55 protein-coding genes, 1 tRNA gene, 1 pseudogene and 1 riboswitch (2 of these 58 only partly in view) are annotated in these 54,787 nt (G+C 70.5%); of the genes and pseudogenes, 25 read left to right on the top strand and 32 right to left on the bottom strand.

Translation table 11 applies throughout. The features are described 5' to 3' along the window. Positions 1-423, top strand: the 3' portion of a protein-coding gene (locus AB0K28_RS12735; RefSeq protein WP_364368613.1) for an SRPBCC domain-containing protein. Its footprint begins 213 nt before the window's first position; 423 of the gene's 636 nt are visible here — the last part of the coding sequence; its start codon lies off the left edge, out of view; it ends in the stop codon at positions 421-423. Positions 424-497: 74 nt separating this feature from the next. Beyond that, on the top strand, positions 498-989 hold the full coding sequence (locus AB0K28_RS12730) for an SRPBCC family protein (RefSeq protein ID WP_364368610.1): 492 nt from the start codon (positions 498-500) through the stop codon (positions 987-989). A gap of 160 nt (positions 990-1,149) precedes the next feature. Here AB0K28_RS12730 and AB0K28_RS12725 read toward each other — a convergent pair whose 3' ends face one another. Further along, on the bottom strand, positions 1,150-1,956 hold the full coding sequence (locus AB0K28_RS12725; RefSeq protein ID WP_364368607.1) for an SDR family NAD(P)-dependent oxidoreductase: 807 nt from the start codon (positions 1,954-1,956) through the stop codon (positions 1,150-1,152). Between the two features lie 108 nt (positions 1,957-2,064). On the opposite strand from AB0K28_RS12725, the gene AB0K28_RS12720 reads away from it, so the two are divergent. The 3 genes from AB0K28_RS12720 (at position 2,065) to AB0K28_RS12710 (ending at position 4,425) form a co-directional block, all read left to right on the top strand. Next, on the top strand, positions 2,065-2,964 hold the full coding sequence (locus AB0K28_RS12720) for a LysR family transcriptional regulator (protein ID WP_364368604.1): 900 nt from the start codon (positions 2,065-2,067) through the stop codon (positions 2,962-2,964). A gap of 228 nt (positions 2,965-3,192) precedes the next feature. Beyond that, positions 3,193-3,618, top strand: coding sequence for a MarR family winged helix-turn-helix transcriptional regulator (locus AB0K28_RS12715; RefSeq protein ID WP_345393302.1), 426 nt, complete (start codon positions 3,193-3,195; stop codon positions 3,616-3,618). Positions 3,619-3,720: 102 nt separating this feature from the next. Next, positions 3,721-4,425, top strand: a complete 705-nt coding sequence (locus tag AB0K28_RS12710) for a VOC family protein (RefSeq protein ID WP_364368600.1) — start codon at positions 3,721-3,723, stop codon at positions 4,423-4,425. A gap of 74 nt (positions 4,426-4,499) precedes the next feature. Here the strand turns inward: AB0K28_RS12710 and AB0K28_RS12705 are convergent, their stop codons facing one another. Together AB0K28_RS12705 and AB0K28_RS12700 are read right to left on the bottom strand one after the other, a co-directional pair. Then, entirely contained in the window at positions 4,500-4,925 is a 426-nt protein-coding gene (locus AB0K28_RS12705; RefSeq protein WP_364368597.1) for a hypothetical protein, read from the bottom strand. A 187-nt stretch (positions 4,926-5,112) separates the two neighbouring features. Continuing rightward, a complete protein-coding gene (locus AB0K28_RS12700) occupies positions 5,113-5,532 on the bottom strand; it encodes a hypothetical protein (protein WP_364368594.1) in 420 nt (139 codons plus the stop codon). 75 nt (positions 5,533-5,607) lie between these two features. Here AB0K28_RS12700 and AB0K28_RS12695 point away from each other — a divergent pair, with 75 nt between their 5' ends. After that, on the top strand, positions 5,608-5,742 hold the full coding sequence (locus AB0K28_RS12695) for a hypothetical protein (protein ID WP_364368591.1): 135 nt from the start codon (positions 5,608-5,610) through the stop codon (positions 5,740-5,742). Positions 5,743-6,386: 644 nt separating this feature from the next. Continuing rightward, on the top strand, positions 6,387-6,782 hold the full coding sequence (locus tag AB0K28_RS12690) for a hypothetical protein (protein ID WP_364368588.1): 396 nt from the start codon (positions 6,387-6,389) through the stop codon (positions 6,780-6,782). A 4-nt stretch (positions 6,783-6,786) separates the two neighbouring features. Here AB0K28_RS12690 and AB0K28_RS12685 read toward each other — a convergent pair whose 3' ends face one another. Together AB0K28_RS12685 and lgt are read right to left on the bottom strand one after the other, a co-directional pair. Then, positions 6,787-7,428 carry a class I SAM-dependent methyltransferase gene (locus AB0K28_RS12685; RefSeq protein ID WP_364368585.1) on the bottom strand — a complete coding sequence of 214 codons (642 nt, stop codon included), beginning with the start codon at positions 7,426-7,428 and terminating at the stop codon, positions 6,787-6,789. 19 nt (positions 7,429-7,447) lie between these two features. Beyond that, a complete protein-coding gene (gene lgt, locus AB0K28_RS12680) occupies positions 7,448-8,287 on the bottom strand; it encodes a prolipoprotein diacylglyceryl transferase (RefSeq protein WP_364368582.1) in 840 nt (279 codons plus the stop codon). Positions 8,288-8,773: 486 nt separating this feature from the next. Here lgt and AB0K28_RS12675 point away from each other — a divergent pair, with 486 nt between their 5' ends. Both AB0K28_RS12675 and AB0K28_RS12670 read left to right on the top strand, forming a co-directional pair. Next, positions 8,774-10,216, top strand: coding sequence for an MDR family MFS transporter (locus AB0K28_RS12675; RefSeq protein ID WP_345393328.1), 1,443 nt, complete (start codon positions 8,774-8,776; stop codon positions 10,214-10,216). Positions 10,217-10,359: 143 nt separating this feature from the next. Next, a complete protein-coding gene (locus AB0K28_RS12670; protein ID WP_364368579.1) occupies positions 10,360-13,494 on the top strand; it encodes a BTAD domain-containing putative transcriptional regulator in 3,135 nt (1,044 codons plus the stop codon). On the opposite strand, the gene AB0K28_RS12665 is transcribed toward AB0K28_RS12670, so the two are convergent. The 4 genes from AB0K28_RS12665 to AB0K28_RS12650 form a co-directional block, all read right to left on the bottom strand. Next, entirely contained in the window at positions 13,481-14,506 is a 1,026-nt protein-coding gene (locus tag AB0K28_RS12665; protein ID WP_364368576.1) for a hypothetical protein, read from the bottom strand. The genes AB0K28_RS12670 and AB0K28_RS12665 overlap by 14 nt on opposite strands. Further along, entirely contained in the window at positions 14,503-15,948 is a 1,446-nt protein-coding gene (locus tag AB0K28_RS12660; RefSeq protein ID WP_364368573.1) for an AMP-binding protein, read from the bottom strand. The genes AB0K28_RS12665 and AB0K28_RS12660 overlap by 4 nt, the downstream gene beginning before the upstream one ends. Before the next feature lie 400 nt (positions 15,949-16,348). Next, complete coding sequence (locus AB0K28_RS12655; protein WP_345393344.1) at positions 16,349-16,732, bottom strand: TIGR03618 family F420-dependent PPOX class oxidoreductase; 384 nt, start codon at positions 16,730-16,732, stop codon at positions 16,349-16,351. Between the two features lie 80 nt (positions 16,733-16,812). Continuing rightward, positions 16,813-17,418: a CGNR zinc finger domain-containing protein gene (locus AB0K28_RS12650; RefSeq protein WP_364368937.1), complete on the bottom strand. Its 606-nt coding sequence runs from the start codon at positions 17,416-17,418 to the stop codon at positions 16,813-16,815. A gap of 36 nt (positions 17,419-17,454) precedes the next feature. On the opposite strand from AB0K28_RS12650, the gene AB0K28_RS12645 reads away from it, so the two are divergent. Next, positions 17,455-18,318, top strand: a complete 864-nt coding sequence (locus AB0K28_RS12645) for a hypothetical protein (RefSeq protein WP_364368570.1) — start codon at positions 17,455-17,457, stop codon at positions 18,316-18,318. 64 nt (positions 18,319-18,382) lie between these two features. Here the strand turns inward: AB0K28_RS12645 and katG are convergent, their stop codons facing one another. Then, positions 18,383-20,611, bottom strand: a complete 2,229-nt coding sequence (gene katG, locus AB0K28_RS12640; RefSeq protein WP_364368567.1) for a catalase/peroxidase HPI — start codon at positions 20,609-20,611, stop codon at positions 18,383-18,385. A gap of 34 nt (positions 20,612-20,645) precedes the next feature. Further along, positions 20,646-21,086 (bottom strand): Fur family transcriptional regulator, encoded by a 441-nt coding sequence (locus tag AB0K28_RS12635; RefSeq protein WP_345393356.1) that lies wholly within the window; start codon positions 21,084-21,086, stop codon positions 20,646-20,648. A gap of 193 nt (positions 21,087-21,279) precedes the next feature. Here AB0K28_RS12635 and AB0K28_RS12630 point away from each other — a divergent pair, with 193 nt between their 5' ends. After that, complete coding sequence (locus AB0K28_RS12630; protein ID WP_364368563.1) at positions 21,280-21,726, top strand: protein phosphatase; 447 nt, start codon at positions 21,280-21,282, stop codon at positions 21,724-21,726. A 47-nt stretch (positions 21,727-21,773) separates the two neighbouring features. Here AB0K28_RS12630 and AB0K28_RS12625 read toward each other — a convergent pair whose 3' ends face one another. The 5 genes from AB0K28_RS12625 to AB0K28_RS12605 all read right to left on the bottom strand — a co-directional run bounded on the left by AB0K28_RS12625 (position 21,774) and on the right by AB0K28_RS12605 (position 26,126). Then, a complete protein-coding gene (locus AB0K28_RS12625; RefSeq protein ID WP_345393368.1) occupies positions 21,774-22,040 on the bottom strand; it encodes a hypothetical protein in 267 nt (88 codons plus the stop codon). Further along, entirely contained in the window at positions 22,041-22,373 is a 333-nt protein-coding gene (locus tag AB0K28_RS12620) for a winged helix-turn-helix domain-containing protein (protein WP_364368560.1), read from the bottom strand. Next, on the bottom strand, positions 22,348-23,724 hold the full coding sequence (locus AB0K28_RS12615; RefSeq protein ID WP_364368557.1) for a hypothetical protein: 1,377 nt from the start codon (positions 23,722-23,724) through the stop codon (positions 22,348-22,350). Before AB0K28_RS12615 ends, AB0K28_RS12620 begins: the two co-directional genes overlap by 26 nt. Before the next feature lie 69 nt (positions 23,725-23,793). Then, the gene (locus tag AB0K28_RS12610; protein ID WP_364368554.1) at positions 23,794-25,035 is read right to left on the bottom strand and encodes a hypothetical protein; all 1,242 of its coding nucleotides are present in this window, start codon (positions 25,033-25,035) and stop codon (positions 23,794-23,796) included. After that, complete coding sequence (locus AB0K28_RS12605; protein ID WP_345393383.1) at positions 25,032-26,126, bottom strand: TOMM precursor leader peptide-binding protein; 1,095 nt, start codon at positions 26,124-26,126, stop codon at positions 25,032-25,034. Before AB0K28_RS12605 ends, AB0K28_RS12610 begins: the two co-directional genes overlap by 4 nt. A 387-nt stretch (positions 26,127-26,513) precedes the next feature. Here AB0K28_RS12605 and AB0K28_RS12600 point away from each other — a divergent pair, with 387 nt between their 5' ends. The 4 genes from AB0K28_RS12600 to AB0K28_RS12585 are packed head-to-tail and all read left to right on the top strand — an operon-like array spanning position 26,514 to position 31,044. Continuing rightward, a complete protein-coding gene (locus tag AB0K28_RS12600) occupies positions 26,514-28,319 on the top strand; it encodes an NAD(P)/FAD-dependent oxidoreductase (protein ID WP_364368551.1) in 1,806 nt (601 codons plus the stop codon). A gap of 47 nt (positions 28,320-28,366) precedes the next feature. Continuing rightward, positions 28,367-29,530, top strand: coding sequence for a histidine kinase (locus AB0K28_RS12595; protein WP_364368548.1), 1,164 nt, complete (start codon positions 28,367-28,369; stop codon positions 29,528-29,530). Between the two features lie 16 nt (positions 29,531-29,546). Beyond that, positions 29,547-30,188 carry a response regulator transcription factor gene (locus AB0K28_RS12590; RefSeq protein WP_345393392.1) on the top strand — a complete coding sequence of 214 codons (642 nt, stop codon included), beginning with the start codon at positions 29,547-29,549 and terminating at the stop codon, positions 30,186-30,188. A gap of 46 nt (positions 30,189-30,234) precedes the next feature. After that, positions 30,235-31,044: an MBL fold metallo-hydrolase gene (locus AB0K28_RS12585; RefSeq protein WP_345393395.1), complete on the top strand. Its 810-nt coding sequence runs from the start codon at positions 30,235-30,237 to the stop codon at positions 31,042-31,044. On the opposite strand, the gene AB0K28_RS12580 is transcribed toward AB0K28_RS12585, so the two are convergent. After that, entirely contained in the window at positions 30,993-32,348 is a 1,356-nt protein-coding gene (locus AB0K28_RS12580) for an ATP-binding protein (protein ID WP_345393398.1), read from the bottom strand. The genes AB0K28_RS12585 and AB0K28_RS12580 overlap by 52 nt on opposite strands. Then, positions 32,345-33,016, bottom strand: a complete 672-nt coding sequence (locus tag AB0K28_RS12575) for a response regulator transcription factor (RefSeq protein WP_345393401.1) — start codon at positions 33,014-33,016, stop codon at positions 32,345-32,347. The genes AB0K28_RS12580 and AB0K28_RS12575 overlap by 4 nt, the downstream gene beginning before the upstream one ends. Before the next feature lie 125 nt (positions 33,017-33,141). Here AB0K28_RS12575 and AB0K28_RS12570 point away from each other — a divergent pair, with 125 nt between their 5' ends. Continuing rightward, a complete protein-coding gene (locus AB0K28_RS12570; RefSeq protein WP_364368543.1) occupies positions 33,142-33,531 on the top strand; it encodes a hypothetical protein in 390 nt (129 codons plus the stop codon). 93 nt (positions 33,532-33,624) lie between these two features. On the opposite strand, the pseudogene AB0K28_RS12565 reads toward AB0K28_RS12570, so the two are convergent. From AB0K28_RS12565 to AB0K28_RS12555, 3 genes and pseudogenes are all read right to left on the bottom strand, one after another. Then, positions 33,625-33,966 (bottom strand): annotated as a pseudogene (locus tag AB0K28_RS12565) (transposase); the annotation flags it as partial. Positions 33,967-33,971: 5 nt separating this feature from the next. Further along, positions 33,972-35,048 (bottom strand): hypothetical protein, encoded by a 1,077-nt coding sequence (locus tag AB0K28_RS12560; RefSeq protein ID WP_364368540.1) that lies wholly within the window; start codon positions 35,046-35,048, stop codon positions 33,972-33,974. 102 nt (positions 35,049-35,150) lie between these two features. Continuing rightward, a complete protein-coding gene (locus tag AB0K28_RS12555; protein ID WP_345393413.1) occupies positions 35,151-35,645 on the bottom strand; it encodes a YtxH domain-containing protein in 495 nt (164 codons plus the stop codon). A gap of 158 nt (positions 35,646-35,803) precedes the next feature. Between AB0K28_RS12555 and AB0K28_RS12550 the strand changes: the two genes are divergently transcribed. Further along, positions 35,804-36,340: a peptidylprolyl isomerase gene (locus AB0K28_RS12550; RefSeq protein WP_345393416.1), complete on the top strand. Its 537-nt coding sequence runs from the start codon at positions 35,804-35,806 to the stop codon at positions 36,338-36,340. Between the two features lie 194 nt (positions 36,341-36,534). Further along, on the top strand, positions 36,535-37,419 hold the full coding sequence (locus AB0K28_RS12545) for a rhomboid family intramembrane serine protease (RefSeq protein WP_364368536.1): 885 nt from the start codon (positions 36,535-36,537) through the stop codon (positions 37,417-37,419). Positions 37,420-37,454: 35 nt separating this feature from the next. Here AB0K28_RS12545 and AB0K28_RS12540 read toward each other — a convergent pair whose 3' ends face one another. After that, a complete protein-coding gene (locus AB0K28_RS12540; RefSeq protein ID WP_364368533.1) occupies positions 37,455-37,700 on the bottom strand; it encodes a cell division protein CrgA in 246 nt (81 codons plus the stop codon). Positions 37,701-37,844: 144 nt separating this feature from the next. On the opposite strand from AB0K28_RS12540, the gene AB0K28_RS12535 reads away from it, so the two are divergent. Genes AB0K28_RS12535 through AB0K28_RS12525 form a run of 3 tightly spaced genes read left to right on the top strand, consistent with a single transcriptional unit; the run spans position 37,845 to position 39,188 of the window. Continuing rightward, positions 37,845-38,459, top strand: a complete 615-nt coding sequence (locus AB0K28_RS12535) for a class E sortase (RefSeq protein ID WP_345393422.1) — start codon at positions 37,845-37,847, stop codon at positions 38,457-38,459. 1 nt (position 38,460) lies between these two features. Next, positions 38,461-38,619: a hypothetical protein gene (locus AB0K28_RS12530; protein WP_364368530.1), complete on the top strand. Its 159-nt coding sequence runs from the start codon at positions 38,461-38,463 to the stop codon at positions 38,617-38,619. After that, on the top strand, positions 38,616-39,188 hold the full coding sequence (locus AB0K28_RS12525) for a gamma-glutamyl-gamma-aminobutyrate hydrolase family protein (RefSeq protein ID WP_364368527.1): 573 nt from the start codon (positions 38,616-38,618) through the stop codon (positions 39,186-39,188). Before AB0K28_RS12530 ends, AB0K28_RS12525 begins: the two co-directional genes overlap by 4 nt. Positions 39,189-39,375: 187 nt before the next feature. Here the strand turns inward: AB0K28_RS12525 and pknB are convergent, their stop codons facing one another. From pknB to AB0K28_RS12490, 7 genes are all read right to left on the bottom strand, one after another. Next, positions 39,376-41,265 (bottom strand): Stk1 family PASTA domain-containing Ser/Thr kinase, encoded by a 1,890-nt coding sequence (gene pknB / locus AB0K28_RS12520; RefSeq protein ID WP_364368524.1) that lies wholly within the window; start codon positions 41,263-41,265, stop codon positions 39,376-39,378. Positions 41,266-41,348: 83 nt separating this feature from the next. Beyond that, a complete protein-coding gene (locus tag AB0K28_RS12515; protein ID WP_364368521.1) occupies positions 41,349-42,719 on the bottom strand; it encodes a protein kinase in 1,371 nt (456 codons plus the stop codon). Between the two features lie 21 nt (positions 42,720-42,740). Then, positions 42,741-44,201, bottom strand: coding sequence for a penicillin-binding protein 2 (locus AB0K28_RS12510; RefSeq protein ID WP_364368518.1), 1,461 nt, complete (start codon positions 44,199-44,201; stop codon positions 42,741-42,743). Beyond that, entirely contained in the window at positions 44,198-45,577 is a 1,380-nt protein-coding gene (locus AB0K28_RS12505; protein ID WP_364368515.1) for an FtsW/RodA/SpoVE family cell cycle protein, read from the bottom strand. Before AB0K28_RS12505 ends, AB0K28_RS12510 begins: the two co-directional genes overlap by 4 nt. After that, entirely contained in the window at positions 45,578-46,891 is a 1,314-nt protein-coding gene (locus AB0K28_RS12500) for a Stp1/IreP family PP2C-type Ser/Thr phosphatase (protein ID WP_364368512.1), read from the bottom strand. It lies immediately after the preceding gene. Further along, a complete protein-coding gene (locus AB0K28_RS12495; RefSeq protein ID WP_345393437.1) occupies positions 46,888-47,358 on the bottom strand; it encodes an FHA domain-containing protein in 471 nt (156 codons plus the stop codon). The genes AB0K28_RS12500 and AB0K28_RS12495 overlap by 4 nt, the downstream gene beginning before the upstream one ends. Before the next feature lie 17 nt (positions 47,359-47,375). Further along, entirely contained in the window at positions 47,376-48,116 is a 741-nt protein-coding gene (locus tag AB0K28_RS12490) for a DUF3662 and FHA domain-containing protein (protein ID WP_345393439.1), read from the bottom strand. Between the two features lie 199 nt (positions 48,117-48,315). On the opposite strand from AB0K28_RS12490, the gene AB0K28_RS12485 reads away from it, so the two are divergent. Continuing rightward, positions 48,316-48,398: transfer RNA gene (locus tag AB0K28_RS12485), tRNA-Leu, on the top strand. 400 nt (positions 48,399-48,798) lie between these two features. Here the strand turns inward: AB0K28_RS12485 and AB0K28_RS12480 are convergent. Then, positions 48,799-49,818 (bottom strand): hemolysin family protein, encoded by a 1,020-nt coding sequence (locus tag AB0K28_RS12480; protein WP_364368509.1) that lies wholly within the window; start codon positions 49,816-49,818, stop codon positions 48,799-48,801. Beyond that, complete coding sequence (locus AB0K28_RS12475) at positions 49,815-51,164, bottom strand: hemolysin family protein (RefSeq protein WP_345393445.1); 1,350 nt, start codon at positions 51,162-51,164, stop codon at positions 49,815-49,817. Before AB0K28_RS12475 ends, AB0K28_RS12480 begins: the two co-directional genes overlap by 4 nt. A gap of 393 nt (positions 51,165-51,557) precedes the next feature. Here AB0K28_RS12475 and AB0K28_RS12470 point away from each other — a divergent pair, with 393 nt between their 5' ends. After that, on the top strand, positions 51,558-52,715 hold the full coding sequence (locus AB0K28_RS12470) for an LCP family protein (protein WP_364368505.1): 1,158 nt from the start codon (positions 51,558-51,560) through the stop codon (positions 52,713-52,715). A gap of 6 nt (positions 52,716-52,721) precedes the next feature. Here AB0K28_RS12470 and AB0K28_RS12465 read toward each other — a convergent pair whose 3' ends face one another. Beyond that, positions 52,722-53,342 (bottom strand): GPP34 family phosphoprotein, encoded by a 621-nt coding sequence (locus tag AB0K28_RS12465; protein WP_345393451.1) that lies wholly within the window; start codon positions 53,340-53,342, stop codon positions 52,722-52,724. Between the two features lie 69 nt (positions 53,343-53,411). Between AB0K28_RS12465 and AB0K28_RS12460 the strand changes: the two genes are divergently transcribed. Further along, entirely contained in the window at positions 53,412-54,290 is an 879-nt protein-coding gene (locus AB0K28_RS12460) for a DNA-formamidopyrimidine glycosylase family protein (RefSeq protein WP_364368502.1), read from the top strand. A gap of 45 nt (positions 54,291-54,335) precedes the next feature. Then, positions 54,336-54,659, top strand: a complete 324-nt coding sequence (locus tag AB0K28_RS12455; RefSeq protein WP_345393457.1) for a rhodanese-like domain-containing protein — start codon at positions 54,336-54,338, stop codon at positions 54,657-54,659. A 53-nt stretch (positions 54,660-54,712) separates the two neighbouring features. After that, positions 54,713-54,787: riboswitch (TPP riboswitch) on the top strand; it runs 41 nt beyond the window's last position.

The raw sequence follows: 54,787 nt of genomic DNA, 5'->3' as shown, positions 1-54,787 counted from the left end.
GGTGGTGAGCACGGCGAGATCCTCCGATGCGAGCCGCCGCGTCTGCTGAAGGTGTCCTGGCTCTACGGGCCCGACGCCGACGCCTGGCCCGGCACGAGCGAGGTGCAGGTGCGCCTGGCGTCGGGTTCGGCCGGCGACACCGAGTTCGAGCTGATCCACGCAGCGGTCCTGGAGGAGCCGCTCTTTCCGATCTACGGCCCTGGTGCCGGCGGCGTCGGCTGGGACCTGCGCCTCCTCGGTCTGGCCCGGCTGCTGGCCGGTGGTGAGAGCGTCGATCACGAGGCGGTCGAGAAGTCGCCCGAGTTCGTCCGGCGCAGCGCCGCGGCCTGGGGCGAGGCCCACTTGGCGGCTGGGGGCGAACCTGAGCACGTCGCGGCCGCAGTCGAGGCCACCACCCAGTTCTACGCACCCGACCCGACCTGACCTTCCCGCTGCGGCACGCCCTGCACCGCGGGCGTGAAACGGATGCCGGCCCACACCTGGAAGGAATGCGCGTCGTGAAGTACACCAACTCGATCGAGATCGCCCTGCCGCGGGAGCGGGTGGCCCAGCTGCTCGCCGACCCGGCACAGGCGCCGAAATGGCTGCGGGGACTGGTGCTGCACGAGCCGTTGAACGGGGTGCACGGGCAGCTCGGCACCAAGTCGCGGGTGGTGATGCAGTCGGGGCAGCGGCAGATGGAATGCGTCGAAACGATCACTCGTCGGGAGCCGGCGGACCTCCACGAGATCCCTGAAGGGATCGTCGTTCACTTCGACCGCGAGATCGTCGGCGGGGGCATGTGGAGCGTGGTGCGCGATCGGCTGACCGAAGCCGGTCCGGAGACGACGCTGTGGGAGAGCGAGAGCGAATACCGGTTCAGCGGGCTGCTGATGCGGCTGATGGGGCTGGTCATGCCAGGCGCCTTCCACAAGCAGTCGCAACAGCACATGCAGGACTTCAAGGAGTTCGCCGAACAGGGGAAGGACGTCCGCGACGGTAAGGATTGATCTGCGCCATCAGCAACGACGACCATCGACGGATCGGCCGCTGCTCGGCGCGCGTGTGCCTCAACCGCCACGACACCTCGGGCGTCTGGGGAGCACACACGACTAACAGGATGAGCAGCACCCAAGCCAAGCGCATACCGGCCGATCCTGAGGGCGCGCCTCAGCCGAACGCGGCCTCCGTGACCGGCGCCCATTCCCGCCACTCGCGCAGCCGCTCGGCGTAGATGGCCTCGATCTCGGGGAGCGTGTTGCCGAGGACGAGCCGCCGGGGCGGCTTCTCGGCGTCGGCGAGCAGGAGGATCGCGTCCGCGGTCGCCGCCGGGTCGCCGAGCACCCATTCTTTGGCGGTCGCCTTGTGGACGGCGGCGTAGTCGGGGTGGCGGTCGGTGGTGCGCATGCTGGTGGTGCCGGCGAAGTCCGTGGCGTACGGGCCGGGCTCGACCGCGGTCACGTACACGCCGAACGCGGCGACCTCCTGGGCGAGCGCCTCTGACAGGCCCTCGACCGCCCACTTGGAGGCGTGGTAGGCGCCGATGCCGGGGTACGCGCGTACGCCGCCCTCGCTCGTGACCTGCAGGATCCGGCCGGACCGCTGGGCTCGCAGCACGGGCAGGACCGCTTGGGTGACCCAGACCGTACCGAAGAAGTTCGTCTCCATCTGGGCGCGCAGCTCGGCCTCGGTGAGCTCCTCGACCATGCCGAAGAGCCCGTAACCTGCGTTGTTGACGACGACGTCGAGCCGCCCGAACCGCTCCACGGCCCGCTCGACGGCCTCGAACACCGCCTTCCTGTCGGTGACGTCGAGGGGCAGTGGCAGGACGGCGTCGCCGAAGCGGCGTACGAGCGGGTCGAGCGCGCTGACGTCGCGGGCCGTCGCGACGACCCGGTCGCCGCGCCGCAGCGCGGCTTCCGTCCAGAGGCGGCCGAAGCCGCGCGAGGCGCCGGTGATGAACCAGATCTTGGACATGATTTCCTCCAGGTCTTCCTCCTTCCAGCATCCGGACGTACGAGTCATTCCACAAGCGAGGCTTTCGCACAAGAGACATGCGGAGTGCGCATGGCTTAGGTTGAGCGCATGGCGGAGTTCACCGTTCCCGCGCTGCGGGTCGTGCACGCGGTCGTCGGCACCGGATCGTTCACGGCGGCCGCTGAGCTGCTCGGATACACGCAGTCGGCGATCTCCCGGCAGGTCGCGGCCGCGGAGTCGGCGGCGGGGACGCCGCTGTTCGTCCGCAAGGCCCGTGGGGTGGAGGCGACCCGAGCAGGCGAGGCGGTCGCGCGCCGGGCGGCCGCCGTGCTGGCCGAGCTCGACGCGCTGGGCCGCGAACTGGCCGCGCTCGCCGACCCGCTCGCCGAGCAGATCACGCTCGGCGCCTTCCCGACCGCGACCTGGTCGCTCATCCCCAAAGCCATGGCGGCGCTCAGCGCCGAGCACCCCGCGCTGGCCGTCGAGCTGCACGAGGCGTCCAGCCCCGCGCTCCTGCGCCAGGTGCGGGCCGGCGGCGTCGACGTCGCCGTGATCGCCGTCGGTCAGAGCCTGCCCGACTACGACCTCCACGACCTGCACACCGAACGCCTGACGACCGGCGGCATGGGCATCGTCGCCGTGCCGAAGAACCACCGCCTCGCCGGACGGTCGCGCGTCTCGGTCGAGGATCTGTCCGGCGAGCCCTGGATCGTCGGTACGGGCCCGCGCGGCGACCCGCAGTTCGGCGCCTGGCCGACGCTGCGGGAGCCGCGCATCGTCCACCGCATCCGCGACTGGAACGCCAGGCTCGGCTTCGTGGCCGCCGGGCTCGGCATCGCGACCGTCCCCCGGATCGCCGTCTCCGGCCTGCCCGCCGAGATCGCCGCCGTTGAGGTGGACGATCCCGCCTATTCGGGGCGCATCACCCTGACCGTGACCAGGTCAGAGCCGTCTCCAGGGCAGCGCGTCGTCGTCGCGGCCCTGCGCGCCGCGGCCGCGTCGGTATGACGCCGGGTAAGCCTCCGGCCGGTTCTCACCAGGTACTGGGTGTAGACCGACCCGCACACGGTCGCCGACGAAGTGGCAGAGCGGCCGGGGCGCGCTCGCCGGCGGCGGGTACGAAACGGCATTTGGACAACCCGCCGCCCGCTCCTCGATACTGGGTGCCCGAGCAGCCACGAAGGGGATCACTCGATGCCAGCGGACGGGCCGACCGTCGACCAAGGTGTACGAGAGATGATCCTGCTGATGCCGCGGCTCATCGCGCGAGCCAAGCGCACCCCCGTGCCCGGGCAGCTGCGGGACTTCGCGCTCACGCCGCGCCACCTGTCGCTGCTCGCCCTGCTGCTGCACGACGGCCCCGCCACGGTGAAGACGCTGGCCGGACGCCTCCAGGTCGCCTCCACGACGGTCAGCCTCATGGTGAACGACCTGAGCCGCAAGGGCATCCTGGCCCGCCACGAGGACGAACGCGACCGTCGGCGCACCATCGTCAGCATCGCCGACGAGCACCGTGAGGCGATCGAGGGCTGGCTGGCCGCGGGTGCGGACGCCTGGCGTACCGCGCTGGAGCCCTTGGAGCCCGCGCAGCGGCAGCTCGTCATCGACGCGCTGCTCACCTATGAGCGCGAGACGATGAAGCTCACCCGCCAGTCCGACTGAGCCCGGTTTCACGCCCCGTCGTTGACACCCCGCTGCCCGCAAATTAGGTTTGCAATCAAATCTGATTTGCTGATGAGTCCATCGGATATCCGGAGGTTCAGGGTGCCTGTCTACGACCTCGACCACGTCACCCTCGGCGTACGTCACCTCTACGAGAGCGCGGAACGGCTGCGCCGCGAGACCGGGCTGCGCAGCCACGAAGGCGGCTGGCTGGAGGTCATGCCCACCGCGCACCGCGTCATCCCGCTGCCCGGCGGCGCCTTCGTCAACGTCGAGTCGGTCATCGACCACTACGCCGAGCTGCCCCCGGGATTGGGCGCGTTCCGTGACTGGTTCGAGCGGACCACCCGGCGGGGCGACCACTGGATGACGTGGAACCTGCGGGCGCGCAGCCGCGCCGACCTCCAGGACGTCGCCCGCCGGCTCGGCGGGGAGGTCATCGAGGCCCGGGGCGCCCTGCACCCCGACGGGACGTCCACGACGACGATCATGGCGCCCGGCGACGCGCGGAAGACGTGGGCGCGCGGGCTGCCGAACTGGTACTACCACGAGGACATGAGCCGCCACCCCGCCCGCACGACGCCCATGACGCACGAACGTCCGCTGGCCGCGGTCGCCTGGCTGGAGCTCGGCAACGATCCGGCCGAGGTCGAGGAGCACATCGGCAAGGAGACCTTCGGCGCCCTGCCCCTGCGGTTCGTTTCGGGCGGGCCCGGCCTGCACGGGGTGGGGCTGCGCACCGAGGACGGCGACGAGATCGCCCTCCGCGCCCCCTCAGGAGTCTCCGGCCTAGCCGCCCTCACGTGAGGCGGCGGGCGTGTTCCTTTCGCCGCCCAGGTGAAAGGCCACATCGCCTTGATGGAGATGTGGCCTTCGGGAAATCAGGACCGGACGTGCTTCTCGTACCAGCTGTAATCGATGTACGTGCTGCCGGGGCCGGTCAGTGTGCCGTAGACCTGCCAGAAGCTGTCCGGCTCCAGCGAATAGCGGAAGATTTTGTCGCCGGGCCGGTCGTCCACGAACGCGGTCTGCTGCCCGTTGTGCCAGATCCGTACTTCGATGGTGAACGTCTCGCCGTCCGGGATGTCGAGGCAGATTTCATAGTCGTACGCGAACGAGCCACCGATGTTGTACTGGCGGCCGTCGATCGCGGGGCGTTGGAGATTGGAGGGGACGTAGCTGTTCACGACCCGGGTGTAGTCCCCGGCGGCGCAGTCGATGTCCGAGGTGGCGGCGGATGCGGGACTGGTGACGGTGAGCGTGGCGCCGAGGACCCCGGCGGCGAGCAGGGAGATGGTGCGCTTCATGCCTCTCCTCATCCGTGCAGTGAGTCTCCAACCGGGTAGTTGAAGGATGAACTGATTCTGGCGTGCGTGCGCACTCCCGGACAAGGGCGGGCAAAAAATCCTGCGATCTTAAGTCAAGTGATGTGATGGTTATAAGGCCACACCCCGTGGCCGGGATGTGGCCTTGGCGGTCACCCTGCGTTCGGCATCAGGCCGGGGTGCGCTTCTCGTGCCAGGTGTAATAGAGGAAAGTGCTGCCGGGGCCGGTCAACGTGCCGTGCACCTGCCAGGCGAAGTTGGCGGGAATGGTGTAACGGAGGATTTTGTCGCCAGGCCGGTCATCGGTGAAGAAGGTCTTCAAGCCGTCGTTGAGATTCTTCAGCTTGATGGTGAACGTCTCGCCGTCGGGGATGTCGAGGCAGATCTCGTACGTGTGCGGCTGCGGCCCGTTGATGTTGTAGAGCGCGTTGTCGACCCCGGAGCGCTCGACGTTGGTGGGCACGTAGGTATTCACGACCCGGGTGTATTCGCCGGTGGTGCAGTCAATGGAGGAAGCGGACGCGGGAGTCGTGCCGGCGAGCGTGGCGCCGAGGGCGCCGGCGGCGAGAACGGAGATGGTGCGCTTCATGCCTCTCCTATCCATGGGGTGACGCTCCAACTGAGAAGTTGAAGTCTGAACTGATTCTGTCGCGATCCCCCATATATGGACAAGATCGGGCAAGGTTCCGTGCATCCCGCAGTAAGCCGTGACGCTCAGCCGGGCGCCGGGACGCGCCAGGCCGAGGTGGAGAACCAGGCCTTCGCGCTTCAGACGAACCTCCATGCCGCCATGATCTGACAGGCCGCCCAGAAACCGGCCTTCCTTTTACTGCACCCTGATTTCCAGCGGAATTCACACGTCAAAGGCTGTCAGTGCCGACCACAGAATGCCTGCCTGGAGGAGACCGACCAGGTCAACAGCGATGATCCAAGCGATCCCGCTCAAGCGGGTCCGGGAGACGAGATGACTCAGGGGCAGGGTCAGCACCGACTGTCCCATGACGAAGACATTCGGTACGCCTCTTTTCGAGGTGAGCCGGCCCAGGATCCCGAGAAGCACGACAAGCGCCGCGTAACCCCCCGCTATCCAAGCGGCCACTGCCCTGCCCGCCTTCGGTGGTTACCAGCGTTCTGTGAGGTGGGCGCGGTCGGCGGGTGGGTCGTAGGGTTCGGGCCAGTCGCCGGTGTCGTCCACTCGAAGGACGTTACACAGTGGCACCGACAGCTTCGCCGGGGGATATTCGGGTGAGTTCCGGGGTGGTGCGGGCTAGCGTTTCCTGGGTGCGGCGGTGCGTCTCGTGTAAGCGGTGGGAGCCTGCTGGGGCGCCTGGGTGCCGGGCCTGTGCCGCCGTTGTCGACGAGGTCGTCGAGGCGGGGTGGCGGGCGTTCGTTGCGCGGGAGTTCGGCGGGCTCGGCCCTCAGGAGGAGCGGGACGTCGCCTCCATGGTGGTTGATGAGCCGGACAGGCAGCTCTGGCGAGTCGTGGATGCCGCCTACGATCGGCTCACCTGCGGGGAGTGCGGGGGCCGGTTGAGCCGGGGGCCGGTGGGGTGTGCGGCTTGTGATCTGGCCAACGGGTTTCGGTACGTCGCCATCGAGGTCGATCGGCCCGGTGTTCCGCCGGGGAACGAGCATGGACTGCGGGTCAATGTGGCGGTGGTGCGCAGGCCGTACGGGATCTCTGAGCGTGAGCTGGTGGCGCGGCGGTTGTTGCTGCCTTTTCTGCTTGACGGGCGGCTGCCGACGATCGCTCAGGCTCAGGAGATCCGGGCCTTTCTCAATCGAGGGGGGACGGAGGATCAACTCGCTCAGCGGCTCGAATCGATCTGGGAGCCCTAGTGGGTCACACCGCGCGCATCAGGAGGTGGCCGCGGCGGAAGCGTTCTCCCTCCAGCGGTTCGCGGAGCATGCGGGCGACCTCCGTGAAGCCCTCCTTGCGGAGCAGGTCGGCCATCTCGTCGATGGGCCAGCGGTAGGCCGCGGTGACCCTGTGGTCGAACTCCGTCACCGGCTCCCCCTCCGACTCGAAGAAGCCGATCAGGAGGTGGCCGCCGGGGGCCAGGACGCGGCGGAACTCCGTCAGGTAGGGCGGCAGCTCCTGCGGCGGGGTGTGGATGATCGAGTACCAGGACAGCAGGCCGCCCAGCGACCCGTCCCGTACGTCGAGCGCGCCCATCGAGCCGAGCTCGAAGCGCAGGCCGGGGTGGTCGCGGCGGGCGATCTCGATGAACGCGGGCGAGAGGTCGACGCCGGAGGCGTCGAGGCCGAGGTCACGCAGGTGGGCGGTCATGTGGCCGGGGCCGCAGCCGGCCTCGACGACCGGGCGGGGGCCGTCCGCGCGTACGAGGTCGGCGAAGGCGGCGACGATCGCGCGGTCCAGGGGCAGGCCGTCGAGCGAGTCGCGGACCAGGTCGGTGTAGAGGTCGGCGACGGCGTCGTACGCGGTGGCGGTGGCGGTCAGGTAGGGGGAGGGTTCGTCGGCCATGGCGGACGACTGTAGCCGATCAGGACCTGGCCGGTACGACGATCTCCTCGGCGTCCTTGCGGCGGGTCAGCCAGAAGGACACGAGCGCCCCCACGAACAGCACGATCGACGTCCACTGGTTGATCCGCAGGGACAGGAACGTCACCGCGTGATCCACCCCGCCCACCGCGTCGATCCGCAGCCCCTCGATCCAGAAGCGGCCGAGCGTGTACCCGGCGACGTAGACGGCGAACAACCGCCCGTGCCGGAGGTCGAAGCGGCGGCCGATGCCGATCAGGGCGAGGCCGAGCGCGAGGTCCCACAGCGACTCGTACAGGAAGGTCGGGTGATAGAGGACACCGGGCTCGCCGCCGTGCGCCTGGTCGATCTCCAGGCCCCAGGGGAGCGTGGTGGGGCTGCCGTACAGCTCCTGGTTGAACCAGTTGCCCCACCGCGCGATGGCCTGCCCGATGGCGATGCCGGGCGCGACCGTGTCGGCGACGGCCCCGAGCGACAGGCCGCGGCGGCGGCAGGCGAGCCACACCCCGACGCCGCCCAGCGCGACCGCGCCCCAGATGCTCATCCCGCCTTCCCAGATGAACAGCGCCTGGTACGGCTCCTTGATGGCGCGCGGGCCGAAGTAGATCTGCCAGTCGGTGATGACGTGGTAGAGGCGGGCGCCGATCAGGCCGAAGACGACGCCGGGGACGGCGATGTCGCTGATCGTGCCCGGTTCGCCGCCTCGGGCGCGCCAGCGGCGGTCGCTGATCCAGATGCCGACGGCGATGGCCACGATGAAGCACACCGCGTAGGCCCGGATCGGGATGAACCCGAGATGCCAGACCCCCTCCGGAGGGCTGGGAATCAGGGCGAGGGGCATGGTGGTGACGCTAACGGATGCGGCCCCGGATGGGCAGGTACGTGACCTGATCGGACCTTCCGGAATGGTCACGCACGCGCGGGAAGCAGATTCGATCACGAAATATCCGCATAAATCGGGAATGAGGAGCGCCCGGCCCGGCGCTTAGGGAGGGTGCGCCAACGACGGTAAGACCCCCGTAGAGACCCTCCGGTAGAGACCTTCCGGTAGAGAACCCCCGTAGAACCGCCCCCCGCGAAACCGCCCCGCGCGGACTGTCCCGCAGAGAGCTTCCGCAGAGCCGCGTCGCGCGGACTGCCTGCGGAGAATCCTGCAGGGCCGCCCGCAGAGAGCAGCTCCGGAGAGAACAGCCCGCACGGAACCGCCCGTGCAGACCGCCGATGAGTTCTGTCGGTGGCGGCGGTCAGTATGTGCATGACGACGATGACCGTCCCAGAGAACACCCCTTCTGATCCCCTGTTGACGGGCGACCGAGATCGAGGCTCCGTGATCACTTCAACGCACGACGCAGCACCACCGAAGGCCGAGGAGGCCGCCGGGTCACGGCGCACGCCGCCGGTGATCCGGCTGCTGGTGCTGGCCACGTTCGTGGTCATCCTCAATGAGACGATCATGATCAACGCGATCCCGCGCCTCATGACGGCCCTGAGCATCGGCGAGCAGACCGCGCAGTGGCTCTCGACCGCGTTCATGCTGACGATGGCCGCGGTGATCCCGATCACGGGGTGGTTCCTGCAGCGGGTGACCACGCGCGGCGCGTACGCCACCGCGATGGGTTTGTTCCTGCTGGGCACCGCGCTGGCCACGGTGGCGCCGTCGTTCGAGGTGCTGCTCGGGGCCCGCATCGTGCAGGCGTCGGGCACGGCCGTGATGATGCCGCTGCTGATGACGACGTTGATGCACGTCGTGCCGGAGCACAACCGGGGCAGGGTGATGGGCAGCGTCAGCCTGGCGATCTCGGTGGCGCCCGCCATGGGGCCGACGATCTCCGGGCTGATCCTGAGCTTCGGGTCGTGGCGGCTGTTGTTCGCGGTGGTGCTGCCGATCGCGGCGCTGGTCACGTGGCGTGGCCTCGCGCAGTTGCAGAACGTCGGGGAGCCGCGGGTCGGCACGATCGACTGGTTCAGCGTGGTGACGGCGGCGGCCGGGTTCGGCGGGCTGGTCTACGGGCTGAGCCGGTTCGAGGGCGGCGACGCCGGGATGGCGGTGGCCATCGTGGTGGCCGGGCTGGTGACGATCGCGGTGTTCGTCGTCCGGCAGCTCGTGCTGCAGCGGCGCGGGGTGCCGCTGGTCGACCTGCGGACGCTGCGCAACCGCACGTACACCGTCGCGCTGATCATGATGGCGGTGGCCTTCATGGCGATGCTGGGCTCGATGGTGCTGCTGCCGCTCTACCTGCAGAACGTCAGGGCGTTCAGCCCGCTGGAGACCGGGCTGCTGGTCATGCCGGGCGGTCTGGCGATGGGGCTGCTGGGGCCGGCCGTGGGGCGGTTGTTCGACAAGTTCGGCGGGCGGGTGCTGGTGGTGCCGGGCGCGGTGGCGATCATGCTGTCGCTCACCGGGTTCACCCAGATCACGATGACGACGCCCTACTGGCAGCTCCTGGCGCTCCACGCGCTGCTGTCGATCGGCCTGGCGGCCACGTTCACCCCGGTCTTCACGCTCGGGCTCGGCGCGGTCCCGCCCGCGCTCTACTCGCACGGCAGCTCGATCCTCAGCACGTTGCAGCAGGTCGCGGCGGCCATCGGCACGGCGATGGTGATCACCGTGATGAGCGCGCGCAGCGCGTCGCTGCGGGAGTCAGGGGTCAGCGACGTGCTCGCCGACCTCGGCGGCATGCAGCTGGCCTTCGTCATCGGCGCGGTGCTGTCGGTGGCCGTGGTGGTCACCGCCCTGCTCCTTCCGGCCAGGGCCGACGCCTCGAAGTAGGCGTCTTGCGCGGTCGCGGCGGCCGGTGTACAACTCGTCATCGTCTACGAGGAAGGTCGCCTGTGACCGCGTTTCGCATTCTCGGTGCTGTTCAGGCCCTTTCCGCGGACGGGCCGGTACACGTCCCGGGAAAGCAGCGGTCGATGCTGGGCGTCCTGCTGCTCTACCCCAACACGCCGGTCTCGCTCGAGCGGCTGATCGACTGCCTGTGGGAAGATCCGCCCGCCTCGGCGGTGTCCAACATCCACAGCTACGTCACCCGCCTGCGCCGTACGGTCGCCCCCAGCCTCGTCACCCAGGACCACCACTATCTCCTCGCCCTCGACCGCGACCAGCTCGACCTGTTCCTCTTCGAGGACACGCTGAGCGAGGCCCGCCACCACGCCGAGGCAGGCGACTTGGCGAAGGCCCATGAGGCGTACCGGTCGGCGCTGGCGCTGTGGCGCGGCAGGCCGGCCGAGGACGCGCAGCTCACCGCGAGCGTGCTGCCGCGCGTCGCCGACCTGGAGGAGCTGGCGCTGTCCGCCCGCTGCGACTGGACGGACCTCCGCCTGCGTCTCGGCCTGCACGAGGAGCTGATCGGCGAGCTGCGCGCGCTGGCCGAGGCCAATTCGATCAACGAGCGCGTCTGGCGGCAGCTCATCCTCGCGCTGCACCGGTCGGGCCGGCGGGCGGAGGCGCTGGAGATGTACGGCCGGGTCCGCGCCGTCCTCGGGGCGGAGCTGGGCGTCGAGCCAGGCCACGAGCTGCAGGACCTGCACGCCGCGATCCTGGGCAACGACGAGACCCTCACCCCGCCCGTACGCGAGAGCGCTCGCCGCATCGTCCCCCGCCAGCTCCCGCCAGCGCTGGGCCGCCTGGTGGGCCGGCGGGCGGAGCTGGCCAGGCTGGACGAGACGCCGCACGCGATGCTGACCCTGGTGGTCGGGGGCGCGGGAGTGGGCAAGACCACGCTGGCCGTCCACTGGGCCCACCGCGTCGCCGAGCGCTTCCCCGACGGCCAGCTCTTCCTCGACGCCCGCGGCTTCGACCGGGCGCCGCCGATGAGCGCGGCCGAGGCGCTGCCCCGGCTGATCCAGGCGCTCGGCTGGCCGGCGAAGGACATCCCCGTCGATCTGGAGGCACAGATCGGCCTCTACCGGTCGATCCTGGCCGAGCAGCGCGTCCTCGTGGTGCTGGACAACGCCGCCGACCCCGACCTGATCAGAGCGCTGATCCCGCCGGGCAGCGGCTCCCGGATGCTCGTCACCAGCCGCGACCGGCTGAGCGGCCTGGTGGCGCTGGAGTCGGCGGCGTCGGTCACGCTGGACGTGCTCGACCAGGACGCGGCGCTCGACCTGCTCGCCGACGCCGTGGGGAAGGACCGCATCGAGCGGGAGCCGCAGGTCGCGGCCCGGCTGGCCGAGCTGTGCGCGCGGCTGCCGCTGGCGCTGCGGGTGGCGGGCGCGAAGGTGGCGGCGAGCCCGCACCGCGCGCTCGCCGACTACGTGGCCGAGCTGGACGAGCGGAACCTGCTGTCCAAGCTGGAGGTGCCGGGCGACCAGCGTACGGCGGTGCGCGGCGCGGTCGGCCGCTCCCACGAGACGCTGACCCCGGCGGGCCGGCGGCTGTTCCGGCTGGTCGGCCTGCTGCCCAACACCGGCGTCACGGTGCCCGGCGCGGCCGCGCTGTCCTGCCTCCCGGCGGGCGAGACGGCCGGGCTGCTCGACGACCTCGCGCGGGTCCACCTGATGAACGCCGGGCCAGGCCGCTACACCTGCCACGACCTGCTGGTCACGTACGCGGCGGAGCAGGCGCTCGCGGACGACCCGCCCGAGGAGCGCGAGCTGGCGGTCACCCGCTACTTCGACTTCTATCTGCGCACGATCGTCGCGGCCGGCGAGCACGTGGACGTCCGCGTGGTCGGGCCGGCGCCGGGCGGCCCTGACACGGGGGTGACGCCGCTGACGTTCGCCGACCGGGCGGAGGCGGAGAGCTGGCTGGAGCGGGAGTGGGACATCGTGGCCGCGCTGGTCGCCCGCGCCGCCGAGCGCGGCCCGTACGCGATGGCCTGGCGGCTGGCCGACGCGCTGCGCGACGTGCTGCCCTGGCGGCGGCCGGTCGCCGAGTGCCTGCGCATCGCCGAGCTGGGGCTGAAGGCCGCCCGCGCCGACCACGACGACCTCGGGCAGGGCGCGATGCTGATGTCGATCGGCTACGTGCGCTGGCGCATCACCGACCTCGACGCCGCCATCGACGCCTACCGCCAGGCGCTGCCCCTCCTGCGCCGGGCCGGCTGGCTCGCGGGCGAGGCGGCCGTGCTGCGGGCCGGCGGGGTGGCGCTCGCGCAGGCGGGCGACGCGGAGCAGGCCGCCGATCAGTTCCGCCGGGCCCTCGCGATCGACCGCGAGCTGGGCAACCGGGCGGGCGAGACGTCCAGCCTCGGCAACCTGGCCTCGCTCACCCTCGACCTGGGCCTCCTGCGCGAGGCGGAGCAGCGCAACCTGGAGGCGCTGGCCGCGGCCGCCGAGGTCGGCAAGCGCCAGCTCGAAGCCGTCCTGCTGACCAACCTGGGCGTGGTGCGGCGGGAGCTGGGCCGGCTGGCGGACGCCCAGGCCACGCTCGACCAGGCGCTGGCGGCCGGGCGCGAGATCGGGTCACCGTACGTCGAGGCCATGGCGCTGGAGTCGATCGGCTGCGTCCACCGCGACGCCGGCCGTTACGACGACGCGCTGCGGGCCCACGAGCAGGCCGCGGCCGTGGCGAGGAGCGCTGAGAACACCGAGGTCGAGGTACGCGCGCTGGTCGGGCACGCGCTCGTGCACCTGCGCCGCGGCGACCTCACCGAGGCAGGCGAGCGCCTCGCCGCCGCCGAGTCGTCGGCCGGGCGCACCGGCCACCGGTCGAACCAGGTGGAGCTGCTGCTGATCCGCTCGGAGCTGGCCCGCGCCCAGGGGCGGCCCGCCGAGGCGCTGGCCCGCGCAGAGCAGGCACGCCAGCTGGCGGAGCGTGGCTATGGCCTGGCGCTGGGCAGGGCGCTCGCCGCCGTCGCCGCCGCCCAGCTCGACCTGGGCGAGCCGGCCGCCTGCGAGGAGAGCTGCGGCGCGGCGCTCGATGTCTTCCGCAGGACCGGGCAGCGGCTCGCCCGCGCCAGGACGCTGATCCTGCTGGGCCACGCCAGGCAGGCCATGGGGCAGGCGGATGCGGCCAGGAAGACGTGGCGGCGGGCGCACGCGGTCGTCAGCGCGGCGGGGGCGCAGGAGCGCGTGCTGACCGCCGCGCTGGTCACATCTGCTTGACGAACGGTGTGCCCTCGTAACCGGCGCGGCGGGCGGCACGCAGCGCCGTACCCGGTGTCGGGCCGTGCGCGATCACCGCGTCGCCGTCGACGGCCACCCAGGTGCCGGACGGCGTCTCGGCCGTCTGCGCGGCGCGCAGCGCGCCGGTCAGCCGCTCGACGCGGCCGGAGGTGTCCAGCCCCGAGGCGGGGACGCCGAGCCACGCGTACGTACGCCGCTCGGCCCCGCGAAGCAGGCGCCACAGCACGTACTGGATGAGGATCGCGGGACCGAGCACGGTCAGGAACGCCATCCCCGAGCGCAGCACCCCGGTCGCGAACCCGATCTCGACCAGCACGATCAGGCCGATGCCCGCGACCGCGCCGATCCAGGCGGCCACCCTGCCGTACGCCTTCGCCGCCACCATCGGCCACAGCGCGAGCATCAGGCAGTCGCCGAGGCCCGCCGCCACCGGCGCCGTCCCGCCCGTCACCGCCAGGAGCGGCGCGAACGGCTGGCCCACCACCTGGGCGAGGAACCGGTCGGTCAGGTCGCCGAGCCCGGTCGCGAACAGGTCGTACACCGCCAGCACGGTCGCGAACGCCGCCACGTGACCCGCCGACATGCCGGTCTGCGCCCACAGGCTGGTCACGCCGATCACGGAGATCGCGATGAGCAGCGCGTTGAACGCCAGCACCATGCCGTCGAGCCCGGCGACCGCGGCCGCCACCGTGGCGGCGACCAGCAGCAGCGAGGCGAGCGTGGCCCGCCGGCCGCCGATCACCGGCGCCAGCGTCATCTGGACGCTGGCCAGGAAGAGCACGCCGAACACGGCGGAGACCGCGGGGCCGGGCAGCGCCAGGTAACCGACGGGCATCACCACCACCAGGCAGCTCATGATGAGCACGTCGGAGGTGGTCGAGTAGCCGATCGGCGGGCGCGGCAGCGAGTGGCGCCGCACGTAGCCGAGTGCGCCCAGCACGATCGCGGCGATGACGACGTCGAGCAGGGCGAGGTTCGGCAAGGTGATCATCGGGGGTCTCCGGAGGGCGATGACTCGAAGCTGTGCTCGTACAGGTCGGCGCGCACCCGGCATGGCTCGGGCAGCTCGTCGGCGGTGTCCACGAGCACGATCTCGGCGACGGGGAGCGCGCGTTCCGTCGCCAGCTCCTCGATGCGGCCCAGCGTGCCGCCCCGGCGTGGGGCGACGACATGCAGGTCGGGCTTCTTCGGGTCGCCGGTCAGCGCGTACCTGGTCGGCAGCGGGACCTCGCGCACCGCCTGCAGCACCTCCAGGATGTCGCGGTCGGTCGGGCCGCCGCCGTAGTGGGAGGCCCGCCCGACGATCCTGGACGTGGCGGGGAGCGCGGCCAGCTCGCAGCCGTACGGCTCGTCGGGCAGGCGGCGTACGAGGTCGCCCGTCCGGTAGCGGACCAGCAGCGTCGTCTCGCGGTAAGGGGTGTACGGGGTGGCGACCAGCTCGCCGACCTCGCCGGCGGCGACCGGGGTGTCGGCGTCCACGTCGAGTATCTCGAAGTGGGCCTGCTCGACGGCCAGATGCAGGTGCTGCTTGGAGCACACCATGCCGGTGGTGGGGACCAGCTCCGTCATGCCGTACACGTCGGACACCGGCACGCCGAACGTCTCGCGTACACGCTCGCGCAGCGCGTCGGTGAGGATCTCCGCGCCGGTCATCACCCGGCGCAGCCCGAAGTCCTTCGCCTGCCAGCCGTCCCGCTCGGCCCGCTGCACGAGCGCACCCAGGTAGGAGGGGACGGTGTAGAGGTCGCTGACGTACGGCAGCTTGCCCGGCAGGTGCAGCGGCGCGGCCAGCCGGTCGAGCGCGATGCCCGGATCGACCAGCCCCTGCGCGATGAAGCCGGCGCCCACCATGGTCAGCGCCCGCTGCGCCGTGACCAGCCCGACGGTCGCGCGCGAGCTGATGCACGACAGCCCGACGTGGTGCTCGCGCGTGTCGCCCACCATCAGGTACGAGATCGCCGACAGCACCGCCGCCAGCTCCAGCTCGTAGCGCGAGAACCAGATGATGGCCGGCGTGCCCGTGGTGCCGGTGGTCTGCGCCATCAGGACCGGCTCGCTCACGTCCGACACGAACGCGGGGCCGGCGCCGCGCAGGGCCGACTTGGGGGTGGTGGCCACCTGGGAGAGCTGGTCGAGCCCGATCCCGGCCGGATCGAGGCCGTGCTGCTCGAACCAGAGCCGGTAGTACGCGGTGTGCCCGGCCGCCCGCCTGATCGCCTGCCGCAGCCGGCGGTCCGCCATCGAGCGCCTGATCTCCGGATCGTCGACGCCGCCGCCGGGCAGCAGGTCGTTCGGGCCCTCACCAGGCTCGCCCAGCTCGGCCAGCATCCCGCGGAGGTCGGTCACCAGCTTCCCCAGGGCGTCCACGTCGAATTTCCCGCCGCGGAGCACGGTGGCGGCGTGACGAAGCTGTCGAGCGGCTGTGGCGAGCAAGGACACCTCACTTCATCGGAACGGAGCGACCCCGGCCGGCCGGCCCCCCGGAGGGACCGGCCGGCTCAGTTCCCTCAGGTGGCGGGGATCTGGAACAGCGCGGTCGTCAGGGTGCTGAGCGCGTACCTGGCGTAGCGCATGCTCATCTTGACCACAGGGTTCTCCCTTCGGATGCCTGCCGCGGAAGCCCGCGGCGAGGCGCGTGAGTGATCTCCTCACCGCAACGATCGCCCCCGCCTCCACAAACCCTGCACATGATCACCACACGATCACGGTGGTGTGCGCACGAGGCAGGGCGCGATCATGCTCGGCTTCGTGTCCGGGTGCGCCGTGATCGTGCTGGGCGGCGCGCTCGTGCTGGTGCGGTGGGCCGGTTGCGACCCGGGCTCGGCCGTGTGGGTCAGGCGCGCCCGACGATCTGGTGGTCGGGGCTGACGAGGGCGACCACGCGGTCCTCGTCGCGTGAGTACGGCTGCCCGATGTACTTCTGGGCGATCCCGTCGATGATGTCCCAGGCCGCGTCGCCGTCGAGCCACTCGACGACCCTGCCGCGCACGATGACCGGCTCGAACGGGTTGTCGGCCGGCGTCATGGACACCGCCACCCGGGGGTCGTCCCGCAGGTTGCGGGCCTTGCGCGACCGCGGCCCGGTGAGGAAGGCGACGTGGTCGCCGTGGGTGCCGATCCAGATCGGGACGTTGTGGGGCGAGCCGTCGGGCAGGACGGTGGCGAGGTGGGCGATCGGGGTGCCGTCGAGGACGCGGCGTACGGCGGGGCTCAGCATGGTCCGCTCCTGCGTTTTGGGTTCCTTGAAGAGACTCCACGACCATAACACCGTGAGTCTCTTGAGGGAACCCCAAAGGGTCAGGCGCGTCTTCTCGCGCGGTAGGCGCTGGCCTTGGCGCGGTTCTGGCAGGACAGGTCGCAGAAGCGGCGGGAGGCGTTCCTCGTGGTGTCGTAGAAGACCAGGGAGCATCGTTCCGCCTGGCAGGCGCCGAGGCGGGCGGACTGGCCGACGCCGATCACCATGGCGAGGGCGGTGCCCATGTCGGCCGCCCAGGCGTCCACGGGGTCGGCGTCGGGGCGGTGGAAGGACAGGCCGAGCGGGTTCGCGGGGCTGCCGTGCAGGTTGGGGACGGCGTGGTGGCGTACGAGGAGGTCGTTGAGGCCGGCCGCCGCGTCCAGGAGGCGGTCGCCGGCGGCGAACAGCGGGCGCAGGCGGGCGGCGATCCCGGCCAGGCGGTCGGCGTCGGCCGGGGTGAGGACGCTCGCGGGCGGGTGGACCGTCAGGCGCTCCTGTGCGGCGACGACCGCCGCGAGGCGGTCGGCTCCCGGCGGAGGTGGCGTGACGCCGCGGCCGTGCGCGTGCGGCGTGGCCAGGGAGTTGATCAGCTGGACGGCCAGCTCGACCCTGCTCCCGACATAACTGTCTATTTCGGCTTGACCAGTGATTCGCCACGCTTCTACCATCACTGGCATAGCTTATCTAGACAGTGAGGATCCTTCGTGACCTTCGACCAGCTCGCCCGGCAGATGTGGCACCAGATCGAGCCGGTGCACGCGCCGCTCTACTTCAGCAAGGAGGCGTTCGAGGAGGCCGCCGCCCTCGGTTACGCCGTCGAGCCGCGCTGGCCGAGCTACTTCGCCTGGCGTACGGCGGTGCTCGGCGCCGCGGGGCGTGGCCTGGTCGCGGCCACCTACTACAGCTTCAGCCCGGCCATGATCGCCGAATACGTCCCGGCGATCTGGGAGACGGCCTCCCCCGAGCAGGTGCTCGAAGCCCGGCTGCGGGCCGTGGACCGGACCATCCGGGCCCTCGTGGACGACGTGAAGCCGCTGGCGGAGGCGGCGGAGCTGGCGGTCAGGGCGGCGGAGAACGCCGACGTCGCGCACCGGCCGATGGCCGCCGCCAACCTGGCGCTGCCCTGGCCCGACGAGCCGCACGTACGGTTGTGGCAGGCGTACACGGTGCTGCGCGAGCACCGCGGCGACGGGCATCTGACGGCGTTGCAGGCCGCGGGGCTCGACGGGTGCGAGGCGCTGGTGTCGTTCGCCGCCGTCGGGGCCGCGCCGGTCGCCAACTTCGCCGGACGCGGGTGGAGCGAGGAGGAGTGGGGCGCCGCCCGTGAGCGGCTGGCCGCCAGAGGGCTCGTGGACGCCGACGGCATGGCCACCCCGGAGGGCCGCGCCCTGCGCAACCGGGTCGAACGCCACACCGACCAGCTCGCCGCCGGGCCCTGGAAGGCGCTCGGTGAGGAGCGTGCCGCGCTGCTCGCGCAGCTGAACCTGCCGCTGCTCGGCGCGGTGTTCGAGTCGGGCATCCTGCCCTCCCAGACCACGCTCGGCATCGGCAAGATCACCGTCACCTGACGTCCCACGTACAAAAAAGGCGGGCCCGCCACCTGGAAGGTGGCGGGCCCGTGAGATCTGGCGATCAGGACAGGTCGAACCGGTCGAGGTTCATGACCTTGTCCCAGGCGGCCACGAAGTCCTTGACGAACTTCTCCTTGGCGTCGTCGCAGGCGTACACCTCGGCGACCGCCCGCAGCTCCGAGTTGGAGCCGAAGACCAGGTCGGCGCGGGTGCCGGTCCACTTGACCTCGCCGGTGGCGGCGTCGCGGCCCTCGAAGGTGCTGCTGTCGCCGGACGTCGCCGTCCAGGTGGTGCCCAGGTCGAGCAGGTTGACGAAGAAGTCGTTCGTCAGCGTGCCGGGCGTCGTGGTCAGGACGCCGTGCTGGGACTGCTGGTGGTTGGCGCCGAGCACGCGCAGGCCGCCGACCAGGACGGTCATCTCGGGCGCGCTGAGCGTCAGCAGGTTGGCGCGGTCGATGAGCAGGTATTCGGCCGGCAGCCGGTTGCCCTTGCCCAGGTAGTTGCGGAAGCCGTCGGCCGTCGGCTCGAGCGCGGCGAACGACTCGACGTCCGTCTGCTCCTGCGTGGCGTCCACACGACCGGCACGGAACGGCACCTCGATCTCGAAGCCCGCGTCCTTGGCGGCCTTCTCGACGCCGACGTTGCCGGCCAGCACGATCAGGTCGGCGAGCGAGACCTGCTTGCCGCCGGTCTGCGCGCCGTTGAACGCCTTCTGGACGCCCTCAAGCGCGCCGAGCACGGTCGCGAGCCTGTCGGGGTCGTTGACCTCCCACCCGGCCTGCGGCTGCAGGCGGATGCGGGCGCCGTTGGCGCCGCCGCGCTTGTCGCTGCCACGGAAGGACGAGGCCGACGCCCACGCGGTGGAGACCAGCTCGGAGACCGACAGGCCGGAGGCCAGGATCTGGCTCTTGAGGGTGGCGACGTCACCGGCGTCGATCAGCTCGTACGTCCGCTCGGGCAGCGGGTCCTGCCAGATCAGCGTCTCGCTGGGCACCTCGGGGCCGAGGTAGCGCACGACCGGGCCCATGTCGCGGTGGGTCAGCTTGAACCAGGCCCGCGCGAACGCGTCGGCGAACTCGTCGGGGTGGTCGAGCCAGCGCCGGGTGATCTGCTCGTAGATCGGGTCGACCCGCAGCGACAGGTCGGTGGTGAGCATCGTCGGGGCCACCCGCTTGTTCGGGTCGTGGGCGTCGGGGACGGTGCCCTCGCCGGCGCCGTCCTTCGGCCGCCACTGCCAGGCGCCCGCGGGGCTCTTGAACAGCTCCCACTCGTAGCCGTACAGGGTCTCGAGGAAGCTGTTGTCCCACTGGGTCGGGGTGGGGGTCCAGATGCCCTCGAGGCCGCTGGTGATGGCGTCGCCGCCCTTGCCGGTGCCGTACGAGTTGCGCCAGCCGAGACCCTGCTCCTCCAGCGACGCGGCCTCGGGGTCGGGGCCGACGTGCTCGGCGGGGCCGGCGCCGTGGGTCTTGCCGAACGTGTGACCGCCGGCGATCAGCGCGGCCGTCTCCTCGTCGTTCATCGCCATGCGGCGGAACGTCTCGCGGATGTCGCGGGCGGCGGCCAGCGGGTCGGGGTTGCCGTTGGGGCCCTCGGGGTTGACGTAGATGAGGCCCATCTGGACGGCGCCGAGCGGGTTCTCCAGCTCGCGGTCACCGGTGTAGCGCGCGTCGCCGAGCCACGTGGTCTCGGGGCCCCAGTAGACGTCCTCCTCCGGCTCCCACACGTCCTCGCGGCCGCCGGCGAAGCCGAACGTCTTGAAGCCCATCGACTCCAGCGCCACGTTGCCGGCCAGGATCAGCAGGTCGGCCCAGGACAGGTTCTTGCCGTACTTCTTCTTGACCGGCCACAGCAGGCGGCGGGCCTTGTCGAGGTTGCCGTTGTCGGGCCAGCTGTTGAGCGGGGCGAAGCGCTGCTGTCCTGCGCCGGCGCCGCCGCGGCCGTCACTGATGCGGTAGGTGCCCGCGCTGTGCCAGGCCATCCGGATGATGAGCGGCCCGTAGTGCCCGAAGTCGGCCGGCCACCAGTCCTGGGAGGTGGTCAGCACCTCGGCGATGTCGCGCTTGACGGCCGGCAGGTCGAGGCTCTTGAACGCCTCGGCGTAGTCGAAGTCCTCGCCCATGGGGTTGGCCACGGCCGGGTTCTTCGCCAGGATCTTCAGGTTGAGCCGCTCAGGCCACCACTGACGGTTGCCGCCGCCCTGGGTGGGGTGGAGCGCGCGGTGGGCTACCGGGCAGCCGCCTCCATCCTCTGTCTTCGGGTCTGTGACGATCGCGTCGTGGTTCTCAGACAATGGGAATCCCTCCGGACTATGTGACTCAGGGTGCTCAAGAGCTGCTGGTGGCGGTGGAACAGTCGGGGCACAGGCCCCAGTAGATGACCTCGGCCTCGTCGATGGTGAAGCCGTGGTCGTCGGACGCGTGCAGGCACGGCGCGTGTCCGACGGCGCAGTCGACGTCGGCCACGGCGCCGCAGACGCGGCAGACGACGTGGTGGTGGTTGTCGCCGACCCGGCCCTCGTATCTCGCCGGGCTGCCCGCCGGCTCGATGCGGCGGACGAGGCCCGCGGCCGTGAGGGCGTTGAGCGCCTCGTACACGGCTTGGAGCGAGATGTGGCCGACGCGGTCGCGCACCCCGGAGGCGATGGCCTCGACGTCGAGGTGGTCACCGTCGCGGACGGTCTCGAGCAGCGCGACCCGGGCGGCGGTCACCCGCAGCCCGACGCTGCGTAGCTCCTCGGCGCCGGTCGGCGTCTGGGGTGCGGTCATAGCGCCCAACCTAATCACCTAAACGCGAACGATACAAGATAACGAATGATACAATCTTAGTGTCGTCTCAAGGAACTTTGACCGCTCCTTGGATCAGGAAGGACGGGCAGGCCCTGACCGCCGCGTGTCCGCCCAGCGCGGAAAGGGCGTTGTGTCGCTGCCGTGGGCGGGCAGGGCGGGTTACGCTCCCGCCATGACATGGGATCTTGACGCGCCAGGGGTGCTGCGCCTGCCGTCCGGGCGGCTGGTGCGCGGCAGGGGCCTGCGGCATCCGCTCCCGCCAGGCCCCGAGCCCGCCTTCGCCCTCTACCTGCTGGGCAAGGCCCCGCCGCCCGTCGGCTGGGAGCACCGGTGGGTGCGCTGGCCCGACTTCTGGCTGCCGTCCGACCGCCGGCAGGCCGCCGCCGACCTGCGCGAGGCGTGGGAGCGCGCGGCGTCGGAGCGCGTCGAGGTGGCCTGCGGAGGCGGCCGCGGCCGCACCGGCACCGCCCTCGCCTGCCTCGCCGTCCTCGACGGCGTCCCACCCGCCGATGCGGTCGCCTACGTCCGCACCCACTACGACCGCCACGCCGTGGAGACCCCCTGGCAGCGCCGCTACGTGGCCCGCTTCAACCCCGAGCCGTCACTCGACCGGCCATGAGGCCGGCCCCGGCGCCGAGCCGCGACCGCTCGCCGCAGCAGCAGGCGTCACTCGACCGTCCGTAAGATCTGTTCGATCGAGGCCGCGCGGGAGCGGAGCTCGGCGAGGTCGGCGGCGGTGCGTTGCTGGGCGTCCATGGTCTTCTCGGCGAGCTGCTCATACCGCTGCACCAGCCGGCGCAGCTCCTCCGCCTGGTCGGCCTGGTGCCGGGACTTGCGGGCGTCGAACGTGCCCACGACGACCGTACTGATCAAGAACGTGACCAGAAGGAGCACGCCCAGGTAGAAGATCACCTCGGGCCACGACAGTGTCATCTAGGAGCCCTCCTCGGGGTCCGGCCTGGTGAGGGTCTTGGCCGCCTCGGCCAGCGCCGGCGCGGTCAGGTGCAGGTCGAAGTCGGTGACCTCGTAATACTTCATCGCCTTGCCGTCGTCGGACAGCTCAAGGCTGCCGGTGATCAGCCCGGCGGCCTCCAGCCGGCGCAGGTGCATGTGCAGCAGCGGCCGGCTGACACCGATGACGCGGGCCAGGTGGCTGACGTAGTCGCGCCCGGCGCTCAGCTCGGCGATGATGCGCAGGCGCAGCGGGTTGGCCAGCGCCGCCAGCATCTCCACCAGGGCGTCACCCGTCGGCCCTGCCTCCGTCATAGCTTCCCATCGCGTGTGTACGGCCTTCCACCGGGACCGTAGCACCCCGGCGTCCGGCCAAGAACGACGTCGGGGGCCCGAAGGTGAGCCCCACGGCCAGGCAGATCAGCGGAATGGCGGGGATCACGTACCGGACGTCGAAGGCGGCGAGGAACGGCGGCGAGGCGACCAGCGCGAGCGCGGCGAGCCCTGGCAGCAGCGCGTCCCACCGCCGCCGCAGCGGCGCGGCCACCAGCACGCCGGCCAGGACGAGCGTGAGCAGCGGGAACGGCACGTACCCGAACCGCTGGTACGCCCGCAGCCACCCGGCGAACGGCTCGACCACGCGGGTGGCGGCCGGCCCGGCCTCGTACGCCTCGGCCACGCCCCGCACCGACGAGCTGATGGGCCGCTCGGAGGAGGGCAGCTTGTACGGCGTCTTCTCGTCGACGGAGGTCCGCTCCCAGCGGAACAGCTGCCCGAGGTCGGTCACCACGGCGCCGAGGTACTCGCCCGGCTGGGCGAGGATGGCCGCCCGCGCGAACTCCCCGGCGAGCTTGTTGCGGTTGGCCGTCCCCGGCACCTTCGGCAGCGGCGAGAAGTCCTCCCACAGCCAGTGGGGCGGGTACGGCCGCTCCTCGACCGGCATGTTGGGGCACAGCACCGCCAGCCGCTCGGGCGGCCTGATCACCCCGCAGTCGGCGAAGCTCATGGTGCGCGACCACAGGAAGTTCCCGTCGGCCTCGGTCAGCGCGTACGTCCCCTTCTCGGCTTTCATCCAGACCGCGTACGCACCCAGCGGAAGCGCCCCGGCGACCAGCAGCGCCACCAGCGGACGCCACCCGTAGCGGCGGATCAGCAGGTAGGCGGCGGTCAGGATGAGCAGCGGCAGCCCCACGGTCCTGGTGATGCCGGCCAGGCCGAGCAGCAGCCCGCCGACGGCCGCGGTCGTGGGGGTGACCCGCCAGGTGATCAGCGCGACGGCGCCGGCGACGAGCACGATGAAGACCGCGTCCGCCATGATCATGTGCTCCAGGAGCAGCATGAACTCGTCGTAGAGCAGTGGGGTGACCAGCAGCGTCGCGCCCCAGCCGGGCAGGCCGCGGCGGCGCAGCAGGGCGTACAGGCCGACGGCGAGCCCCAGCACGAGCAGGTGCTGCAGGACGGTGACGAGCGTCAGGCTGTGGGCCGGCCGCAGCAGCGCGAGCAGCAGGGAGTAGCCGGAGGGCCGCGTCGTGCCGGGGGTCAGCTCCTCGCGCAGGAAGGCGAAGGAGTCGCCGTAGAACAGGATGGCCGGCGGGAAGCCCAGGACGGCGAGCGCGCGCAGCCCGATCGCCGGCAACAGGGCGATGACCAGTGCGCGATGGGCCAAGACGGATCCGCTTCCTCGTGAGTCCCGCGACCACACAATAGTGGACATCCCGGTCAGCGCTGGTGGTCGTTATGACCGGCGGAGCCATGGGCGGCGCGTCCGGAAGAACGTCACCAGGAACATCACCTGGATGCCGCCCTCGACCAGGATGAGCAGCGCGGCGTCGATCGCCGCGATCGCGGGCCCGCCGTGCAGGCCGGCCCAGACGGCGGCCAGCGCGTGGACCAGTCCGTTGATGATGATCGGGCCGCCGTAGAAGGCGAAGACCGTCAGCGTGACGGAACCGCCCACGGCGAGGGCGACGGCGTAGATCCGCACGGCCCGCCGCTCGTGCGGGGCCAGCTCGCCGGTGGGGTCGGCGGCCGGCGACGCGGGCTTCCTGAACGGGGCGACCGCGCGGGCGAGCAGGTACCGGACGTAGCGGAGCCCGTCCCCGAACAGGTCCTTGCACCGGAGCACGTCGCGCAGCACGAAGTAGAGGTCGGTGCGCATGTAGATCTGGGCCTGGAGGGGCAGGGACAGCAGCGCGGTCAGGATGAAGGCGCGCAGCAGCGCATCGGCGAAGCCCGGCAGCGGCAGGTACGCCACGGCCAGCAGCATCATGGCGATGAGGAGGAGGTCGGAGGCCATCCCGGCCAGGTACACACGGTAGCGGTGCCTGCGGGGCACTCCCCAGATGGCGGTGACGTCGGTCTGTACGACGAGGTAGTGCAGCCGGGTGCCGAACGCGATGCGTGCGGGAGCGCCGAGCGAACGCGCCGCCAGCAGGTGCATCATCTCGTGCACGCTCGCGAGTACGGAGAAGAAGGCCGTGTTGACCAGCACGGAGAGCCCGGTGTACTCGCTCCAGAAGAAGTCACGGTGGTGAGGGAACAGCTCCGGCCGCACGACGACGGTCAGCGCCGCGGCCGCGACGACGGCGAGCCAGACCAGCCTGACGGGCCTGGCGAAGAGCCACCGTACGTGCCGCTCGGTGACGCCGGGGAAGTGGGCGGCCTTCGGCGCGGTCCCCGGCAGCGGCAGCCCGTCGATCTCGGCCACGAACTCGAGGTCGGCGAGCGACTCCACGAAGTCGGCCACGTCCAGCTCGACGTCGTGCTCGTCGGCGATGACGGCTTCGACGTCGGCGACGGGACGCCCCTCGCCGATCAGCCGGATCACCTCGCCGCACACCGCGGGCAGCTCGACGAACTCGCCGAGGTCCGGGCGGCCGGCCACGATCATCTCCGGGTCGTCGTCGTCGGGACGGACGACGAGCGGATGCAGGCGTACGACGCTGCCCGCGCCGACCTCGGCCGCCGGGACGCTCACCCGGCCCCCGGCCCGCACATCGGGCAGTCGTCGTCGCGCGGGACGTCGATGAAGTACTGGTGGTCCCAGACGGCCATGTTCCAGTGGAAGACCCGGCCGCGGGTCTGCGCCGGCAGGCCGCCGAGCTGGTACAGCACCTCCAGCGCGCAGAGGTGGCCGCTGATGTTGGCGCTGGCCGCGACCACCGCGTTCGGCCGTGACTCGGGCAGCAGCCGCCCCAGCTCCTTCTCCTTGCGGGCCTCCTCCTGCCGGTCCAGGCAGGCCCAGCAGCCGGTCTCGCCGGGCACGAACGAGCCCACGACGACCATCGGCCCGGTGTAGAGGCTCATGAACCACGGGGTGCCGGTCCGCAGGGCGGCCTCGTTGGTCCACGCGACGATCTCGGGGTGGGGCTCGTCGGCGCACAGGACGAACAGGTCGTGGCCGCTCATCAGCTCCACGACGTCGTCGGGGCCGGTCACCTTGGTGTCGCTGCCGGTCACCGCGACCGCGCCGTTCATCGCCCGCAGCCGGGCGACGGCCTGGTCGACCTTGGGCTTGGTCACGTCCGACTCGGCGTACAGGAGCTGGCGGGTCAGGTTCGACTCTTCGACGCGGTCGAAGTCGGCGATTCGCAGCGCGCCGATGCCGCTCGCGACCAGTCCCGCCGCCACGGCCGATCCGGTGCCGCCCACGCCGAGCAGGCTCACCCGGGCTGTCTTGATCCTGGACTGGATCTCGTGCGGTGACGTCCGTGGCGTGGTGTCGATCCAGCTGAAGAAGTGGCGCGCCGATTCGTACCGGGCGAGGTCGCGTTCGGTGAGGTTCGCCGGTACGGGCGCTCCGGCGTCCTCGATGAAGCCGCCCTCGATCAGGCCGTCGATGACCTCGCGCACGCTGTCGTCGTCCACGTCGGGACGGGTTGCGGTGAAGTCGGCGCAGATCTGGTCGACCGTACGGGTGCCGTCCATGAGGGTCACGATCGCGGCGATGCTGCCCTCGTCGTCGTCCTCGATCTCGGAGGCCACCCCGAACTGGGACAGCCCGATGACGATGCGGTTGCCCGGCAGCAGGAACGGCTGGTGCACGTGTTTGACCCTGGGCAGGCGCACGTCGTCACCTTCTCCTTCCAGTCCCTGAAAAGCGGAACCGGCCGGACGAACGCCGACCGGTTCCGGTATGTCAGTAGATCAACCGCTCTGTCCACCGCGGTTGATGGTGGTCTCGATCTTCTCGAGCTTCCTGATCTTGACCTCGAGCTTCTTCTTCTTCATCGACATCTCCTCGCTCTCGATTCCAAGCCGGGGAGACTCCCCGAACGACGACGGGCGAGGGACACGCACACCAACCTGAGTCCCACTCGCCACTCTTGGTGGGCAAGATCTTGACACTTGCGTGATATGGCCGTCAATGCCGTAATTTTTCGTGCTTGTGGTAGCTATTTCCGAATGCCATTCTGAAAATAGGTTCGGAGAGCCGCACGCCGCCGGAGGGGATGCATGACCGTCGCCGACCGTCCCGCCCTCGACAAGGACGCACTCCGCCGCAGATATCGCGAAGAGCGCGACAAACGGCTCAGGCCCGACGGCAACGACCAGTACATCCGCCTGACCGGCCGCTTCGCCCACTACCTCAAAGACCCCTACACCCCCGTCACCGAGCGCCCGCCGAAAACCGACCACGTGACGGTCGCGTTCATCGGCGGCGGCTTCGCCGGGCTGCTCACCGGCGCCCGGCTCAAGGAGGCCGGCGTCACCGACGTGCGCATCGTGGAGAAGGGCGGCGACTTCGGCGGCACGTGGTACTGGAACCGCTACCCGGGCGCGCAGTGCGACACGGCGTCGTACGTCTACATGCCGCTGCTCGAAGAGACCGGCCACATGCCGACCGAGAAGTACGCGCACGCCCCCGAGATCCTGGAGCACTGCCGCCGCATCGGCAAGCACTTCGGCCTGTACGACAACGCCCTCTTCCACACCGAGGTCCTGGACCTGGAGTGGGACGAGGCCCGCTCCCGCTGGCTCATCCGCACCGACCGCGGCGACGCGTTCACCGCCCAGTTCGTCGCCATGGGCATCGGCCCGCTGCACGTCCCCAAGCTGCCCGGCATCCCCGGCATCGACGACTTCGCCGGACATTCCTTCCACACCAGCCGCTGGGACTACGCCTACACCGGCGGCGACCCCTCGGGCGCGCCCCTGGACCGGCTGGGCGACAAGCGGGTGGCGCTCATCGGCACGGGCGCGACGGCCGTCCAGTGCGTGCCGCACCTGGCCAGGTCCTGCCGCGAGCTGTACGTCTTCCAGCGCACGCCCTCCTCCGTCGACGTCCGCGACAACCGGCCCACCGACCCCGACTGGTTCGCCTCGATCGCGACGCCCGGCTGGCAGCAGCGCTGGCTGGAGAACTTCACCGCCAACCAGACCGGCGGCCCGGCCGACGAGGACCTGGTGATGGACGGCTGGACCGACATCGCCCGCCGCTTCCGCGCGAAGATCAGCGCGCTGCCGCCCGGCCAGGTGACGCAGGAGAGCGTGCTGGCCGCGTTCGAGGACGCCGACTTCGAGAAGATGGAGGAGATCAGGGCCCGGGTGGACGCCGTCGTCCGCGACCCGGAGACCGCGCGGCGGCTCAAGGCGTGGTACCGCCAGCTCTGCAAGCGCCCCTGCTTCCACGACGAATACCTCCAGGCGTTCAACCTGCCGGGCACCCACCTGGTCGACACCGACGGCAGGGGCGTCGAGCGGATCACCGAGCGCGGCGTCGTGGCGGCCGGCCGCGAGTACGAGGTGGACTGCGTCATCTACGCCTCCGGCTTCGAGGTCGGCACCGACTACACCCGCCGCGCCGGCTACGACATCAAAGGCCGCGACGGCGTGCGGCTGTCGGAGCGCTGGGCCGACGGCATGCGCACGCTGCACGGCATGCACGTGCACGGCTTCCCCAACGTCTTCATCGTCCAGCCGGCCCAGGGCGCCAACCTCATCTCCAACATCCCGCACAACTTCACCGAGGCGGGCAGGACGATCGCCGCGATCGTCAGGCACGCCGTCGAGCACGGCCACACGCAGGTCGAGGCCACGCGGGAGGCCGAGGACGACTGGATCGAGCTGCTGCTCTCGGGCACGGGACGGCTCATGGGCTCACCCGACTGCACGCCCGGCTACTACAACAACGAGGGCCGCGACCTCGGCCTGAAGTCGTGGCTGAACGTCGGGCACCCGCAGGGCGCGATGGCGTACTTCGCCTACATCGACCGCTGGCGTACCTCTGGTGAGTTCGCCGGCCTGACGTTCAGAAGCTAGACCCTGCACTACTGACCCCACCCCTCACCAGCGGTTACGGTCGCAGCATGCTCAACAGGACCGCGCTGGAAGCCCTCACGCGACGGCCGCTGCCGTTCCTGGCCTCCGCCTGGCCGTGGCGCGGCGCCGCGTACCTGCTGGCCAGCGTGGTGCCCGGGCTCGCGGCGGGGGCCACGGTGGGGGCGACCACGCTCAGCGCCGGCGTGACGCCCTACCTGGCCTTCGTGGCCGGGCCGGCCGCGCTGGCGCTGTGCGTCCTGCCCATCGCCGCCTTCGAACGCCTCCGCCTGCGCCTGGTCGATCGGGTCGAGGTGCCCAAACCGCCCGACCGGCGGAAACGGGAGGTGGGGCTCGCGGTCATGACCGTGCTGGCGCTGTGGTGGATCGACCTCGTCATGCTCGCCTTCACCCTCGGCGGGCCCGTGCTGGTCATCCTCACACCGGTCGTGCAGTCCGACGTCAACGCCGTGGCGGGCACGGCGGGGTCCGTGATGGGGGTGCTGCTGCTGCCGGTGGCCGCGTACACGATCACGGCCTGGAGCGGGGCGCGGGGCGCGATGGTGCGTGCGGTGCTGGCGCCGCAGGACTCCGAGCTGAGCGAGGTGCTGCGGTCGCGGGCCCGGCTGGTGGACGCGTTCGAGATGGAACGCCGCAGGATCGAGCGTGACCTGCACGACGGCGCCCAGCAGCGGCTGGTGGCCCTCTCCATGACGCTGGGCGTGGCCAAGCTGGACCTCGCGGCCGACTCCGAGCTCGGCCGGCTCATCGCGCAGGCCCACGACGAGGCCAAGCGGGCGCTCGCCGAGCTGCGCGAGCTGATCAGGGGCGTGCACTCCCAGGTGCTCACCGACCGGGGGCTCGCGGCGGCGGTGCACGACGTGGCGGGCCGCTCGCCGGTGCCCGTCGCGGTGGACCTCGACCTGCCAGGACGCCTGCCCGCCCCGGTCGAGGTGACCGCCTACTACGTGGTCAGCGAGGCGCTGGCCAACCTCGCCAGGCACAGCGGCGCCACCCGCGGCGCGGTCACCGGCCGGGTGGAGCGCGGCACGCTGGTCGTCGAGGTGCGCGACGACGGCGCGGGCGGCGCCGACCCGGCCAAGGGCACGGGGCTGACCGGCCTGGCCGACCGGCTGGCCGTGGTGGACGGCAGACTGTCGCTGTCGAGCCCGCCGGGCGGCCCGACGCTCGTCCGGACGGAGATCCCGTGCTGATCATCGAGGAGGACCTGTGCGCGTGGTGATCGCCGAGGACGCCGTGCTGCTGCGCGAGGGCATCGCCGGGCTGCTCGACCGGTTCGGCCACACCGTGGCGGCCGCGGTCGGCGACGCGCCCGCCCTGGTCGAGGCCGTGGCCGAGCATCGTCCCGACGCCGTGGTGACCGACGTGCGGATGCCGCCGGGCTTCTCCGACGAGGGCCTGCGGGCGGCCCTGGAGCTGCGCGGCCGCTTCCCCGAGCTGACGGTGCTGGTGCTCAGCCAGTACGTCGAGCAGACGTACGCGGCCGAGCTGCTGGAGTCGGGCGGCGGCGCCGGCATCGGCTACCTGCTCAAGGACCGCATCGGCGACGTACGCGAGTTCGTGGACGCCCTCGACAGGGTGGCCGCCGGCGGCACGGTCGTGGACCCCGAGGTGGTGCGCCAGCTGCTGCGCCGGCGGCGCGACCCGCTGTCCCGGCTCACCCCGCGCGAGCTGGAGGTGCTCGGCCTGATCGCCGAGGGCCGCGCGAACGCCTCGATCGCCGTCGAGCTGCACGTCACGGAGGCGGCCGTGGCCAAGCACATCGCGAACATCTTCGCCAAGCTCGACCTGCCGCCCGCCTCCGACGGGCATCGGCGGGTGCTGGCGGTGCTGGCGTACCTGCGGGGCTGATCGTTCCCCTGGAGGCCCATGTCGTGACTAAGTAGGGTTTGGTGCCATGAACGAGCAGTGGCAGGAGATCGGCGACCGGGTCTACGTACGACGCCACCGGTCGTACGACCTGAACACGGGGCTGATCGTCGGCGACGGGCACTGCCTGGTGCTCGACACCCGCGGCTCCCACCGCGAGGGCGCCGACCTGGCCGAAGCCGTCCGGCGCGTCACCCCCTACCCCTGGACGATCGTCAACACCCACTCCCACTTCGACCACTTCTTCGGCAACGCGATGTTCGGCCCCGCCGCCGAGATCTGGGGCCACACCCGGTGCGCCGAGGAGATCGAGCTCTACGGCGAGCGGCAGCGCGAGGGCATGATCAGGAGCAGGCCCGAGCAGCGCGAGGAGTGGGAAGAGGTCACGATCGTGCCGCCCGACCACACGTTCAGCAGCGCCGCCAGCCTCGACATCGGCGGTCGCATCGTGCACCTGCGGCACTTCGGGCTCGGTCACAGCAGCAACGACATCGTGGCGCAGGTGCCCGACGCCGGCGTGCTGTTCGCCGGTGACCTGGTGGAGGAGGGGGCGCCGCCGGCGTTCAGCGACTCCTACCCGCTCGACTGGCCGGTCACGCTGGCCGCGATGCTGGCCGAGATGCCCGAGCCGGTGATCGTGCCGGGCCACGGCGCCGTCGTGGACCGGGCGTACGCGCAGGCGCAGCAGGAGGAGCTGGCGCTGGTCGCCGAGCTGGCCGAGAAGGCCCACGTGGAGGGGCTGCGCGACTCGATCAGGCTCTTCCCCTACCCCGAGGAGATCTCCCGTCAGGCGGTCGAGCGGGCGTTCATGCAGCTCGACGCCTTCTCAGACGCCTGACCAGCCTTCTGATCAGCGGGGAAGCGCGCCACGAAGCCCGCGTCGTCGTAGACGAGCGTGCCGCCGTGCAGGTGCGCGATGTCCCTGGCGATGGGCAGGCCCAGCCCCGCGCCGCCCGCGTCCCTGGCCCGCGCCGCGTCCAGCCGGGTGAACCGGCCGAACACCGCCTCCCGCTGATCCTCCGGGATGCCGGGCCCGTCGTCGCTCACGACCAGCACCGCGTCACCGTCCTCGGCGGCCACCCGCACCCGTACGGTCGCGCTCGCGTGCCGTACGGCGTTGTCCACCAAGTTCGTCACCAGGCGATCGAGGTGCCCGCTCGACCCCGGCAACACCACGTCAGGCGCGACGTCCAGCTCCACCCGCACGTCGGGCCGCCGCCTGGCCCGCAGCGCCGCCTCGGCCGCCACCTGACCCAGGTCGATCTCGCCGCTGCGCAGCGGCTCGCCCGCGTCCAGCCTGGCCAGCATGAGCAGGTCGGCGGCCAGCGACTGGAGGCGTTCGACGTCGGCCAGCGCCTCGGCGGTCAGCTCGCTCGGCTCGGCCAGCTCCAGCCGGGCCCGCAGGGTCGCGATCGGGCTGCGCAGCTCGTGCGCGGCGTCGGCCACGAACCGCTTGTGCTGCTCCACGGCCGTCTCCAGCCGGTCGAGCGTGCCGTTCACGGTGGTCGCCAGCGCCGCGATCTCGTCCTTCGAACGCGGCACCGGCACCCGCCTGTGCAGGTCGCGGGCCGTGATGTCGGCCACCTTCGCCCTGATCGCGGCCACCGGGCCGAGCGCGCGGCCCACCGACAGCCAGGTCACCCCGGCCACCACGGCCAGCAGGGCAGGCACGCCGGGCAGCAGCGCGCCGTAGACCGTGCGCAGCGCCTGCTCGACGCCCTCCAGCGAGACCCGCGACAGCAGCGTGGCGGGGCCGTCGGCGGTGGCCACCTCGACGGCGGCGACGGCGTACTCGCTCGGCCTGGCCCACTCCGTGGCCGCCGTCCGCCGGGTCAGCAGCATGTCGGGGTCGGCCACCCGCAGCGCCACACCCTCCTGCGGGGCGCTCGCCGGGGCGTCCGCGCGCACGCTCGTCCTGATCGGCTCGATGGGCGTGAACTCCAGCGTCTCCGCGTACGGGGCCGCCGCCGTCGCCTTCCTCGCCGCCTCCGCGTCGGCGCTGCTCACCAGCGTGCCGCGCAGCGACACCACCAGCACCAGGGCCGCCGCGCCCAGGGCGACCGCCACGACGAGCGTGGCCGCCGCCGTCGCCCGTACCCGCACCGAGGAAAATCCAGGCGAGATCCGCCGCCACAGCCTCATGCCGCCTCCAGCCGGTATCCGGCGCCGCGCACGGTCATCAACGTCGTCTTCCCGAACGGCAGGTCGATCTTGCGGCGCAGCGCGCTGATGTAGACCTCCACGATGTTCGGGTCGCCGTCGTAGCTGAAGTCCCACGCCTGGGCCAGCAGCTCGCTCTTGGAGACCACCTCGCCGGCCCGCCGGGCGAGCGCGTGCAGCACGGCGAACTCCTTGGGCGTCAGCGCGATCTCCGCCTCGCCCCTGCGGCAGCGCAGCCCGGCCGGGTCGATGACGAGGTCGCCGACGGTGAGGGAGACCGGCCGCTCCCGCCCGCCCCGCCGCACCAGCGCGCGCAGCCGGGCCAGGAGCACCACGTACGAGAAGGGCTTGGCCAGGTAGTCGTCGGCCCCGTTGTCCAGCGCCTCGGCCTCGTCGTAGACGCCGTCCTTGGCGGTGAGCATCATGATCGGCGTCCAGTCGCCGGCCTCGCGCAGCCGGGAGCACACGGCGTAGCCGTTCATCCTGGGCAGCATCACGTCGAGGACGATCACGTCGTACGCGTTCTCGGTGGCCAGCCACAGCCCGTCGCGCCCGTCGTGGGCGACGTCGACCGCGAAGCCCTCGCCGGACAGCCCGCCCTTGATCAGGTCGGCCAGCCGCTCCTCGTCCTCCACCAATAAGACTCGCACGCCACCCAGCCTGCCTCAGCGCACCTAAAGCGAAGCTGAAGATCGTTTCGGCTGCCTTCAGGATCACTTCAGGTGCGCGGGGCCAGTCTCGGAGCCGTCCGACCGATTCCGATCAAGGAGATTCCATGTTCAAGCGACGTCTCGCGGTGCTGGGCGCGGCGGCCGTGCTGGCCGTCACCGGCCTGGGCGGCTCCGCGCTGGCCGACGGCGCCGACCCGGCCGACGCGGTCCGCTCGTCCGCGCCAGGCGTGAAGGTGACCTGCACGACCGCGGACGGCAAGGTCGTCGAGCTGGCCAGGGCGATGCCGGCCAGTGAGATCGGCAGCCACGAGGCTGCGGAGGCGCCGCCGTTCGGGCGGGCCGAGGCGCTCAAGGAAGGGGTCCCCGCCGAGGTCGCCGATACGGTGGAGTTCCTGCCCGTACGGGTCGCGGCGCTCGCGGAAGGCTCCGCGGAGGCCCCCGCCGGGACTCCGGCCGAGGCCATCACGATCACCTGTAAGCGCGCCGACCGTTGACGCGCTCCCCGGCCTGAAGAAGGCCGGGGATTCAGCCCGTGCCGCGTGTGCGGCACCTCTGTGGCTTCCTGTTTCACCGGGTCCTGCCCTCCGCTAGGCGGCGGGTCTTACGGTCCCTCCGCAGGCGTTCAGCCTCTCCGCCCGTCCGGCGGCGAGGATGTTCTCGGCGGCGTTGACGTCCCGGTCGTGAACCGCCCCGCACGGGCAGGCCCACGACCGGACGTTCAGCGGCATCGACTCGGCGACCGCGCCGCAGGCCGAGCACCGTTTGCCGCTGGGAAACCAGCGGTCGATCTTCACCAGGCTCCGGCCGTACCGGGCGGCCTTGTACTCCAGCATGGTCACGAACGCCGACCATCCGGCGTCGTGCACGGACTTGGCCAGCCGGGTGCGGGCCAGGCCCTTCACCGGCAGCTCCTCCACCATCACCGCTTTCCGGCTCACCCGGTGAACGACGGGTGCGGCCCCAGCGCCCAATACTCGAACAGGCCGTGGCCCACCAGCCCGTCGTACTCGAAGCGCCCGACGGCGTCCACCATCCCCCACATCTTGGGGGCGTCGTCGGGCAGCCGGTACGTCACCCCCTGCACGACCGGCCCTGGCCCCTGGTACATGCCGTGCCGCCAGTCCTGCTCCAGCCCGTAACCGGTGCCGACCATGAGGTGCACCGGCAGCAGCGGCGTGCAGCGCACGTCGAACGGCTTGCCCCCGGGCGGCGCGAACGTGATCACGGCCTCGACGACGTCGCGGGTGCCGGGGGCGTAGACCGGGCGGTACTCCGGCCTGCCGAGGTATTCCTCCTCGCGGCCGTCGGACCACACGCGTACGGCCTCCTCCAGCACCCGGCGGCCCCGCTCGTCCTCCTGCACGATGCAGAGCACGGCGTGGTCGTCGAACTGCATCGGCGCGTAGAGCCAGTAGAACGTCCCGGGTCCGGTGGCCTGGATGCCGGGCGGTTCCGGCTCGCCGACGGGCCTGACGCCCCAGCTGCGGTCCCTGGTGCCCGTCCAGCGGTCGGGGGTGACCTCGATCTCCCGCTCGCCGACCGTGATGCTTCCCGTCCACCGGCCGGTCTGCGCCATGCGCATCGAGTCGAAGACCACCCGCTCCTGGCGGCGCAGGAAGTGGCGGGGTTCGAGGGTGGCCGGGATCGTCCCCTCCCAGTGCAGGTCGAAGGAGAGGCCGTGCTCGTTCGGCTCCAGCACCACCCTGAGCCGCTTGAGCCCCTCGACGACCTCCACCCGGAAGGGGCCGATCCGCGTGTCCATCCGGTCGGCGCCCAGCTCGCGCGAGGCCCGCACGACGCGGTGCAGGTCCTGGGTGCGGACGCAGGCGAAGGCGTCGGTGACGCCGAGGTTGGGGTACTGGCCGAGGCCGACGATCAGCATGAGCTCGTCGGAGGCGGCGTGGCAGTTGAAGTAGTAGCGGTCGTAGAAGTTGCGGTCGCCGGTGGTCACGTGCCGCATGACCTGGGCCGCCTGGTGGACGGGGTGGTCGTCGAGGGGTGACAGCGTCATGCCGGGGTTGTAACAAGCGCTTGGTCGTACGTCAACCAGCCCCCCGCACGCGAAGCGCGCCCCCGTCACGTGACGGAGGCGCGCTTCTCAGGACGGGCGAACTCACGACATCTTGTGCTCGTCCGACTTGCTGGACACCTTGGCCGCCATCTGGTCAGCGGACTCCGCAGTCCTGTCCGCCTTCTCATTGACCCAACGTGAGGCATCGGAGGCGGAGTCCTTCATGTGCTCGGTCCACTGCTGTGCGTTGCGGCGGTAGAACATGTAGCCGATCGTCCCCACCGCGAGGCCGGTCAGCAGCACGAGCGTCGGCCAGCGCCGCGATCGTGTCGGTTTGGGATCGATTCGCCGGGCTGCCGCGGTCAGCATCGAGCTGACCTTGGGAGCGACCTGCTCCTCGAACCCGTGCGCCGCGGACTCCAGCCGCGGCGCCGCCCAGTAGCGGGCGTCTTCGATACGTTGCGCCGCGACCACCTTGGCCTGGTCGGCCATGGGTGCGAGACGCTGGCCGGTCTGAGCGGCCCGGGTCTTCACTTGACCCATCCACGTGGCGGGCACTTCTATGACCACGCGGCGTTTCTTCAGTGTCAGGGACACGACAACCTCCCCTGTCGTTGGGGCCCCGAGCCTGACCTTCCCTGGACAAGGCGGCTCAATCATGGCCGTCCGTGGGAGGATGGCTCGGTAGGCCGAAAGGCCATAGTCCTCAAAACACCACAATTCCAACCCTGTGCATAGAGGGGGGCAGCTGTCTCGTGGCTGAGAAGCTGATCGCTAACCTGCAGACCAATCACGGCAATATCAAGGTGGAACTCTTCCCCACCAAGGCGCCGAAAACCGTACGCAACTTCGTGGAACTGGCCGAAGGCGCCCGTCCCTGGACCCACCCGGGCACCGGCGAGAAGAGCACCGCGCGCTACTACGACGGCACCATCTTCCACCGGGTGATCTCCGGCTTCATGATCCAGGGCGGCGACCCGCTCGGCCAGGGCATCGGCGGCCCCGGCTACGAGTTCGACGACGAGATCCACCCCGAGCTGCGCTTCGACCGCCCCTACCTGCTGGCCATGGCCAACGCCGGCATCCGCATGGGCAAGGGCACCAACGGCTCGCAGTTCTTCATCACGGTCGGGCCGACCCCGCACCTCAACGGCAAGCACACCATCTTCGGTGAGGTCGTCGAGGGCCAGGAGGTCGTCGACGCGATCTCCAAGACCCGCACCGACGGCCGCGACCGCCCGGTCGAGGACGTCGTCGTGCAGTCGGTCACCATCGACCGCGTCCAGGCCTGACGCGATCCGCCCGTCCCCAGCCTCCGGCCGGGGAAGGCAGCTTGCGAGCCTGCGCAGCCGGAGTGCCGTTCCCACGGTCGCTCCGGCCGCGCAGGGCAGCGGGACGTGCCGATCCGCGACGGGCGCGTCGCCCCCGCAGGACGGCAGGTTCGCGGGCTCACGCGGCATACCCCCGCAAGCCTTAGGCTTCGGTCATGACCAGCCAGCCGCCGAGCCAGCCCCCACAGCCCGAGCAGCCCGCTGAGGCCGTGCCCACGTGCTACCGGCACCCCGACAGGGAGACGTGGGTGCGCTGTCAGCGTTGTGAGCGCCCCATCTGCCCCGACTGCATGCGCGACGCCGCGGTCGGCTTCCAGTGCCCCGAGTGCGTCGCCGAGGGCAACAAGGCCATCCGCCAGGCCAAGTCCACGTTCGGCGGCGGCCTGGTGCGCACCCCGATCGTCACCTACGCCATCCTGGGGCTCATCGTCCTGGTCTTCGGCGCCCAGCTGCTCGTGGGCGACGTCGTCACCGCCGCGCTGGCGATGTGGCCCCCCGGCGTCGCCGTGCTCGGCGAGTACTACCGCCTGATCACCGCGGCGTTCCTGCACCAGGACTTCATCCACATCCTGTTCAACGGCTGGGCGATCTGGGTCATCGGCCCCTACCTGGAGCGCGCCTTCGGCCACGCCCGCTTCATCGCCCTCTTCCTGCTCAGCGCCCTGGGCGGCTCGGTGCTCGGCTTCTGGGTCGACCCGCTCAACACCTTCACGCTGGGCGCGTCGGGCGCGGTGTTCGGCATGTTCGGCGCGGTCTTCGTGGTCGGCCGCCGGCTCAACCTCGACGTACGCGGCATCGCCGTGATCATCGCGCTCAACCTGGCCATCACGTTCGTGCTGCCGGCGTTCTCAGGCCTGCGCATCAGCTGGACCGGTCACGTCGGCGGCCTCGTCACCGGCACGCTCCTGGCCCTGGCGCTGGCCTACGCGCCGAAGGCCAACAGGACGCTGGTGCAGTGGCTGGCGATCGCTGGAGCGCTGGTGCTCCTCGTGGCGCTCGTGCTGGTACGCGTCCCAGCGATAGCAAGCATGGTCGGCTGAGCTTCCCCAGGCTGTGGAAAAGACTGTGGAAAGAACTAACGCCAGCGGGTGGAAAGAACCACACCGAAGATGATGAAAACAAACCCGATCAGCAGGTTCCAGTTCTGGAGGTCGCTGAAGAAGGGAGCCTGCGGAGCGACGTAGTAGACGGCGATCCACAGGATTCCGATGATCCACGCGGCGACCATCGTGGGAGCCAGCCAGCGGGGGCTGACCTTGACCTGCTGTGACCTCTGCGGCGGGGTGTAGACCGCCTTCTTGCGAGCCTTCGACTTGGGCACTGGGTAACTCCTGCTGAGGGCCTGGGCTTCCGGATCATCCGCAGGCTCTTCGGTAAGGGTAATTGAAGTGAGGCCCAGGATAGTCGCCACGCGCGTCGCATGGCGATCCCCGGGCCCCGCATCGTCGCCGAATACCCTGATCGCATGCGGGCCGTGTTCCGGGCCCTCGGGGAGACCAGCATCACCGCGGGCCTGATCCTCATGCTGTTCTGCGCCTACCTGCTCTGGGGCACCGGCGCGTACACGCAGCGGCAGCAGCTGCTGCTCCAGCGCGAGCTGGCGGCCGAGAAGAGCCGCACGGCCCCGCCGGAGCCGAAGGCCGGGCAGGCGTTCGCGCTGCTGCGCATCCCGCGGCTGGGCCGCGACTACCGGTACGCGATCGTCGAGGGCGTCGGCGCCGACCAGCTCAAGAAGGGCCCAGGCCACTACCCCGACAGCGCCATGCCGGGCGAGGTGGGCAACTTCGTGCTCTCGGGCCACCGCACCACGTACGCGGCCCCGTTCAACGAGATCGACGAGCTCGAACGCGACGACGAGATCATCGTGGAGACCCGCGAGGCCCGCCACACCTACCGCGTCACCTCCCAGGACGTCGTGCGGCCCGACGAGGTCGAGGTGCTGGCCCCGGTGCCCGGCAAGCCCGACATCCGGCCCATCCGCGCCTTCATCACGCTGTCCACCTGCCACCCCGAGTACTCCGCCGCCGAACGGCTCATCGTCTACGGCGTCCTGAAGCACAGCGAACCGCGCGAGGAGTGACATGTACGCCTGGCTCTGGCGCAAGCTGCCCGGCGGCCCGCCCGCCCGGCTGCTGACGGCCGCCGTCCTGGTGCTCGCCGCGGTGGCCCTACTCTGGTACGTCGTGTTCCCGCTGATGGAGCCGGCGGTGACACTCGATGAGGTGACGGTGAGGAAATGAGCCGTGTGCTGGTCGTGGACAACCACGACAGCTTCGTGCACACCATCGTGCAATACCTGCGCGAGCTGGGCGCCGAGTGCGACGTCCGGCCCCGCGACGACGTCCGGGCGCACGACGCCGACGGCTTCGACGGCGTGGTCGTCAGCCCGGGCCCCGGCACGCCCGAGGCGGCCGGTGTGAGCGTCCCGCTGGTCCGCCACGCGGCGGAGACCGGCCGGCCGCTGCTCGGCGTCTGCCTCGGCCACCAGGCCATCGCGGTCGCCTTCGGCGCCACCGTGACGCGCGCTCCCGAGCTGTTCCACGGCAGGACCAGCGACATCAGCCACGACGGCAGGGGCGTGTTCGAGAGCCTGCCGTCGCCCGTGCGCATGACCCGCTACCACTCGCTGGCCGTGCTGCCCGAGACCGTGCCCGCCGTGCTCGACGTGACGGCCCGCACCGCCGACGGGGTCGTCATGGGGCTGCGGCACCGCGAGCTGCCCATCGAGGGCATCCAGTTCCACCCGGAATCGGTGCTGTCCGAGCACGGTCATCGGTTGCTGGGGAATTGGCTGCAAAAAATGGTGTAACAAACGTCTCGCGTAGAGCGACGTACCAGTGAGCGTCCCCGCCGTTGCCCCCGAGCGGCGGGGGCGTTCTCATGTCCGGCCCCGCTCGCCGCGGGGCCTTCTCATGCGCGCGGCCTCTCACGGACCTCAGCAGCCCGGCAGCGCGAAAGCCGCCCCTCCGCGCAGGAGAGGCGGCTTTCAGCGTGTCTCAGCGGTTGCGCCAGCCGTCACCGTGCAGACCGCCACCGAGGCCCTCGTCGCCGATCGGGTTGTCCGTCGGCGGCTCCTCCTCGTCCGTCGGGAAGTCGTCGGTCGGCTGGTCGTCCGTCGGGAAGTCGTCCGTCGGCTGGTCGTCCGTCGGCGGCGGCGCGGTGTCCTGGGGACCGGTGGACACCGTGATCGTGATCGTGGTGCCCGGCAGCAGCTTGGTGCCCTCGCCCGGGTTCTGCTGCACGACGGTGCCCTCGGGCTCCTGCGCCGGCTGCTGGGAGACCTTGACCTTGAAGCCCGCGCCCTTCAGCTGAGCCGTGGCGTCCTGCTGGGTGAGCCCGATGACGCTGGGCACCTCGCGCTGCTCCTTCGGCACGAAGAGGGTGACGGAGCCGCCCTTCTCCAGCTCGGCCCCGGGCTTGGGGTCGGTGGCGATGACAGTGCCCTGCGCCTTGCTGGAGTTGCGGGTCTTGATCACGCCGCGCAGGCCCACCTCTTCGAGGACCTTCTGGGCGTCCTCGGAGCTCATGCCGACCAGGCCGTCGGGCACCTTGATCTTCTCGGGCCCCTTGGACACGATCAGCTTGACCGTCGAGCCCTTCTCGACCGTGGTGTCGGCGGGCGGATCGGTCTCGATGACCGCGCCCTTCTCCACGTCGGAGCTGGCCTTCTGCACGAGCTCCGGCACCAGCCCGAGCTTTTTCAGCTCCGCTTCCGCGTAGGAGCGCTCCTGCGACACCAGCGACGGGATCTTCACCGACGTCTCGGCAGGGGTGTCCTTTCCGCTGAAGACGACGTAGCCCACCGTGATGAACGCGCCGATGATGAGCAGCGGGATGACGATCCACAGGGCGGTCTTGACGGCGTTGTTGCCGCCGCCACCCGACGCCCTCCGCCGGCCGCCCCGGCCGCCGCCCTCGTCGTAGTCGTAGTCGGGGATCGCGTTGGTGCGCTGCGTGGCCGGGCCGCCGGCCGCGTGCGTGGCGGTCATCATGCGGGTGCCCTGGCCCATGGTGCCGGTCATCGCCATCGTCTGGGCGTCGGTCGGCATGCCGGACATGGCCCGCTGGATGTCGGCCCGCATCTCGCCCGCGCTCTGGTAGCGCTGGGCCGGGTCCTTCGCCATGGCCTTGAGCACGATGGCGTCGGCCCACGCCGGGATCTCGCGGTCGATCTGCGACGGCGGGATGGGCTCCTCGCGCACGTGCTGGTAGGCGATCGCGACGGGGGAGTCGCCGGTGAACGGCGGCTGGCCGGTCAGCAGCTCGTACAGCACGCAGCCGGTGGAGTAGATGTCGCTGCGCGCGTCGACCCGCTCGCCGCGGGCCTGCTCGGGCGACAGGTATTGGGCGGTGCCTATCACCTGCGCGGTCTGCGTCATGGTGGCCGCGGAGTCGGCCATCGCGCGGGCGATGCCGAAGTCCATCACCTTGACGTCGCCGGCGCGGGTGATCATCACGTTGGCCGGCTTGATGTCGCGGTGGACGATGCCGCCGCGGTGGCTGTAGTCGAGCGCCCGCAGGATGCCGTCGACCAGCTCGACCGCGCGCTCGGGCAGCAGCCGCCTGTCCTGGCGCAGCAGGTCGCGCAGCGTCCGCCCGTCGACGTATTCCATCACGATGTACGGCACGGGGGTGCCGTCGGTGACGTCTTCGCCGGTGTCGTAGACCGCGACCACGGCCGGGTGGTTCAGTGAGGCCGCCGACTGCGCCTCACGGCGGAACCGGGCCTGGAAGGTGTGGTCTCGCGCCAGGTCGGACCGGAGGGTCTTGATCGCGACTATGCGGTCCAGCCGGATGTCTCGGGCGCGATACACCTCGGCCATGCCGCCGCGCCCGACGACACCGTCGAGCTCGTAGCGACCTCCGAGTAGCCGAGGCTGAGTCATTTCCTGCACTGTCCCTTACCGTTCATCTTGGGTACCGGCCGGCTCGCGGGGCCGCCGGTGTCCATCATCGACCCCATGGCGCATCACGTCTCCTCTTTGGGCGGGTTTGTCTCACCCGGATCCGGCGTGGCGGTGGGTGTCGGTGTCGTCGGTGTCGTGGTGGGCGTTGGGGTCGGGGTGGGGGTTGGCGTCCGGGTGGTGGTCGGGGGCGGTTTCGTCGGCGTCGGCTTCTTGGTGGGAGTAGCCGACGTGCTTACCGTAGCCGACCGTGAGGGTATCGGCCTCGGTGTCCTCACCGTAACAACCGGCGGTCGCCGCGTGCTCTTCGTCTTCGACGGGCGGGGCTTCTGCCGGGTCGGCGTGGCCTTCACGGTAGGCGATTGTGTCGGTTCGGCCACCTCGGGAGTCGCCTGCGGCCGCTGCGGATCGGCGAACGTGATGGCCGTCAGCCCCACCGCCGCCACGCAGCCCGCCGCGGCCACCAGCGCGAGCGTCCGCGCGCCCCTGCGCCGCTTCTTCCGCGGGCCCTCCTGGAGCGTGGCCGGGTCGAGGTTGTCGGTGGCCAGCTCGTCCTCGGGGGCCGGCTCGCGGACGCGGAAGCCCCCCGGGTCGGTCAGCATGCTGAGCTCGGCGGCGCCGTGCACCGCCCCCGCCAGCGACTCGCGCAGCACGTACGCCCGATCGGCCACCTCGATCGCCGACCCGGGCCGCTGCGCGGGCTCCTTGGCCAGCAGCCCCATGACCAGCTCGCGCACCGCGGCCGGCACGTCGGCGCCGAGCGGCGGCGGCTGCTCGTTGAGGTGCAGCAGCGCGATCGCCACCTGGCTGTCGGCACGGAACGGCGTGCGCCCCGCCAGGCACTCGTACGCCACCACGCCCAGCGAGTAGAGGTCCGTCGAGGGCGTCAGCGGGAAACCCTGCGCCTGCTCGGGACTGACGTACTGGGCGGTGCCCAGCACCGTGCCGGTCTGCGTCACCGGCGCCGCCTCCAGGGCACGCGCGATGCCGAAGTCGGTCACCTTGATCGACCCCTCGGGGGTGACCAGCAGGTTGCCCGGCTTGACGTCGCGGTGGATGATCCCGGCGGAGTGGGCCGCGTGCAGCGCCTTGGCGGTCTGGTGCACCACGTCGAGGGTCACCTCGGGCCCGAGCGCGCCGTTGCGCGCCAGGATGGCCGACAGCGGCTCGCCGTGCACCAGCTCCATGACGAGGTAGGCGAGGTCGCTCTGCTCGCCGTAGTCGAAGATCTGCGCGACGCCGGGGTCGGCCAGCGCCGCGGTGAGCCGCGCCTCGTTCCTGAACCGCTCGCGGAACGTGGGGTCGGCGTAGATGTGGCTGCGCAGGATCTTCACCGCCACCTCGCGCCCGAGCAGCTCGTCGCGGGCACGCCAGACCTCTCCCATACCGCCCGTGGCGATGCGGGAGACCAGGAGGTAGCGGTTACGGAGCCGCATGACCCAGCAGGTTACCGTCGCTCACTTGTTCAGCACCGCCTCCAGCACGGCCTTGGCGATGGGCGCGGCGGTGTGACCGCCGGTCGCCTCCGCCCCGACGTTGGCGGCGCCCGACTCGACGATGACCGCGAGCGCCACCTTCGGGTTCTCCGCCGGCGCGAAGCTGATGAACCACGCGTGCGGCGGCTGCCCGTCGGAGGTCTCCGCGGTGCCCGTCTTGCCCGCTACTTGGACGCCCGGCACCTGCGCCAGGTTGGCGGTGCCGTTGGAGACGACGCTCACCATCATGTCGCGCAGCTTGGCCGCCGTCCCGGAGCTGACCGCCGTGCTGAGCTCTTCGGGGTCGGCCTCGTCGATGGTGTCGCCCTTGGAGTCGGTGACCTTGTTGACGAGGTACGGCTTCATCACCGTGCCGTCATTGGCGATGCCCGCCGCGATCATGGCCATCTGCAGCGGCGTCATCCGGTTGCTGCGCTGCCCGATCGAGGCCATCGCCACGGCCGCCTGGTCCTCCTTGGGCCCGAAGTCGCTCTGGGCGACCGGCATCGGCACGGCGACCTGCTGCCCCATGCCGAACTTCTCGGTCTGCTCCTTCATCTTGTCGTAGCCCAGCTCCATGCCCATCGAGCCGAACGGCGTGTTGCAGGATCTTTCCAGCGCGTAGACCAGCGTGACCTGGCCGCTGCCGCACGCCGCGCCGCCGTAGTTGGGCAGGCTGATGTTCGTGTTGGGCAGCGGCAGCCGCTGCGGCGCCTCGACCGTGGTCTCGGGGCCGCGCGAGTCGTCGTCCTCAAGGTAGGCCGCCGCCGTCACGACCTTGAACGTCGAGCCGGGCGGGTAGGTCTGGGCGATGGTCCTGTTGAGCAGCGGCTGGCTCTTGTCCTTGGCCAGCTCGTCGTAGCGCTTGAACACCTTGGCCTTGTCGGTGCCCGACAGCTCGGTCGGGTCGTACGTGGGCAGCGAGACCATGGCGAGGATGCCGCCGGTCTTCGGGTCGAGCGCCACCAAGGCGCCGCGCTTGCCGCTCTGCCGCAGGGCGTCGTAGGCCGCCTTCTGGGCCTTGGGGTCGATCGTCAGCTCGACGTTGGCGCCCTTGGTCGGCTCGCCGGTGAACAGGTCGATGCTGCGCCGCAGCAGCAGGTCGGCGCTGGAGCCGTCGAGGAGCTTGTTGTGGGTCGACTCGATGGCGTCGGCGCTCTCGGGGGAGAAGAAGCCCGTGACGTGCGCGTAGAGCTTCGCGTCCGGATATTTCCGGATGAAGCGGAACCTGTTGTCGCCGGTGTCCACGGACTGCGCGATCACCTTGCCGCCCGCCGTGATGCGGCCGCGCTCGATCGCGTACCGGTCGAAGAAGTTGCGGGTGTTGCGCGCGTCGGATTGGTACTCCTCGGCCTTGACGGCCTGGAGCCAGTTCACGTTGATCATCAGGAGCGCGAACATGGCCAGCGCGGCCACCGCCACTCGCTTCAAGGTGCCGTTCATCGCTGGAACACCTGCGTCAGTCCCTCGTTCTGGATCGCCTGGGGTGGGGGGCGTCTGGCGGCATCTGACGTTCGTACCAGGAGAGCGATAAGAATCCAGTTAGCCAGCAGCGCCGAGCCGCCCTGCGACATGAACGGCGTGACCAGGCCGGTCAGCGGGATGAGGTTGGTCACGCCTCCCACGATGATGAACACCTGCCAGGCGAGGATGAACGACAGGCCGCCCGCGAGCAGCTTCGAGTAGGGGTCGCGGGCCGCGAGCGCGGTGCGCAGGCCGCGCTCGACGATCAGCGCGTAGATCATCAGGATCGCCATCAGCCCGGTCAGGCCGAGCTCCTCGCCGGTGGCGTTGAAGATGAAGTCGGAGAAGGCCAGCGGGATCAGCTCGGGGTGGCCCTGGCCGAGCCCCGTGCCGAGGATGCGGCCCGCGCCCAGCCCGAACAGGCCCTGCATGATCTGGTAGCTGCCGCCGAAGGGCCGGTCGTAGTACTCCTGGGAGCCCGGGTCGAGCCACACGTCGAAGCGGTCGCCGACGTGGGAGAAGATCTGGCCGGCGATGAACGCGCCGCCGACGAACAGCAGGATGCCGATCAGCACCCACGACGTACGCTGCGTGGCGATGTAGAGCATCACCACGAACCCGCCGAACAGCAGCAGCGACGAGCCCAGGTCCTTCTGCAGCACCAGCACGCCGATGGCGACGGCCCACGTGATCAGCACCGGGCCGAGGTCACGGGCCCGCGGCAGGTCGATGAAGAGCAGCCGCCGCCCGGCCAGCGCCAGCACGTCACGCTTGGCGACCAGGTAGCCGGCGAAGAAGATGACCAGCGCGATCTTCGCGAACTCGGCCGGCTGGATGGTGGCCGCGCCGAACCCGATCCAGATGCGGGCGCCGTTGCGCTCCTGGCCCAGCCCGGGGGTCAGCGGCGAGATCAGCAGGACCACGCCGATCAGCCCCGCCGTGTACGTCAGCCGCTGCAGCGTGCGATGGTCGCGCAGCACCACCAGCGTCACGGCGAACAGCACGACCCCGACGCCGGTCATGATGATCTGGCTGGTCGCGGAGGCGCCGTCCATCGGGGCGTTCTCCAGCCGGTAGATCATCACCAGGCCGATGCCGTTGACCACGGTGACCAGCGGCAGGATCAGCGGGTCAGCCCAGGGGGCGAACTTCGCGAGCACCAGATAGGCGGCCAGCATCAGGCCGCCCAGGCTGAGCCCGTAGGTCAGCATCCCGGCCGGGATCTGCCCGTCCATGGCCAGACCCACGTTGGCGTAGGCGGCCATGACGATCACCACCGCGAGCGCGAGCATGACCAGCTGCGCCACGCGCCGCTTGGCCGGCATCGGGACGGGGGTGATGTCGACTTCGCTCATCTACTGCTGTCTCGTCTTGGACTTGGTGGCGGAGGCGGTGGCGCTGGGAGAGGCGCTCGCCTCCGTCTCGGGTTCCTTCTCTTCCGCGGCCTTGTCCTGCTCGTCGAACGACAGGCTGTTGATCTTCGTCATGCCCTCGGCCACGTTCGGGACGGGGATGCCGCTCCTGACCAGCGCCTGATCGGCCTCCGACAGCTGGGACAGCTGGCGGCCAGTGGGCTTGGAGACATGGAAGAGCTGGAAGGGACCCACCTCTTTCTTGACCCCCTGGAACACGACCACCTCGCCGCCCCTTGCACCGACGAAGAACTGGTCCTGAGTCCACTGGTAACCGAAGTAGCCGCCGACGAAGACGCCGACGGCTCCGACACCGAGCACGGTGACCAGCACGGGCCACATCCGGCGACGCTTCCTCGAACGCCGGGACGAGGTCCCGGCGACCGGCTCAGCGAAATCGTCGTCGGAGAGCACCGGCTGGGGTGCGGTCACCGCGCCTGCTCGCCCCGGCGGGACGTCCTGCGGGCTCCCGTCGAGCACGGCCATGCCCGCCGCGCCGACGATGGCGGCCTCCGCGGGCGGCTGCTGCCCGTCGGAGATCTCCAGCACGTCGGCCAGCACGCACGTGATGTTGTCGGGCCCGCCACCCCGGTTCGCCAGATCGATGAGCTGGCGGACGACCTCTTCAGGATCGTCGATGTTGGTGAGCGTGGCATGCAGCGTCTCCGCGCTGACCACGCCCGACAGGCCGTCGGAACACAGCAGGTAGCGGTCGCCCACCTGCGCCTCGCGCAGCGTGAGATCGGGATCGACCTCGCCGCTGCCGTCGAGCGCGCGCAGCAGGATCGACCGCTGTGGGTGGGTGGCCGCCTCTTCCGGCGTGATGCGCCCGTCGTCCACCAGCTGTTGCACCAGCGTGTGGTCGTGGGTGATCTGGTAGAGCTCACCACGTCTCAGGAGATAGGCGCGCGAGTCGCCCACGTGCACCAGGGCGACCTGGGTGCCGTTCCAGAGCATGGCGGTGAGCGTCGTGCCCATGCCTTTGAGGCTGGGATCCCGCCCCACCATTTCGTGCAGCTTGCGGTTGGCGTCGCGTACCGCTGCCTCGATGGCGTTGAGCAGGTCACCCCCCTGTTGGGCCTCTTCCAGAGAGGCCATGGCGGCGATGGCGACAGAACTCGCCACCTCGCCGTGTGCATGCCCGCCCATGCCGTCGGCGACGGCGAGCAGGCGGCCGCTAGCGTACGCCGAGTCCTCGTTTCCTTCGCGGAGGAGGCCGACGTCCGAGCGGGCGGCGTAGCGGAGTGCGATGGTCATTTGCGCAATTCAATGACTGTCTTGCCGACGCGGATCGGAACACCGAGCGGCACCGGGGTCGGGCGGGTGACTTTTGAACGGTCGAGGTACGTGCCGTTGGTGGACCCAAGATCTTCCACGATCCATTGACCGTCCTGAGGAAAGAGCCGGGCGTGCCGGCTGGAAGCGTAGTCGTCGGTGACCACCAGCGTGGCGTCATTGGCCCGGCCAATGGTGATGGGCTGCTCCGTGAGGTTGATGGTGGTGCCCTGGAGAGGCCCACCCGTGACGATGAGCTGGCGTGGCTCGCCCTTCTTGCTCTTGGGCTTGGCCACGGGTTTGGCGGGCTTCATGGCCTTACGGCCACCCGCCGGCGCGGTGCGTGAACCGAACAAGTCAGTCCGGATCACGCCGACTGCGGCAATGACGAAGAACCACAGCACCGCCAGGAAGGCGAGCCGGATCAGCAGCAGCGTGAGCTCGGACATGGACCGTCTGTCTACCCCTAATCGCGCCGGAACACCAGAGTCGTACGCCCCAGGGTCACTCGCGTGCCGTTCTGGAGCTCGATCCTGCGCACCGGCTGGCCATTGACAAAAGTGCCGTTCGTCGAACCCAGATCGACGAGAACCACATTCTGGCCCTCGACACGCAGCTCCGCGTGATGTCGCGAAACTCCGGGGTCGACGAGACGAAGATCGCAGTCGGTGCCCCTGCCTAGCAAGGTCACCGGAGTGGTGAGCTCGTAGGAGCGGTCGCCCTGCGGATCGTCCTGAGTGCTGACGAGCAGCCGCGGCCGCCCGCCGAAAGCGTGAGGTCTCGACGGAGGCAGGTCGCTCGCCGGCTGGCGAATCTCGTCCTGCTCCACCGTCGCGCCGCGGATGACCCCCGAACGGATGCGGAACAAGCCCACAGCCAGATCGCCGGCGGTCTCGAAGCGAACCCGGACCGGTCCCACAAAGGAGTAGCCCTGTTCCTTGGCGTACTCCCTGGCGAGGTTGGCCAGCTCGTGGCTGATGCTGTCGGCGTAGACCTCGAGCCGTTCGGCGTCGGTCGTGGACAGCTCGACCACGAAGTCGTTGGGCACGAGCGTGCGACCTTGAGCGACGATCGCCGCACGCTCATCCATCTCCCGCTGAACCGCGCTGGCGACCTCGACCGGCTGAAGGTCAGATTTGAACGCCCGCGCAAAGGCTCCCTCAACCAGGCCTTCGAGCCTTCGCTCGAAGCGCTGAAGGACTCCCACCGGGTACCTCCCTTCCTCCGTGCATATGATCGCGGCTCCGTAGACGCATCGGCGCCCGGTCTCCGCTCGTTCCACGTGACGGTGTCACAGGCGCTCGTCGGCAGCCGCGCCCAGCTCCTCCGCTCCCGTGTCTTATGCGATCGTATCCGGGTTCAGTACCAGTGGCTGTTCCGTGCTAATGTTCTTTCCGCACCCACAAGGGCGGGTGGCGGAACGGCAGACGCGCACGGTTCAGGTCCGTGTGTCCGAAAGGACGTGAGGGTTCAAATCCCTCCTCGCCCACTCGTGTGACTGGGGGATCCTTGGTCGCAAGCCTTTCAGGTTTGCTCCCTCGGGTCCCCCTCGTCATGTCTGCCCGGGGGTAACCCCCGGACCCCCAGCGTCTTTCGCTGGCGCTCCTGGGGGCTGTCGCCCCCAGACCCCAGTCCTGTCGCTGGCGCTCCTGGGGCTCTCGCCCCAGACCCCAGGACTTTCTGGTGGTCCTTTGTGCTCAGGCTTTCCCTCGAGTGCTTCGGTCCCAAGGTCGGCTGTCCCTGGTGCTTCTTTCCCTCGGTGGGTCTGTGTTTGCTCACCCTGTCTAAGGGGTGCTGTTTGCGCAAGGGGATCTGGGGTTTCTTTTCGGGTTGAGGGTAGGGCCCGGTGGTTGCAGGGTACTTTCATCCCCTCCCGGGCCCTTTGTGTTCTACGTCACACTTGCTGTTCTGGTGTCCAGAAGTTCGCCTACCAGGTCGGTGAGGCTCACCATTCCGATGATTTTTTGGTCTTGGTTCGTAACCAAGGCCAAATGGGATCGTTGTTCCTGTAGGGCGGTCACGGCTTCGGGGACCTGGGTCGTGCAGGGTAGCTCTGGGAGCTTGCGTAGCAGGTCGCTTGCTTTGCTTGCTGGTTTCAGTAGGGCGTCTCTCACGTGTAGCGCGCCTTCTACGCCGTTCGGGCCTTCCACCAGGAGCCTGAGGTGGGCGCTTCCCGCTGCTGTCTTCTTGATCTCTGCTGCTGTGGCGTCCTTTGTGACCTTTACCGCCCTGTCCAGGGGGACCATCAGGGGTTCTATGCCCTCGTCGCCCAGGCGTAGGGCTCTGGTCAGGAGGTCGTGTTCCTCTCTGTCCAGGAGGCCCATGCGGCCTGATTCGCCTACCAGCATGGCCAGCTGACGGGGGGTTCTCGTCGTTGCCAGCTCGTCTCTCGGCTGGACGCCGAAGAGGTGGAGGATGGCGTTCGTCAGGGCGTTCAACGTTGCCAGCAGCGGGCGCATGACCGTCGTGAAGGCTCTGAACGGGAGGGTGAGGATCAGGGCCGCTCGTTCCGGGTGGGTCAGTGCCCAGCTCTTCGGGGCCATCTCCCCTACGACCATGTGCAGGAACGTCACCAGGGCCAGGGCGAAGGTCAGGGCTATCGGGAGGCGCATCGCCTCTGGGATGCCCACTGCTGCGAACACTGGTTCCAAATAGTGTTCTATCGCCGGCTCCGTCACCTGGCCCAGGCCCAGTGTGCAGAGGGTGATGCCCAACTGGGCGCCGGCGAGCATCAGGGAGAGTTTTCTGCTGCCGCCTGCTGCTGAGCGGGCGGCCATTCTGACCAGGCGGTTGCCTGTCGCGCCTATCTCCTCCAGGCGGTGGCGTCTGGACGAGACGAAGGCGAACTCTGCTGCCACGAACAACGCGTTGAAGGCGAGGAGCGCCAGGCTCAGGGCGATCATGCTCATCTGGTCGTCGCCTCCGCGTGTTTGGACGGGGTCAGGCGGACCCACTCCGGGACCCTGCGGTGGAGGGACATGACCGTCAGCTCTGCCAGGGCTTCTTCCTGGTCGTCCGCGAAGGGGTCGGTGTCCTGGGTCATGGGGACGGTGACCTTGTCGCCCTGGTTCGGCATTCTGCCGAGCCTTGCGAGGACCAGGCCGGCCAGTGTGTCGTAGTCGTCGCTCTCCGGGAGCGCCAGACCCGTTGCTCGTTCCACCTCGTCAAGGCGTAGGTGGCCGGGAACCTCCCAGACTCCTCCCGGGCGTTCGACTGCTCCTTGGGGCTCCGGGTCGTTCTCGTCCACCAGTTCGCCCACCAGTTCCTCTGCCAGGTCCTCGATGGTTATCACGCCTGCCAGGCCGCCGTACTCGTCTATGACGCAGGCGATGTCGTCCCTGGCCGCGCGCATGCGGTCGAGGACCGCCGGCAGGGGCACCGAGTCCGGCACCAGGAGTGCCGGGCGGGTGATGGCGGCTATGGTGCCGATCTCCACACCCGTCGTCAGCAGCTCGCGTACGCCCGTCACGCCGGCCACGTCGCCCTCCTCCGTCACCACCGGGTAGCGGGAGTGGCCGCAGTCCTGCATGACGGCCAGCAGGTCGGAGATGGGTTGCGAGGAGCGGAGCACCACCACCCGGGGGCGGGGGACCATGATCTCCTCGGCCGTGCGGTCGCCGAACTCCAGAGCCCGCTCCAGGAGGTCGGAGAGCCGGGCGGGCAGCTCGCCCGCCTGGGTCGACTCCGCGATGATGCGGGACAGCTCTTCAGGCGTCGCGCCGTGCTCCACCTCCTCCACGGGCTCGATGCCGACCCGCCTGAGCAGGCCGGTGGCGGCCGAGTCGAAGAGCTTGACCACCGGGCCGACGATCACGAGGTACGCCAGCGTCGAGCGGGCCAGGAACTTGGCCACCTGCTCGGGCCTCGCGATGCCGAGGTTCTTGGGGGCCAGCTCGCCGAAGACCATCTGCACGACGGTGGCCACGAACACGCCGGCGGCCACGGAGACCCCGGTGATCATGGCGTCGGGCAGGCCCAGGTCGGTCAGCCAGGGGCGTACGAGGGCGGCGATCGCCGGCTCGGCCAGGAAGCCCACCAGCAGGGCCGTCACCGTGATGCCGAGCTGCGCGCCCGAGAGCATGAAGGACAGGCGGGAGGTGACCTGGAGTGCCTTTTCGGCGGAGGTGTCGCCGGCGGCGGCCTGCTCACGCAGGAGGCTGCGGTCGGCGGCGACGAAGGCGAATTCCTGGGCGACGAAGTAGCCGGTCGCCGCGGTCAGGAGCAGGAGGGCCAGCAGCCCGAGATAGGCGCTCACCGTAGTGAGCCCTCAGAGGAACCCGTGCCCGAGCACGGGCGAAGACTCCACGGGTCCGGATCGGACACGATCTTCCTTTCGATAGTGGTCGTCCATAACCGTAACGATGCTGGTGGCATCTATGTTTCCGCAGTGACTCTCCGCTGGTTCCGCGTACTTTTCCGTAGGAAATCCTTGGCGGAGCGTCTTCACTGGCGAGGGTTGGACGTAGCGTTTATGACAAACCGAGGGGAAGAAGGCGAAGTGTCTGAGGACGACCGGACGCGGGCTTACCGCTCGCCAGGCGACGGCCGCCCGCTGCCACCGCGGCCCGGTGACGGCCTGCGCTCTGGAGGAGCGCCCGCGCACCGGATCCCGCCCGGAGGGCCAACGCCGCCAGGAGGGCAGGGCCCCGTGCCTGCGGCGGGGGCGCCCACCCAGAAGCTTCCCACCGCCGCCCCAGAGGGCCCTGCGGAGGCTCCGCCGCGCAGGGGGTCCTCCAGGGTCTACGGGCGCGAGCGGGCCGGCGAGAGCCCGGTCAGGCCGCTTCGCTCGCGGTCCGGTGGTCCCGCCGAGCCGCGGCCTCCCAAGGGGCCGCCCAAGGGGCCGCGTAAGAAGATCTCCGGCAAGGCGATCCTGTCGATCACCGCCGGGTTCCTGGTGCTGCTGCTCGTCGCCGGGGTGGGGTTGTTCTTCTGGGTCAACTCGCGGCTGACGGGCATCGAAGGGGTGCTCGACGAGTACGAGGGGCGGCCCGCCGACACGCCTGGCACCAACTGGCTGCTCGTCGGCTCAGACAGCCGCAAGGGTCTGACCGCCGCTCAGCGGAAGAAGCTCGCCACCGGGCGGGCCGCGGGGCAGCGTACGGACTCGATGATGCTGCTGCACATCCCCGAGGGGAGCGACGCGCCCACGCTGGTCAGCCTGCCGCGCGACTCCGCGATCACCATCCCGGGCAGGGGGCGCGACAAGCTCAACTCCGCCTACGCCTTCGGTGGGCCCAAGCTGCTCGTCCGCACGGTCGAGAACGCCACCGGCGTGCACATCGACCACTACATGGAGATCGGCTTCGCCGGGTTCGTGGACATCGTGGACGCCGTGGGCGGGGTCGAGATCAACGTACGGGCCGCCGTCAACGACCCCAAGGCAGGGCTCAAGCTGAAGAAGGGCACCCAGGTGCTCACCGGCTCACAGGCGCTCGGCTACGTACGCACCCGCAAGGGCGGCGCGCTGCCCGACTTCGAGCGGACCAAGCGGCAGCGGCAGTTCCTCAGCGCGGTCGTGAAGAAGGCCGCGAGCCCCGGGGTGCTGCTCAACCCGTTCACCGCGATCCCGCTGGCCGCGAGCGCGACCGACGCGGTCGAGGTCGACTCGAGCACCGGGGCGTTCAACATGCTGTCGCTGGGGCTCGCCATGGGCGACAGCCCGGTGACGACGGTGGTGCCGTTCGGCGGCACCGAGCGCGTGGCCAGCGGTGACGCGGTGAAGTGGGACAGGACGAAGGCGCTCGCGCTGTTCAACGCGCTGAAGGAGGACAAGCCGGTGCCCAAGGACGTCGTGGACGCCGGCTGACGGGCCTCACGTCACGGTGGTGACCACGACGGCGGCGTTCATGTCGGCGATGGCGCGGGCCACCGCGTCCGCCACCCAGTCGCCCTTGGCGAGCTCCTTGACGCGGGCCTTGCCGGCGTCGGGGAACGCCTTGCGGTCGAGCCCGGCCGCCTTGGCCAGCGCGATCAGGGCGGTCGTGCGGGGGTCGGGGGTGGCGCCCGCGAGCACGGCCGTCATCCGCTCCCTGATGTCGGCCTCGACGGCGGAGTCCAGCTCGGGCCAGCGGGTGACCGTGAAGATGCCGAGCGCCTTGGTGCGCTCTCTGGCCAGCACGCCGGTGTTGGCCAGGCGGGTGAGCAGGCGGTCGCGCAGGTCGTCCGTCTGCAGCTTGCGCACCCACCACTCCGGGGTGCGCGCCTTGTCGTTCGCGATGCGTTCCAGCGCGGCGTCCAGCTCCCGGTCGCCGACGGGGTCGGGCGTGGCGACGGCCAGCTTCTTGCCGTCCTTGGTGACGCGGCCGGCCAACGCCAGCTCGGCCAGGATGCCGCCGGAGAGCGCCAGGTCGAGCGTGGCCGCGTTGATGAGGAGCTTGCCTTTGTCCTCGCTGAGTGCCAGGAGGAGGAGCTCTTCTGCGATCGTCACGGTCATGCACTTGACCTTAACGACCCGATGGCTCCCGTTCTGGGGACAGTTCCGTGCGGGCCGTACTCTGGGGGCATGCCCGAACTTCCCGAAGTCGAGTCGCTCACCCACTTCCTGCGTGAGCGGGCCGTGGGCCGCGCGATCGCGGGGATCGACGTGGTGGCCATCCAGGCGCTCAAGACGTTCGACCCGCCCGTCACCTCGCTCGGCGGGCTGACCGTCACCGGTGTGAGCAGGCACGGCAAGTTCCTCGACCTCGACTGCGACGGGCTGCATCTGATCATCCACCTGGCCCGCGCCGGGTGGCTGCGCTGGCGCGACGACCTGTCGGGGGCCAAGCCGGTGCGGCCGGGGAAGGGGCCGCTGGCCGTACGCGTGCGGCTGGCGCCCGACGACGAGGGGCTGGCGCCCGGGTTCGAGCTGACGGAGGCGGGGACACAGAAGCGCCTCGCCGTCTATGTCACGAAAAATCCGGACGAGGTGCCCGGCATCGCCGCCCTCGGCCCCGACCCGATGGCCGAGTCGTTCACCGTCGAGGCGCTCAAGCGCATCGTGGGCGGCAAGCGCACCCAGATCAAGGGCCTGCTGCGCGACCAGAAGGTGATCGCCGGCATCGGCAACGCCTACTCCGACGAGGTGCTGCACGCCGCCAAGATGTCGCCCTTCAAGATCGCCGCGACGCTGACCGACGCGCAGCTCGCCGACCTGCACGAGGCCATCGTGACCACGCTGCGCGACGCGGTCGAGCGCGCGCACGGGCTCGCGGCCAAGGATCTCAAGGCGGAGAAGAAGTCGGGGCTGCGGGTGCACAACCGTGCGGGGCAGCCGTGCGACGTGTGCGGCGACACGATCAGGGAGGTCTCGTTCGCCGACTCCTCGCTGCAGTACTGCCCGACCTGCCAGACCGGCGGCAAGCCGCTGGCCGACCGCCGCCTGTCCAAGCTGCTCAAGTAGGTGCGGGCGTCCGGTGCACGGCTTCGGGCACGCCATGATGGAGTCATGACCGTTCCTGAGATCGAGGCCAGTGCCGTGCCCGCAGACGCTTACCTGCTCGACGTCCGCGAGCAGGACGAATGGCTGGCGGGCCACGCGCCGCAGGCCGTCCACATCCCCATGACGCAGATCCAGGGCCGGGTGGAGGAGGTCCCCGGCGACCGCACGGTCTATGTCGTCTGCCGGGTGGGCGGCCGGTCGCTGCAGGTCGCCGCGTGGCTCAACCAGCTCGGACGCGAGGCGGTCAACGTCGGCGGCGGCATGCAGTCGTGGGAGGCCGCGCAGAAGCCGATGGTCAGCGAGACGGGCCAGGAGCCTTTTGTGGCGTAAGTCGCCCACTATGGCGATTTGACCCTCTCTAAGGCAAGATAAGGGCGCAAACTACAGATCGTCGCGGGAGCTCGGGGTCGCCGGGCTGAGAGGGCAGCAATGCATCCGCTGCCGACCGCCTGAACCTG

Origin of the sequence: Nonomuraea sp. NPDC049504, assembly GCF_040676845.1 — a bacterium.
In the GTDB taxonomy this organism is placed as follows: Bacteria; Actinomycetota; Actinomycetes; order Streptosporangiales; family Streptosporangiaceae; genus Nonomuraea; species Nonomuraea salmonea.
Note: the sequence above shows the minus strand (reverse complement) of the source record. Positions and strands in the feature narration are given on the sequence as shown.

Bases quoted from the DNA above. Each gene is read 5' to 3' on its own strand.
- AB0K28_RS12560 (WP_364368540.1), bottom strand. From the start codon at position 35,048: ATGACGCTGTCACCCCTCGACGACCACCCCGTCCACCAGGCGGCCCAG.
- AB0K28_RS12705 (WP_364368597.1), bottom strand. From the start codon at position 4,925: ATGAAGCGCACCATCTCCCTGCTCGCCGCCGGGGTCCTCGGCGCCACG.
- pknB (WP_364368524.1), bottom strand. From the start codon at position 41,265: ATGACTCAGCCTCGGCTACTCGGAGGTCGCTACGAGCTCGACGGTGTC.
- AB0K28_RS12510 (WP_364368518.1), bottom strand. From the start codon at position 44,201: ATGAACGGCACCTTGAAGCGAGTGGCGGTGGCCGCGCTGGCCATGTTC.
- AB0K28_RS12535 (WP_345393422.1), top strand. From the start codon at position 37,845: ATGCGGGCCGTGTTCCGGGCCCTCGGGGAGACCAGCATCACCGCGGGC.
- AB0K28_RS12595 (WP_364368548.1), top strand. From the start codon at position 28,367: ATGCTCAACAGGACCGCGCTGGAAGCCCTCACGCGACGGCCGCTGCCG.
- AB0K28_RS12500 (WP_364368512.1), bottom strand. From the start codon at position 46,891: ATGACCATCGCACTCCGCTACGCCGCCCGCTCGGACGTCGGCCTCCTC.
- AB0K28_RS12655 (WP_345393344.1), bottom strand. From the start codon at position 16,732: ATGCTGAGCCCCGCCGTACGCCGCGTCCTCGACGGCACCCCGATCGCC.
- AB0K28_RS12670 (WP_364368579.1), top strand. From the start codon at position 10,360: ATGCTGGGCGTCCTGCTGCTCTACCCCAACACGCCGGTCTCGCTCGAG.
- AB0K28_RS12600 (WP_364368551.1), top strand. From the start codon at position 26,514: ATGACCGTCGCCGACCGTCCCGCCCTCGACAAGGACGCACTCCGCCGC.
- AB0K28_RS12700 (WP_364368594.1), bottom strand. From the start codon at position 5,532: ATGAAGCGCACCATCTCCGTTCTCGCCGCCGGCGCCCTCGGCGCCACG.
- AB0K28_RS12455 (WP_345393457.1), top strand. From the start codon at position 54,336: ATGACCGTTCCTGAGATCGAGGCCAGTGCCGTGCCCGCAGACGCTTAC.
- AB0K28_RS12480 (WP_364368509.1), bottom strand. From the start codon at position 49,818: ATGAGCATGATCGCCCTGAGCCTGGCGCTCCTCGCCTTCAACGCGTTG.
- AB0K28_RS12685 (WP_364368585.1), bottom strand. From the start codon at position 7,428: ATGGCCGACGAACCCTCCCCCTACCTGACCGCCACCGCCACCGCGTAC.
- AB0K28_RS12690 (WP_364368588.1), top strand. From the start codon at position 6,387: ATGGTGGTTGATGAGCCGGACAGGCAGCTCTGGCGAGTCGTGGATGCC.
- AB0K28_RS12650 (WP_364368937.1), bottom strand. From the start codon at position 17,418: ATGGTAGAAGCGTGGCGAATCACTGGTCAAGCCGAAATAGACAGTTAT.
- AB0K28_RS12585 (WP_345393395.1), top strand. From the start codon at position 30,235: ATGAACGAGCAGTGGCAGGAGATCGGCGACCGGGTCTACGTACGACGC.
- AB0K28_RS12695 (WP_364368591.1), top strand. From the start codon at position 5,608: ATGGACAAGATCGGGCAAGGTTCCGTGCATCCCGCAGTAAGCCGTGAC.
- AB0K28_RS12720 (WP_364368604.1), top strand. From the start codon at position 2,065: ATGGCGGAGTTCACCGTTCCCGCGCTGCGGGTCGTGCACGCGGTCGTC.
- AB0K28_RS12620 (WP_364368560.1), bottom strand. From the start codon at position 22,373: ATGACGGAGGCAGGGCCGACGGGTGACGCCCTGGTGGAGATGCTGGCG.
- AB0K28_RS12665 (WP_364368576.1), bottom strand. From the start codon at position 14,506: ATGATCACCTTGCCGAACCTCGCCCTGCTCGACGTCGTCATCGCCGCG.
- AB0K28_RS12580 (WP_345393398.1), bottom strand. From the start codon at position 32,348: ATGAGGCTGTGGCGGCGGATCTCGCCTGGATTTTCCTCGGTGCGGGTA.
- AB0K28_RS12495 (WP_345393437.1), bottom strand. From the start codon at position 47,358: ATGTCCGAGCTCACGCTGCTGCTGATCCGGCTCGCCTTCCTGGCGGTG.
- AB0K28_RS12525 (WP_364368527.1), top strand. From the start codon at position 38,616: ATGAGCCGTGTGCTGGTCGTGGACAACCACGACAGCTTCGTGCACACC.
- AB0K28_RS12630 (WP_364368563.1), top strand. From the start codon at position 21,280: ATGACATGGGATCTTGACGCGCCAGGGGTGCTGCGCCTGCCGTCCGGG.
- lgt (WP_364368582.1), bottom strand. From the start codon at position 8,287: ATGCCCCTCGCCCTGATTCCCAGCCCTCCGGAGGGGGTCTGGCATCTC.
- AB0K28_RS12545 (WP_364368536.1), top strand. From the start codon at position 36,535: ATGACCAGCCAGCCGCCGAGCCAGCCCCCACAGCCCGAGCAGCCCGCT.
- AB0K28_RS12515 (WP_364368521.1), bottom strand. From the start codon at position 42,719: ATGCGGCTCCGTAACCGCTACCTCCTGGTCTCCCGCATCGCCACGGGC.
- AB0K28_RS12715 (WP_345393302.1), top strand. From the start codon at position 3,193: ATGATCCTGCTGATGCCGCGGCTCATCGCGCGAGCCAAGCGCACCCCC.
- AB0K28_RS12530 (WP_364368530.1), top strand. From the start codon at position 38,461: ATGTACGCCTGGCTCTGGCGCAAGCTGCCCGGCGGCCCGCCCGCCCGG.
- AB0K28_RS12465 (WP_345393451.1), bottom strand. From the start codon at position 53,342: ATGACCGTGACGATCGCAGAAGAGCTCCTCCTCCTGGCACTCAGCGAG.
- AB0K28_RS12725 (WP_364368607.1), bottom strand. From the start codon at position 1,956: ATGTCCAAGATCTGGTTCATCACCGGCGCCTCGCGCGGCTTCGGCCGC.
- AB0K28_RS12570 (WP_364368543.1), top strand. From the start codon at position 33,142: ATGTTCAAGCGACGTCTCGCGGTGCTGGGCGCGGCGGCCGTGCTGGCC.
- AB0K28_RS12505 (WP_364368515.1), bottom strand. From the start codon at position 45,577: ATGAGCGAAGTCGACATCACCCCCGTCCCGATGCCGGCCAAGCGGCGC.
- AB0K28_RS12625 (WP_345393368.1), bottom strand. From the start codon at position 22,040: ATGACACTGTCGTGGCCCGAGGTGATCTTCTACCTGGGCGTGCTCCTT.
- AB0K28_RS12460 (WP_364368502.1), top strand. From the start codon at position 53,412: ATGCCCGAACTTCCCGAAGTCGAGTCGCTCACCCACTTCCTGCGTGAG.
- AB0K28_RS12635 (WP_345393356.1), bottom strand. From the start codon at position 21,086: ATGACCGCACCCCAGACGCCGACCGGCGCCGAGGAGCTACGCAGCGTC.